This is a genomic window from Geomonas limicola (assembly GCF_014193675.1).
In the GTDB taxonomy this organism is placed as follows: Bacteria; Desulfobacterota; Desulfuromonadia; order Geobacterales; family Geobacteraceae; genus Geomonas; species Geomonas limicola.
In genome coordinates, this window is sequence record NZ_BLXZ01000009.1 from 57672 (window position 1) to 115342 (window position 57671).

A 57671-nucleotide genomic window follows, 5' to 3' on the forward strand; every position below is an offset into this window, starting at 1 on the left:
CAAGCGGCGCCGGACGATCGGTACGCGGGTGCGCCCCAGCAGGACGCTCGCCGGTGCGCGGTGCCGGGCGCTCGGTGCCCGGGCGCTCCACGCCGCGCGGCATCCCCGGACGCGGGGCCGGACGCTCGCCGTTTGCCGGACGCTGGTACTCGCGGCGTTCGGCCGGACGCTGGGCGGGAATGGGAATCTCGACGCGGCCGAGGATCTTGGCGCGGGTCGGCGATGCCTGCTCCGGCTGTGCCTCGACCTTGGGGGGCGCGGCGGGCTGCGCCGGCTGGGCGGCAGCGGGTGCCTGCGGTGCTTGGGCCGGTGCTTCGACCTTTTCTGCCGGCTTGGCAGCTTCAGAAGCAGCGGGAGCGGCCGGCTTGGCCTCTACCGGAGTCTCCGGAGCCTTGGCAGCCGGGGCTGCCGGCTTGGTCTCGGCTGCAGGGGCCGGCTTGGCCGCTGCCGGTGCCTGCGGGGGCGCCGGTTTCGGGGCTGCCTCGATGATGATGGCACGACCCGGATCGCGGACCGGTTTCTTGGGCTCTTCGGCGACATCCTTGGCAGGCGCTGCTGCAGCAGGGGCTTCCTGAACCGGTTCTTCCACCGGGGCGGCTGCCTCGACTGCTTCCGACTCGGGCGTTTCCACCACTTTGGCGCGGCGCCGGATCAGGGTCGGCTTCACCCGGACCTCTTCCTGGGAAACCTCTTTGTGGGTCGGCTGCTGCGCGGGGGCGGTAAGTGCCTTGACCACCGAATCTTCCAAAACGGCCATATGATTGGTCACCGGCTCGCCAAGGGCAGCCAACCGTGCCATCAGCTCCTTATTGTCGATCCCCATCTGCTGCGCCAGCTCGTATACGCGGGTTTTACTCATCTACTCACGCTCCTCCTCAAAGAAGTTCCTGTATCTTTCCATTTCCAAACTTATCGAGCCGACAAAGCCGCTGTCCAGTATGGCCAGCACGCTCCTCAACTCTTTACCGATCAGTTCCCCAAGACGCTCCTTGGTGAACAGGGCCATGCAGGCAACCCCTTTGAGTTCTGCGAGGCCACGAAACTTTTCCCCGATATCCGCCGAGATGTCCGTGGCCAGAAACAGTATGCCGACGCCGCCCTTCTTCAGCTTGTCGGTTACCTGGTCGGAGCCGGAGACGACCTTCCCCCCCTTGTTGGCAAGGGAGAGGTAGCTAGCTATGCGCTCTTCCATCTTGGCGCCCACCTGGCGTACCAGCTGTTCGGGGTCGATCCCCAGCACCTCGGTCTTGAAGCCGCGACTGAACTGCCTTTTCTGGGCTGCCGTCTTAAGGCAGCTCGCCTTGCAGCAGGTGTACACCCCGCGGCCGGGGAGTTTCTGCTGCAGGTCGGGTACCACGGTGGCGTCGGGCGCCAGGACAAAGCGGATCAGCCCGCGCTTGTCCCGGGGTTCCCGGCAGGCTATGCAGCTGCGCTGCGGTTCAGCCTTAGGCATAAATTCTATTCCTGCTCCTCTGCGGCAACCTCGACAACCGGGGCCTCCGCGACAGCCTCGGCCTCGGCAGCCTCGATTTCGGTCCCGTCATAGGAGGCGAACTGCAGAAGTTCCGCCTCGGCCATACGGGTTTCACTCTTGATGTCGATCTTCCAGCCGGTCAGTTTGGCGGCAAGACGTACGTTCTGGCCGCGCTTGCCGATGGCAAGCGAGAGCTGGTCGTCGGCCACGATAACTTCCATGGCGTACTCTTCTTCGTCGACGTAGACCTTGGAGACCACGGCCGGAGCCAGCGCGTTGCAGGCAAAACGGGCGATGTCGTCGCTCCAGGGGATGATGTCGATCTTCTCGCCCCTGAGCTCAGAGACCACGTTCTGCACGCGGCTGCCGCGCATACCGACGCAGGCGCCCACCGGATCGACGTCGGAGTCGTGCGAGTAGACGGCGATCTTGGCGCGCCCGCCCGGCTCGCGTACCACGCCCTTGATTTCGACGATCCCCTCGGCGATCTCCGGCACCTCGGCTTCAAAGAGCTTGGCGAGCATCTGGGGATGGGTGCGCGACAGCATGATCTGCGGCCCCTTGGTGGTCATGCGGATCTCGGTGATGACAGCCTTGACGCGGTCGCCCTGACGGTAAACCTCGCGCGGGGCCTGCTCCTTGTGCGGCAAGAGCGCCTCGGCGCGCCCCAGGTCCACGATGAGGTCGCCCTTCTCGAAGCGGCGCACCACGCCGTTCACGATCTCGTTCATGCGCTCCTGGAACTCGTTGTAGATGGTCTCGCGCTCGGCCTCGCGTACGCGCTGGATGATGACCTGCTTCGCGGTCTGGGCGGCGATGCGGGAAAAGCCGCTGGCGTCCATCTTCATGCCGATGGAGTCGCCCACCTCGACTTCCGGATCCTCCTCGCGCGCCTCGGCCAGCTCGATCTCGCGATAGGAATCCTCCACTTCGTCCACGACGGTAACGAACTCAAACAGCTCCACTTCACCGATCTCCGGATTGTAGTGAGCTTCCAGATCGCGGGTATTGCGGAACTTCTTGTTGGCAGCGGTCAGAACGGCCTGTTCCAGCGCCTCCACGACGATGTTCTTGTCGATACCCTTCTCTTTGACGATCTGGTCAATGGTATGCTTGAGGTTAAAGCTCGTTTCCACGTCACTGTCTCCTTCGACTTTCTGATATTGTCAGGTGTAAAAAGATTAAAATTCAAACTCGAGGTTGGCCTTGGCCACCTTTTCCAGCGGGATCGCTGCGTGCTGCCCTTCTTTGAGATCCACGCCGATGACCCCGTTCTCGATCCCCGTCAGAGTGCCGAGAAAGGTCTTGCGCTTGTTCCCCTGGTCGTCGGCCCACATGTCGTAGGTGCGCACCTTGATGAGCTTGCCGGTGTAGCGCTGGAAGTCTGCCACCTTTTTCAGGGGCCGGCAGATGCCGGGGGAGGAGACCTCGAGGTTGTAGTGGCCGGGGATGACATCCTCGACGTCGAGCAGATCGGAGAGCTCGCGACTTACCGCCGCACAGTCATCCAGGGTGATGCCGCCTTCCTTGTCCAGGAAAACCCGGACCACCATATCCCGCCCTTCCCGCTTGTACTCCAGATCAACCAGCTCCATACCGAGCGGAGCCGCGATCTGTTCGATCACCTCGGTGAGCCGTTCTGCAACATCAACTTTTGCCATAACTTTCGATTTCCCAATAAAAAAAGTGAGCCGGAAGAGCTCACTTTTGAGTGAACATTAACATGTGACCCTTTATTTACCACGTACTGATCCTTTATGCAAGGGAATTTTTTAGGGATTCTTCCCGTTTTTCAGAGACCTGCGGCACAGGATTGGGGCACCGTCATCTGCTATCTTACCTTTTTTGACGGGGACAGAGCAGCGACTTTTTCGGCACCTTGCAGTATCACTTTTTCAGCCTGAAAAACGACGCTGCATTGAGTATTTCCAATTGGCCACGCAGCGAACACAAAGCTTTTACCGCAGGGGATACGGAGACACCCAGAGGAAAACCTTAAAGCATAAGAGGCAAGCGCAGAGGAACACAGGGGGAAAGCGAGAACTGCACCGAGGAAAACCTGAAGTCTCCGGGTATAGCTCTCGTTTATTTCCGATTTTCCTCTGTGCGCCTCCGTGGTTCAGGCTTTTAAACCTGTAGCCCACTCACCTGCTTTCGAGATTGTCCGGTGCGTAATAAGCGTAGTGGGTATCGGTGTATTTTTTGTAACCGGGATACCAGGCTCTCGCGATGATATTCAACAGAGGGTCGGTCATCCCGTTCAAAAAAGCGTAGTTCCGGTTGTCTTCAAGGTGGTGGTGGGCGTGGTGGCGCTTGGGGAGGATGATCTTGAGCCTGCCCAGCAAGAGGGTTAGCGGAGCTGTCGAACTGTGCGCGAGGTAGTGAGAGACCTCGGCCAGCGAGGAAAGGATGCCGACGTAAACGAGGATGTGGGCGGCCAGCGGGGCCAGTTGCCCCACCTCAAAAAGCAGCAGGACAAACGACAGGTACCCCACGAGCCAGACCTTGGAGCCGGTTTCGTTAAAATAGACCACCGGCAGCGGCCGCTTTTTGTACTGGATGATCTTGTGGTGCAGGTGGAAATTCGCAACGAAGGGACCGAAGACCGAGTCGTAGCTGTCATTGTTGTCCATCATCATGTGCACCAGGCCGTTTAAAAAGTCGGTGAGCACGAAGGAAACCGCTACTGCGACAGCCAGACCGACCGGACCGATACGCACCGGCCAGACGAGCACAAGCAGGTAAGTCTGTAACGCAACATTTACGGATGAGACAGCAACATTGAAAACCTGGTAGCGCGCCAGCGACTGGTAGCGCTTCATGGCATCATTGAACTGGATCTGCTTTTCCGACAACTCCTGGTTCAGAGTTTCCACGCCGCCGTTCTCCATCCAGTCACCAGTTCAAGAGCTAGCGAGGGGCTTTATTGCATCTATCTACAGTGAATCTATTACAACGGCAGGGTGCTTTGTGTCAATGCAAGGCTCGGCAAAGCGCCTGATCGGGAAATGCCAGCGGCCTTTAACGCAAAACGCCCGCAGCCGGCGGGACTCTTCCGGCCAGCTATCTCTTCACTTTTAACGTTTTAACTGTTATATATGGACGCTGTGCCGAACGGCCGACTACCTTCAAAGGAAAGAGAAACGACCATGAAATACCTCAGCACCAGGGGAAGTATCGCACCGATCGGCTTCAAAGACGCTGTCATGATGGGACTTGCCACCGATGGCGGCCTGATCCTGCCCGAGAGCATTCCGCAGCTGGATCGCGCTACCGTCACTGCCTGGTCGAAGCTCCCCTATCCGGAACTCGCCTTCAACATCATCTCCCTGTTCGCAACCGACATCCCGCAACACGACCTCAAAGAGCTGATCGACCGCTCGTACGCCTCGTTCAACCACGCCGAGACTACGCCGGTGGTTAAGAAAAACGGCGTCTACATCCTCGAGCTCTTCCACGGGCCGACGCTGGCCTTCAAGGACGTGGCGCTGCAGCTGCTGGGTAACCTGTTCGAGTACCTTTTGAAAGAGCGCGGCCAGAAGATGAACATCCTGGGTGCTACCTCGGGCGATACCGGGAGCGCGGCCATCGCCGGAGTGCGCGGCAAGAAGAACATCAACATCTTCATCCTGCACCCGCACCTGAAGACCTCGCCCATCCAGGCGCGCCAGATGACCACGGTGCTCGACGCGAACGTGCACAACATTGCCGTAAAGGGGACCTTCGACGACTGCCAGGACATCGTGAAGACCCTGTTCAACGACCTCCCCTTCAAGGAGAAGTACGCGCTGGGTGCGGTGAACTCCATCAACTGGGCCCGCGTGCTCGCCCAGGTGGTCTACTATTTCTACGCCTGGGGCCGGCTCCCCGAGCAGGAAGAGGCTGTGTTCTCGGTACCCACCGGCAACTTCGGCGACATCTTCGCCGGCTACCTTGCCAAGCGCATGGGGCTGCCGGTCAAGAAGCTGCTGCTCGCCACCAACGAGAACAACATCCTGAGCCGCTTCGTAGCCAGCGGCGACTATTCGCTGGGCCAGGTCGTGCAGACGGTCTCCCCGTCGATGGACATCCAACTCGCCTCGAACCTGGAGCGCTACCTCTACTACCTTTTCAACGAGAACCCGGCGCGGGTGCGCGAGGCGTTCGCCGAACTGCGCCAGACCGGCCGTATCGTGTTCAGCACCGAGGAAGTACAACAGGTGCAGAGCGAATTCCTCACCTGCTCGGTGGGTGAGGCGGAGACCCTGAAAACCATCGCCGATTTCTACCGGGAGACCGGTTACACCCTCGACCCGCACACCGCGGTCGGCGTCCACGGCGCACTCACGTGCGTCACCGACGGCTCGAGTTCGATCTGCCTGGCGACCGCGCATCCGGCCAAATTCGGCGAAGCTGTCGAGAAGGCAATCGGCGCCCCTACCCCGCTCCCCCCCCAGTTGGCCGCCCTGGAGGGGCTGGAAACCCGCTGCGAGGTGATGGAGCCGGACAAGGATCAGGTGAAGGCGTTCCTCGAAGCAAAAGCCAGCTAGTTCATGCCCCGCTGTTCCCGTCGGGAAAGACTCTTGTCTCCTGCTGGACAACAACCTAAACCGCTTATGTAAAAGTCCCCCCTCCCTTGACGGGAGGGGGATAGGGGGTGGGTGAAATTGCCAACTGCTGCAGGGTCGGCACCTTCCCCCTCGCCCTGTCCCTCTCCCGCAAGGGGAGAGGGGACTTTGCTTTCCACGCCCCAACCGATTCCGGTGGACCTCAGTCTTAACTTACTGCTGCAAGGAACCCCCTTATGTCACCCGCCCCCCTCACCATAGATTGGAACCAGATCGACACCGTCCTGCTCGACATGGACGGGACGCTCCTGGACCGGCATTTCGACGATCACTTCTGGCTCGAGCACGTACCGCTGCGCTGGGCCCAAAAGCACGGCGGCAGTATCGAACTGGCCAAGGAGCGCCTGTACCGGATGTTCCGCTCCCAGGAGAACACGCTCAACTGGACCGACCTCGACTACTGGTCGGCGCAACTCGGCCTGGACATCCCGGTTTTAAAGGAAGAGGTGCGCCACCTGATCGCGGTGCACCCCTTCGTCGTCGAGTTCCTGCTCTTCTTGCGTCAGCACGGCAAGGCGCTCTACCTGGTCACCAATGCCCATGGCAAGACGCTGGACCTGAAGCTGCGTCGCACCAGCATCGGCCCCTATTTCGACGGGATCATTTCGGCTCATGAGGTGGGACTTCCCAAGGAGGATCCGGCTTTCTGGGGGAAACTTAAAGAGATGATCAGCTACCGGGCTGAGCGGACCATGCTCGGGGAGGACAGCGAGACCAACCTGGAAACGGCACGGCTCTTTGGCATCAGGTACCTGATCCACGTCGGGCGCTTCAGTTCGACGGCTACGCCGGCGGTTTCCGAGAGGTTCACCACTATCAGGTACTTCAGTGAGCTGCTGCCGCGGGACGGTTCCCTCACGGTCAGCGTCGGGGACAGGGAGTAACGGGAAGATGCTTGAAATAACAGGGATGAATGGGATTAACGGGATTAACGGCCAAGACTCACTACTACGAGTACCACTAAGGCTAGACCAAAACTAATCACAGCTAACGACTGCCGCCGGGATTGAAGAGCCCGTGTTTTTTCAAAAGGTCGTAGAGTGTCGATCGACTCACGTCGAGCAGCTCGCTCGCCTTGGCCAGGTTACCGCGGCTGGAGTCGACGGCCGCACTGATCACGGTGCGTTCGGCACGGTCGCGAGCTTCCCTGAGGCTCAGGCTGCGCGCAGCGGCCACCTCTTCCCGTACCGCTTCCACTCCAAGCCCCAGCACTGACGGTTCCAGGAAGGGACCTTCGCTGAGGATCACTCCGCGCTGTACCCGCCCCTCGAGTTCCCCGACGTTCCCCGGCCAGCTGTGGACCTCGAGTGCCGCGGCTGCCTCGGGGGTGAAGCCGCGCACCCGGGAATTGCACGCCTGGGCAAAGCGGCGTAAAAAGAGATGGGCAAGCAGCATGATGTCTTGACCACGGGAGCGCAAGGGGGGCAGATCCAGGGTGATCACCGATAGGCGGTAATAGAGTTCCTCCAAGAGGAGCCCTGCCCTTACAGCCTGAGACAGGTTTTCCTTCGCGGCGCAGATGACCCGGATATCGGTGCCGATGTCTTGAGTCCCCCCGACGCGCTGCAGTTTCCTCTCCTGCAACACCCTCAAAAGCTTTACCTGCAGATGCTGCGGCAACTCAGCCGGTTCGTTGATGAACAAGGTCCCCTGGGCCGCGTGCTCGATCTTCCCCGGCAGAAGCGCCACCCCCACTCCGGCACCACACTCCGCACCGAACAGTTCACTCCCCAGTTGGTCCTTATTGGTCACCGCGCATAGAATCGGGACAAAGGGGCCGTCGGCCCTGGCGCTCAAGGATTTGATGGTGCGGGCCACGAGCTCTTTACCGGTACCGAGTTCTCCGGTGATCAGCACCGGAACGTCCGAGGCTGCCACCATCTGGGCGGCGGAGTAGACGCGCTGCATTGCCGCGCACTGTCCCACGACCCCTTCCAGCCCCTGGCCACGCCGATCCAGGGTCTCCTGCAGGCGCCGTCGTTCCTCTTCCAGGTTGATCAACTGGAAAGCCCGCTTGATGACGCTCTTCAGCTCGTCAAGGTTGACCGGCTTGTGGTAAAAATCGTAGGCGCCGAACCGCAAGGCGCGATGGGCAGTTTCCCAGTCGCCGTTTCCGGTCAGGACCACAACCTTGGTTTCCGGCTGGCTCCCCAGCATCCACTGCAGGCAGCGAAAGCCTTCCGAGGTCCCCTCAAGGTCCGGAGGCAGCCCGAGATCGAGCGCCACCACTTTCGGATTGTGCCGGTGGAACTGCTCCATGGCCTGGTTGAAGTCAGCACCTTGCAAGACGGTGTATTCTGTTCCGAGTGCTACCGCCAACTCGTGGCGCAAGATCTCGGTAGCTTCGATGACGAGCAGAGTGTCCATGATAGACCTTAGAATACTTTAATTTAAATCTGTGTATTTCTACCCTACCCGAATTCTCTTGTCAAGGATCTGCCCTTGCTCAAAATGGCGGAAAATCAGATCCCTAGCTCCGATGCCGCGGCCACGGGCAGCCCGTTCAGGCACGCTCTATCTTGCGGCGCCTAAAACTACTCCTTTTCCTGGGAGCGTGGAGCCTCAGCTTGCACCGTGAAACAAGGAACGCAGCACGTGCCCATTTCCCCTCCGGCTTGACAGTCTTCGACCCATCTATTAGTATCTGAGGTCATTCATCTGTAATTATTGAGTAAAAATCAGGAGATAACCATGAGTAACGAGCTTACCTGGGATACTACACCGCTTTATCCTTCCACGACCTCTCCTGAACTGGCTGCTGATTTCGACAAGGGGGCCGAAGAAGTCGCCGCGTTCAGGCAGCGTTACCGCGAAAAGGTGGCCGGCCTCTCCGCCGAAGGGCTGCTTGCCGCCCTCAAGGAATACGAACAACTGCAGGAACTCCTTATCAAACCGCAGCTCTACTCCCACCTGCTGTTCGCGGCTGACAGCGAGAGCGACGACACCAAGAGGCTCTCCCAGAAAGCCGCCGAGTATGGAAACCTGATGGGGAGGGAGTTGCTCTTCTTCGACCTGGAAATCATTCAGTTGGAGGACGGTGCCTTCAACGCCCTGGTGGAGGACAGCCGGCTGGAGGTCTATCGGCATTTCCTGGAGGCACTGCGCAAGTTCCGCCCGCACACCCTGAGTGAGCGCGAGGAGAGCCTGCTCTCCCAGAAAGGGCTGACCGGCGTGCAGGCGTTTTCCCGCCTCTTCGACGAGGTTTCCGCCTCGCTGCGCTACAAGATGGAACTCGACGGCGAGGAGCGCGACTTTACCGGCGAGGAGCTCTTGGCTATGCTGCACCACCCCGACGCCGCAGTACGCGAGCGCGCCTTCAGCACCTTTTTGAACAAGCACCAGGAGCACGAGATCCTGTTCTCTGCGGTGTTCAACAACGCCGCCTTGGACCACGCCCAGGACATGGAGCTAAGAAGCTACCAGCATCCGATGGAGCCCACCAACCTGGGAAACGAGATCCCCACCGAGGTCGTGGAAAGCCTCATGCAGGTCTCCGAGGCCAACTACCCCCTGGCCCAGGAATACTTCCGACTCAAGGCAAAGCTGCTGGGGATCCCCAAGCTGAAGAATTCGGACGTCTACGCCCCCTTGAGCGACAGCGGCAGGACCTACAGCCTCGAGGAGGCGCGCGCCCTGGTAGTAAAGGCGTACGGCGGCTTTTCCGAGGAGTTCGCCAGGTTGGCCGACGACTTCTTCACCGACCGGCGTGTCGACGTCCTGCCCCGCCCCGGTAAGAGCGGCGGCGCCTTCTGCATGGGGATGACCCCGTCGCTCCCGCCGTACCTGCTTTTGAACTTCACGGGCAACCTGCGGGACGTTTCCACCATCGCCCACGAGGTCGGCCACGGCATCCACTACCATGTGGCCCAGGTGCAGACCATGCTGAACTACCACCCGCCCCTCCCCTTGGCCGAGACGGCGTCGGTCTTCGGCGAGATGCTGCTCACCAGGCTCTTGTTGGAAAACGAGTCGGACAAGGAACTGAAGAAGTCCCTGCTCTGCGCCAAGATCGAGGACATCATCGCGACCACCTTCCGGCAGAACGTGCTGACCCGCTTCGAGGAGCGCATGCACCTGGAGCGCAAGAACGGTCTCTTGACCGCGAGCACCCTGTGCGACTTCTGGTGGGAGGAGAACCACAAGCTCTACGGCGACGCCGTCGACATGATCGAGCCCTACCGCTACGGCTGGAGCTACATCTCGCACTTCATCCACGCCCGGTTCTACTGCTACTCGTACACCTGCGCGGAGCTCCTGGTCTTGTCGCTGTACCAGATGTATCTGAAAGAGCGCGAGAAGTTCCTCCCGGTCTACCGCGGCATCCTGGCAGACGGCGGTTCCAAGACTCCGGCGGACACCCTGGCCCCTGCCGGGATCGAGATGAGCGACCCGGCCTTCTGGCAGAACGGCTACGACCTGCTAAAGGGGCTCATCGAGGAGCTGAAGCAGCTTTTGTAGCCTGCGCCGGCAATTCCGCTCTTCATCGTACCGATCGGCCAGATCCGACTGATCGGTACGATGAGCTAACCCCCAACGTAAAAAGGCCCACCGGTTTCCCGGTGGGCCTTTTTTGTGGTTACTGGCGACTGAGGCGTTACGCCTCGTCGAACTGCAGGTACTTGTACACCTTGTCCTTGTTCGGCTCGACCTTCTCCTGGTACACCTGGAGGTACTCTGCGGGGGTCGGGAGTTTGCCCAGGTTCACCGCGACGGCACCCAGTTCGGCGGAGCCCAGGAACACCTTGGCACCGTTGCCGATCCTGTCGTCGAAGTTGCGGGTCGAGGTGGAGAACATGTTCACCCCGTCGGGCACGCGCGCCTGGTTACCCATGCACAGCGAGCAGCCGGCGATCTCGATGCGGGCGCCCATGGCGCTGTACACGGAGAAGTACGCCTCGTCTTTGAGCTGCTGCTGATCCATGCGGGTCGGCGGGCAGATCCAGGTGCGGACGTTGGGGTTGAACTTGGTCCCTCTCCAGATCTCGCCGGCAGCACGGAAGTGGCCGATGTTGGTCATGCAGGAGCCCAGGAACACGTCATTGATCGGGGTGCCGGCCACCTCGGAGAGCACCTTCACGTCGTCCGGATCGTTCGGGCAGGCGAGAATCGGTTCGGTGATCTCGGCCAGGTCGATCTCGATGACCGCGGCGTACTCGGCGTTGGCGTCGGCTTCCAGAAGCTTGGGAGCCTTGAGCCACTCGTTGACCGCATCGATGCGGTTTTGCAGGGTCTGGGCATCCTGGTAGCCGTCAACGATCATCTGCTTCATGAGCGCCACGTTGGAGCGCAGGTAGGTCGCAACGGACTTCTCGGAGAGCTTGATGCAGCCGGCAGCGGCGCTCCGCTCGGCGGCGGCGTCGGTAAGTTCGAAGGCCTGCTCGACGGAGAGCTCGGGGAGACCTTCCATCTCGAGGATGCGGCCGTTGAAGATGTTCACCTTGTTCTTCTTGGGCACGGTCAAAAGCCCCTGCTTGATGGCCCAGAGCGGGATCGCGTTCACGGCGTCACGCAGGGTGATGCCCGGGTTGAACTTCCCTTTGAAGCGCACCAGCACGGACTCGGGCATGTCGAGCGGCATGAAGCCGAGGGCACCCGCGAAGGCGACCAGGCCGGAGCCCGCCGGGAAGGAGATGCCGATCGGGAAACGGGTGTGCGAATCGCCGCCGGTACCGACGGTGTCCGGAACCAGCAGGCGGTTCAGCCAGGAGTGGATGACGCCGTCGCCCGGCTTCAGGGGCACGCCGCCACGCTCGATGATGAACTGCGGCAGGGTCTTGTGCATCTTGACGTCGGCCGGCTTCGGATAGGCTGCGGTGTGGCAGAAGGACTGCATGAACATCGGGGCCAGGAACTTCAGGCAGGCGAGTTCTTTCAGTTCGTCGGCGGTCATCGGGCCGGTGGTGTCCTGGGAACCGACGGTGGTCATCTTCGGCTCGCACGCGGTACCGGGAAGGACCCCTTCCACGCCGCAGGCACGCCCCACCATCTTCTGGGCCAGCGAGTAGCCCTGGCCGGCCTTGGGAACCGGGTTGACCGGCAGGGTGAACACGTCGATCGGTCCCATGCCGAGGGCCTTGCGGGCACGCTCGGTGAGGGCGCGGCCGATGATCAGCGGGATGCGGCCGCCGGCGCGGAACTCGTCGAACAGGGTGTTGGGGGCGACGTTGAAGCTGGAGAGCAGCTCACCGGACTCGCTCTTGATCTCGCCCTTCTTGGAGTCGATCACGATGACGTCGCCGGTCTTCATCTTGGTCACGTCGGTCTTGATCGGGAAGGCGCCGGAGTCCTGGGCGGTATTGAAGAAGATCGGTGCGATGACGCCGCCGATGATGATGCCGTCACGGCGCTTGTTGGGGACGGCCGGGATGTCCTTGCCGATGGCCCAAAGAACCGAGTTGCAGGCCGACTTGCGCGAGGAACCGGTCCCCACCACGTCGCCTACGAAGGCTACTTCGAACCCTTCGGCGCGGAACTTCGCGATGGTGGCGTTGCCGTCGGGGAAGCGGGTCTTGCCCATGGCCAGGGCGTGCAGCGGGATGTCAGGACGGCTCCAGGCGTCGCCCGCCGGGGAGAAGTCGTCGGTGTTGATCTCGCCTTCCACCTTGTAGACCTTCACCTTCACGGTCTCAGGCAGGCCGGGCTTCGAGGTGAACCACTCGGCCTTGGCCCAGGACTCGATCACCTTCTTGGCCGAGGCGTTGCTCTTGGAGAGCTCCAGGACGTCGTCGAAGGCATCGTACACCAGGGTGATACCGGAGAGCGCGGTCACCGCGGCATCGGCCAGCTCGGCGCTTTTCAGGGCCTCGACCAGCGGGGCCACGTTGTAGCCACCCAGCATGGTCCCCAGGATCTGGACCGCGTCTTTTTTGGAAACCAGCGGGGAGGTGGCGGAACCGGAAAGAATGTCGGCGAGGAACTTGGCCTTCACCTCGGCGGCGGGATCGACACCCGGAGAAACCCGCTCTTTCAGAAGATTCAGCAGGAATGCCTCCTGCCCAGCCGGGGGAGCCTGCAGCAGTTTGCACAGATCTGCAGTCTGTTCCGGGTCGAGAGGTTTGGCAGGAATTCCCAGTGCCTTGCGTTCGGCTTCTTGCTTCAGGTACGCTTCGATCATGATGCCTCCTCGTGATATTTTAACCAGCGAATTACGACAGTTACGGGATGAAGACAAAACAGCCATCGTTCATTTGAACGGATACTGTATACAGTTTTTACCCCGCTTTGTCAATTGCTGAAATGGCCTCGATGCCGCGATCCGCAGCCGCGGAGCCCGCGTGGCGCACGGTTTTCTGTCTGCGGGCACGCAGCAGAGCACATTGGAAAAAGGTAGGAGACGGGAAAGGGAGCACGGGAGGAACGACGGGTACCAAAAAGGCAGCACCCCTTGCGATGGTGCTGCCCTCATCTCTATCTATTCGGTCACCGCGGAGATCCGCTGCGGGTGGGAGTAAACCAGGAATTTTCCGCCGCGCAGGTAGCCGATGAGCGTGATCCCCGCCTCCTGGCAGATCTTGATCGCCATGTCGGTCGGCGAGGTGCGCGAGGCGATCAGCGGGATGCCGAGTCCCGCAGCCTTGGCGGCCATTTCCGCGGAGATCCGCCCGGAGGTCACCAGGAGTTTGCCGGCCAGGTCCATGCGCCGGATCAGCGCCTCCCCGGCCAGGCGGTCCAGGGTGTTGTGCCGACCGATATCCTCGGCATGCAGGACCAGCGTCCCGTCGAGGGCGCCGACCGCGGCGGAATGAACGCCGCCGTGCACCTTGTACTGTTCGGCCTTCCGGGCCAGCTGTTCCATGAGGGCGAAGATCGCCTCCGGTGCGACCGGTTCCCCGTCGGCAACCCGCACCGTTTCCTCCCCCGCGCCGGGAAGGCTATAGGTAATGCCGGTGCCGCAACCGGAGGTAAGGATCGGCTTGAGGGTCTCCGGGAGCTCCCCCTTGATGCGGACATTGGCGACACCGTAATCGCTGCAGACGCTCAGCATCTGGAAATCGTCGACCGAGCCGACGAACCCCTGAACCCGGAGAAACCCTGCAACCAGGAACCTGAGGTCGTGCGGGGAGGCGATCAAGGTCACCAGTTCCCGGTCGTTCACCCGGATCGCCAGGGGGAACTCCCCCACCACCTCGGTCTCGTCGCGCACCAGGCGCCCATCTGCAAACGCGTGAACCTCTTTCATGCTCCCCCTCTTGACACAAATTGCGGGAGGTCTCCCGTGAGGATGACCTCCCGCATCAGTTGTAACCTCGATCCCACCGCTGGCGCGGCGGCCCGGCAGCTTATTTCTTGGGTGCCCCGGAGGCTTTCGCCCCCTTCTGGAGCAGGTAGTTGCCGGTGAAGATGTAGTCGTCCTGGTAGTCGCGCCGGCCATCCCCGTTCAGGTCGTACTTCGGTGCCTTCTCCGTCCCGCGCTCCTTGAGGAACTGGGCAAAGTCGGCCTCGGTTACGCCTCCCGACTTGTTCAGGTCGACGCTGACCTTGGGAAGCACCGTGAGCGGGATCTCCTGCTCCACGCCGTCTACCGTCATGACAATGCCGGCCCTGATGGCGTTCTTGTCGGGTTTGAGTTCCAGCTGCCACTCCCCTTCCCCGGTCTGCTTGAGCGAGACGTACTTGGCGTGGCTGAAGGCGAAGTTCGGCGCCCGCTCGCCCGGCACGCGGGTTATCTGCACCGTCACGGTGGAGGTCCCGTCGGAAATGGCGATGGCGGGGGTCTGTACGAAGACGGCATCAGGCGCAAAGAGTGCGCTGAGCTTCTCCGGGGTCTTCTCGCCGGTGAACAGCCGGAACTTCTCCAGCACGCTCGTCACCGTACGGGGCTGGTACTTCTCCACCTTCTTGGCGGCAACCGGGGCCTCCGGCGCTGCGGCCGGTTCGCTGGCAGGTGCCGGGGGTGACTGGGAAGTCTCGCGGCCTTCCTGCGGCGGCTGCTGACCCGGTGCGTCCTTGCGGGGGGCAGTGGACTCGTCCGTGGGCATGGTAAGGGTGCCGCCTACGCTGTAGGTACCGGATGAGGTCTGCGTAGTACCACTTTTGTCGCTGGTAGAACCGGTGCTGGCGGTGGTGCTGGTATCCTGCTGCTCGGAAGGTGCCCAGGCGAAATAGCTTACCGGGATGTTCTTGGCCGTGGGCAGTGACCCGTCAAGTACCGCACTCGCGGTACCCGGACCGACCGTGATCCTGCCGGGGGTGCTCCCGGTCTGGTTGAAGGTGATGGTGGCCAGGACTCCGGAACCGCTCATGCCGGCCTGCGACAGTGCGGCTATCTGGATCGAGCCCGCAACATTAGCGTTGTAGGCGAAGATCGCGTTAGAAGCCATCTGGCCGGCAGTCACATTCTGCACAGTGAGCAGGGAGCTGTCGTAACCTACCACCACATGAAAGGCGTGTGGGGCCGGAACTCCGCTGGCGACTACGTTGAAGGTGCCGTTTCCGGCAGCAGCAATCGAGACCGACCCGGCGGCGAAGGCTGCCGGTGCAGACAAAAGCAAGGAGCAGATCAGCAGTAACTGGCACAGCACGGCCTTTTTGAACTCGAACATGAACACCTCACGATTGCAGGGAGGACTGGCTACAGAGTAGTCTGGCACCAGTGAGAATGGGTTTGAGCCTGTGTAGTGTACCGCAACTTTACGTCACTCGCACTTTTCCTGTCAAGAAACCCTTAAGACACTCCGCAGTAACAGCTGGTTCTACACGAAAAAAGCGGAAGAGGGATCCCTCTTCCGCTTTTACGTTCCTTAAGCCTGGCGTTACGGTACTACGCCTTGCCCATCGCCTTCAGGATGTCCCAACCTTTCAAGAGGTCGAGGGCACGCAGCACCTGCGAGTCGCCCTTGATGGACTCGTCGGTCTTGTAGGGAGCGGGCTTGGCCTTCTTGTCGTCGACCGCTTCCTTCTTGTCGTTCTCGAAGTGGTTCTCGAGGTCCTTCTCGCGGATGTGCATCCCGTCGTTCTTCTTCTCGGCAGTCGCGGCGATCTCGACCTTCTCGGCGACGATATCCGGGGTGATCCCTTTGGCCTGGATGGAACGGCCGCTCGGCGTGTAGTAACGGGCGGTGGTAAGCCGCAGGCCCGAGTTGTCGGAGAGCGGGATGATGGTCTGTACGCTCCCCTTGCCGAAGCTCTGGGTACCCATGACCACGGCGCGCTTGTGGTCCTGCAGGCAGCCGGCCACGATCTCGGAGGCGCTCGCCGAACCGCTGTTGATCAGGACCACGATCGGGTAGTTCCCCTCTTTGCCCCCCTTGCGGGCGGTGAAGCGCATCTTGGAGTCCTTCTCGCGCCCTTCGGTGTAGACGACCAGCTTCCCTTCCTCGATGAAGTGCTCGCACACCCGCACCGCCTGGTCCAGGAGCCCGCCGGGATCGTTCCTCAGGTCAAGCACCAACCCCTTGAGCGGCGCGGTGGCCTGCAGGCTCTTCAGTGCCTTCTCGAGGTCGTCGTCGGTCTTCTCCTGGAACTGGGAGATCCGGATGTAGCCGTAGCCATCGTCCAGCACCTTGGACTTAACGCTCTTGACCTGGATGATGTCGCGCTCCATGGTGAAGTCCTTGGTCTTCTCGAACCCTTCACGCATGATGGTCAGGGTGACCTTGGTCCCCTTGACGCCGCGCATCCTCTTCACCGCCTCGGTGATGGTCAGATCCTTGGTGAACTTGTCGTCGATCTTCAGGATCTGGTCTCCCGCCTTGATCCCTGCCTTGAAGGCCGGGGTATCTTCGATCGGCGAGATGACGGTCAGGATCCCTTCCTTCACGGTGATCTCGATCCCCAAGCCGCCGAAGGCGCCTTTGGTATCGATCTTCATCTCCTTGTAGGTTTCCGGCGGCATGAAGGAGCTGTGCGGGTCGAGGGAGCTCAGCATGCCGTTGATCGCGCCGTAGACCAGCTTCTTGGTGTCCACATCCTCGACGTAGCTCTTTTTCACGATGGAGAGCACGTCGGTGAAGAGCTCAATCGACTCGTAATCGTTGCCGCCGCTTTGGGCCGCACACCTGCGCTGAACGCCAAAGGCGATGGTAAGCGTCAGCAGTGAAACCGTCGCGATGAACAACGTCGCCTTTTTGTAGTTACTGCCCTTGAACATTCTGCCTCCCTAATCTCGTTGTATGCGTTTCATCTGAACCAGGGAGACGGATCAACCGGTTTTCCCTGATAGCGTATCTCAAAGTACAACATCGGTCCCTTACTGGAGTCGAGATCGCCGACACTCGCCAGTACCTCATTGCGCGACACCTTGGCCCCGACCCTCTTCGCCATGGATGAGGCGTGGGCATAGAGACTGAAGAAGCCCCCCCCGTGATCGACGATGATCATATTACCATACCCTTTGAAATAATCGGCAAAGATAACTTCGCCGTCAAAGATCGCATGGATGGGGGTTCCCGAGGGTGCCGACACCGAAATCCCGTTACTTACCGTGAATGAGTTGAAGTCGGGGTGTTTGTGCCTGCCGAAGGTCTCGAGCATGGTCCCCTTCACCGGCAGGGAGAGCCGCCCCTTCTGGGCGCCCAACCCCTTGTCGGGAACCGGCGTCGCGGGGGGCAGGGATGCCACATTCCCCTGGCTTCCCGAGCCGGCCTTGCCACGATTTTTGGCACTATACGCCTTTCTATTTCGCGCTTCAAGCCTTTCAAACATGCTCTGCAGCCGCTTGGCGTTGGCCTGCAGTTCCTTGATCGAGGCGAGGTACCCCTGCTTGTCCTGGCGCACCTTTACCAGGTAGGTTGCCTTGCGGTTTTGCTCCTGCTCGATCTCGCGTTTCTTGGCCTCCATGGAGCGGCGGATCCCCTCCTTGCGGGCCGCGTCCTGCTCCAGGCGCGCCTTGAGTCCCTTCAGGTGGGACAGGTCCTCGTTGTACTGGGCGAAGAGCTGCTTGTCGTGCGCGAGGACGCTCTTTAGGTAGCGCAGGTTCTCCGACATCTCCGGGAAGCTCTCGGAGGAGAAGATCACCCTCAGGTTGCCGATATCGCCCCCCTTGTAGAGGGCCACGATGCGCCGCTCGATGTGCGAACGCTTCTTCTCGGCCTCCTGGCGGGTATGCTCGATCTCGGTCATGGTCTGGTCGATCCCCTGCTCGACGCCGGCCAGGTCGCGCCCCAGCTTGGTGAGGTTCTCCTGTTTCTCCTTGAGCGAGCGCTGGATCTTTTGCAATTCGCCGGAGACCTGGGTCTCGACCTTGCGGGTCTTGGAGAGGAGCAGGTTCTTCTCCTTGATCTCGCGGCGCACCCCCTGGAGGTCTTCCTTGACCCCGGCCTGGACCGGGCCGGCGAGGCCGAGCGCCAGCACGAGGGAACCTAGTTGTATGAGAAGGTGACGGTGCATGCTAGATGTTGATGAACCTTCTCAGCGAGGTGAGGCTGCCGATGAAACCGAGCAGCACCCCTCCCCCGAGAATGGCGGCCAGGTGCAGCGGCGACAGGAAGGTGAGCCCCGCACCGGCAGGATTGACGCCGAGAAAGCTGCCGGCGTTGTGCATAAAGGCGAAGTAACAGCCGGCCAGGGCGAGAAGCGACAAAAGCGCCCCCAGGGCTCCCTGCAGGATCCCCTCGATCAGGAAGGGGGCCTTGATGAAGAAGCGGGTCGCCCCGACCAGGCTCAGGAGTTCGAGCTCCTCCTTGCGGGCGTAGATGGTGAGCTTGATGGTGTTGGAGACGATGAAGAGGACCGCGACGGTCAGAAAGCTCCCCAATAAAAGCCCCATGAGCCGGAAGAAGTTCATGAAGGTGTTGAAGCGCTGCACCCACTCCTCGCCGTACTGCACCTCGCTGATCCCCTGCACCTTCTTGAGCGCCGCCACGTAGTGGGTGACCGCGAAGTTGTCGCGGTGCTCCCGGTCGAGGCGGATTTCCAGCGACGCGGGGAGCACGTCGGCGTTTACCCCTTCCAGAAGCGACTCCTGCCCTTTCAGGCGGGCGCGCAGGCGGCTCTCCGCCTCCTGCTTGCTGATGAAGGTCACCGACTTGGTGCCGGGGATCGATTTTACCGTGGTCTTCAAGGCAGCGACCGCCAGGGGGGCCGGCTCCTTGTCGAAGTAGGCGGTGATCTGGACCTTGTCGCTCCAGCCGTTGGCGAGCCCTTCCAGGTTCACGTAGACCAGGAGAAAGAGCGCCCCGATGAGCAGCGCAAGCGAGATGGTCGCGACCGTCACCAGGCTCACGAAGACGTTCTGGCGCAGGTTCGCGAGCGCGCGGGCGCTGAAGTAGCTAAGGCGCCCGAAGAACCCTTCCTGGGCGAGCTTGGGACGCACGCTCGCCGCCGGTTTCGGGGTGTTTTTCATGCTGTTAGCCTTGGACGCTGCCATCGGGCACCTCCGCACTCTCTTCCCCGGGCAGGCTCGGTTCCCCCTGGTCCACGATGCGCCCCTTGTCCAGGCGGATCACCCGGCGGTGCGAGTTCTCGATCACCCGGCGGTCGTGGGTGGCCACCACGACGGTGGTACCCCGGTTGTTGGCCTCCTTGAAGAAATTGAGGATCGCCTCCTTGTTCTCCTCGTCCAGGTTCCCGGTCGGCTCGTCGGCGATCAGGATCTTCGGATCGTTCACCAGGGCGCGCGCCAGGGCCACCCGCTGCTGCTCGCCACCGGAGAGCCGCAGCGGCGTGGAGTTCAGCTTGCTCTCCAGCCCCATGCGCTTGAGGATGTGGAAGACCTTCTTGCCGATGTCGCGCTGCCCCCACCCTAAAACCTCGAGGGTGATGGCGACGTTCTCGAGCACCGTCCGGTTGGGGAGCAGTTTGTAGTCCTGGAACACGACACCGATGCTGCGCCTTACCAGGGGAATCTGGGATCGCGACAACCGGGTCAGGTTCTGACCGTCGATCAAAACCTGCCCCCGGCTCGGGGTGAGTTCGGCGTAGAGGAGCTTCAACAGGGTGGACTTCCCGGCTCCGGACTGCCCGGTCAGAAAAACGAAATCCCCTTTGGGGATCTTGAGGTTGATATCGGAAAGCGCAGCCACTTCGGGCTGGTAGGACATCCCTACGTTGTGGAGTTGAATCATGTCGTATCTGAACCTCGTTGTTGCGGGCGGGGGGTTAGCTCACCACTCGTTGTACGGTTTGCCGTCGGTGCCGATGAGCGTCGAGCCGCTGTGCACATCGTAGACGTTTCCCTTGACATCCTGCCCCTCGGTCTGTGGGGGCGGCAGCACCTGCCAGGTGTCGGCCGCGCGGGTGAAGGGATCCTTGGGGACATCGCGCAGGTACTTCTTCTCGGCCATCTCCTGCAGGGAATCCGGGTACTTCCCCTGGTCGGCGTAGAACTGGTCGATGGTGGAGCGGAACATGTAGAGGTCTTCCCTTAAAACCGCCTCGCGGGCCTTGATGAGTCCCCACTGGTAGTTGGGCGCCGCGATGGCGGCCAGGATCCCCACGATGGAAACCACGATCATCAGTTCGATCAGGGTGAAGCCCCGCTGGCTTTTCAGTAACGTCTTCAGCATGTCACCAGTCCTTGTATTTGGTGCCGTCCAGGGCGGTTGCCGTGCTCAGCGAGTAAACATCGAAGACGTTCTGGCTGCCCCAGGAGTTGCTGTCCGGCTCGTCCTCGTAGGAGCGCATCCCCCAGGCAGGCTCACCCTCCTTGACCGGGTGGAAAGGATCGGGCGGCACCTTGCGGAGAAACTTCTTCTTGTAGTTCACCAGCCCCCCGAAGTCGTAGCCGTCGACCAGGGTCTGCAGGGTCTCGGGGTACCCGGGGTTATTGAGCGTCGGGATGATCTTTTTCTCGTCCACCGCCTTGTCGTAGTACTTCTTGTAGTCGTCGATGGCGGTGCGGATCTCCCGCAGGCTCCGCTTGAGTTCCAGCTCCTTAACCCGGATGGAGGTCATCCGCGCCGACGGGATGATCATCGAGGTGAGGATCCCCAGGATGACCATGGTGACCACCAGCTCGATGAGGCTGAGCCCCCGGTTGTTGTCTAGCATGCTGAACATGGTCGTGCGCCCGTGCGGGCTACTTTACCTCAATGAGCGCGGTGGAGCTGTTCACGATGAACGGCTGCCCCGCCTTGTTCGAGAAGTTGGTGTTGGCGACGTTGAGGGTGGCGCTCCCCTTTTCCAGCGCCCTGAAGGTCACGGTCGCCAGCACGCCGTTGCCGCTGGCCCCCTGGGCACCCGAGACGCGGCTTAAGGAGACCCAGAGCTGCCCCTTCTTCTTGTCGTTAAAGGTCTGGAACACGGTGGGTGCGCCGTTTTGCTTGAGCACCACACCTTCGGCCTGGGTCGCCACCTCGAGGTTCGCCGGGTAGTTCACCACGAACACCGAGGCGTAGAGATCGCTGGCGCCGGTCTCGTTGATCTGCACGGTGAACTGGTCCTGCACCTTGACCGAGGCAGGCGCGTCGAGTTTGAGCACCACCGGTACCGTGCTGGCCGGCTGCCGGCCGGCCGGGGCAACCGGTGCCTTCTGGACGGGGGGCGCAGCAGCTGGCGGGACCGCAGCAGCAGCTCCCGGTACCGGAACGGCAGGTGCCGCGGGGACCGCCGGGGGCTGCGAAGGTGCCGCCTGAGCCGCCTGCTGCGGAGCCGGGGCAGTCGCGGGGGCGGCAGGAGGTGCAGGTACCGCGGGAGCGGGCAGAGTCTGCGGAGCCTGCCCTGCGGCACCCTGAGCCGACGGGACCGGAGCCGGGGCCGGCGCTGCCGATCCAGCGGCATCCGGCACGCCAGCAGGCGGTGCCGGGATGATCTTGCCCACTCCCGGTGCAGTTCCCGGTACCGGTACCGGAACCGCCGGAGCCGGGACGACCGGAGCCGGCGCCACCGGAGCGGCCGGCGCTGCTTCCGGGACCGCCGGAGCCACCGGGGCTACCTCGGGGGGAGCCGTCGGCAGTGCGGCGGCAGCGGGCGCCGGAGCGACCGGCGCAACCGGGGCCGCTGCCGGGGACGGAGCAGCCGGCGCGGGCTGGACCGCCGACGGGGCGGGCAGCGCGGCAGGTGCAACCGGAGCAGGTTTGACCGTGGTGGCGGAGCCCCGGCGGGTCACCGGGGAGGTACCGGTGCTAGTTCCGATCCCGACCGCTGCAGAGCCGGGGAGGCCGGGCTCAAGGGGAGCCGGGGCCAACTCGGGCTCCAGGGTGAAAGAAGAGTACGGCTTGTTGGGAGAGGGTTCATCCTCGCGGCCGGACCAGAAGGCCGCCACATCGTTCTCGGGAACCGTCACGCTGCGCACGATGTGCGGGGTGATGGCGAGCATGAGCTCCTTCTTGTCCTTGGAGTCGTTCGTGTTGGTGAAGAGCGAGCCCAGAAACGGGATGTCGCCCAGCAAGAAGATCTTGTTCTTGGAATCGGTCGAGGACCTCTGCATCAGCCCGCCGATGATGCTGGTCTCGCCGTCCTTGAGCGAGAGCACCGTGTCCAGGTTGCGGGTGCCGATGGTGACCACGGTGGTCGCCTGGTCGGTACCGATGGTGTCCTTCTGCAGAATCGAGCTCACCTCGAGGCCGAGCTTGATGGACACCTCGTTGTTGAGCTGGATGGTCGGCTCGGCATTCACCTTCACGCCGACGTCGACGTACTGGACGTTGACGCTCACCCCGCCCCCCGAGGGGGAGGAGGTGGTGGTGATCGGCACCCGGGTCCCCACGTTGAACTTCGCCTTCTCGCGGTTTTTCACCCGGATCTTCGGGTTGGAGAGGGTTTCGCCGTTGGAAAGGGTCTTGCCGAAGTTGAAGGTGGCGGTCGGCACGGTCAGGTAGCCGTTATAGCCGCGAAACGCCCAGAAGTGGAGCAGGTTCGACGGGGTCGCCGAGGTCGTCGTGGTGCTGCTCGTGGTGCTGGTGCTGGTAGTGGTCGAGGAGCTCAGCGAATCGGTCAAAAACGAGCCGTTGGTGCTCGCCGGCGAGGTCACCCCCATGGAGGTGGCGTACTTGGAGAGCGCCAGGCCGAAGGTCTCGGCGTTGGACTTCGACAGCTCGAACACCTCGACGTCGAGGAGCACCTCGGCATCCGGGACGTCGTTCGCCTCGAGGATCTTGCGGGCTACCTCGATCACCTCGGGGGTGTCGCGCAGCACCAGCGCATTGAGCTCCTCGTTCACGTAGATCTTCTTCACCTGCAGCATGGTGCGGACCAGGTTCACCGCCTTCTTGGCGTCCAGCTTGTTCAGGTAAAAGGTCTGCACAAAGAGCTCTTCGTACTGCTTGAGCTTCTCCGGGGACTTCGGAAAGAGGATGATGGTGCTCTCGTTCAGCACCTTCTTGCCGAGCTTCTGCATCCCGGTGATGATCTCCATCGCCTGCTGGAAGGAGGCGTTTTCCAGGTACAGCGAGAGGTTCACGTCCTTCACAGCATCGTCGAAGACGAAGTTGATGCCGGAGAGCTGGGTCAGGATGTTGAAGATCTCCTTGAGCTTGGCGTCCTTGAACTTGAGGGTGATCGGCTTGTTGGACTTCAGGTTCAGCTCATAACCGTCCAGCTTGTTTTTCTTGACGGCAACCAGCCGCTCCAGGGCATCCTTGATCTCGCGATTGCCCGGATCGAACTCGAGGGCGTGCTTGTAGGCAAGGAGCGCCTCGCGGGTCTTGCGGTCCTTCTCGAGGGTCTGCCCTTCCTGGTAGTAGGTCTGGGCATTGCGCAGCTTGACGAGCAGGTCCGCCTGCTGTTTGGCGAGCTGGTTGGTCGGATCGATGGCGTAGGAGCTCTGGTATTCCCTCAGGGCGTCGTCGTAGCTTTTCTGGGCGTAGAAGGCCTCGGCTTTTTTGAAGTGGAAGCGTGCCGCCGCCTCGGTGGCCTTCAGGTACGCCACCCGGTACTCTGCCACGTCGGGATTTGCAGAGGCAACTTCGGCATATTTCACCAAGGCGCCATCGATATTCCCCTCGCCCTCCAGCTTCTGTGCCTTGCTGAAGGCGGTGCGGCCGGCGGTACAGCCGGAGAGAAGCAAGGACGCCAGGATCAGGGTGCAGATCGGTTTTATGCTATGCATGCAGTTGCTCCTTAGGGGGTCCGCGTATTGGGGCCGATGCGGCGCACGAGCGACCTGTTTTCTACCAGCGGAATGACGACTTCCTTGCCGCCGCTGAGCGACTTGATGGTGATGGCATCGTCGGTGAGGCCGGAAACCTGGTACTTGCCGGCCAGGGTGCTCCCCTTCTTGGCCAGGAAGATTTCACGATCCTTGGAGAGAAAGACCGTCCTCTCGTCACCCTTTTTCAGAAAGCCCAGGAAGGTGAACTTCGCCATTTCCCGGCCGATCAAATCCTCTTCGGTCGGTGGCGGAGGAGGCGGAGGCGCCACTGGCACCGGTGGCGGCGGCGGGAGAGCGACGGGCTTCGGGGGCAACGGGAGCGGCACCGGCTTGAAGGGGGGAAGCTTCACCTCTTCCTTGAAGATCGGGCTGAACAGGTTGCGCCGGAACCCGGCAGAGCGCCCACGATCCTGGTCCAACAACGCGAGATGCACCTGGCTTTGGCTCTCCGCGGCTGCCGGAGCGCCGGGGGCGGGCCGCGTCGGCGCCTGGGCCGGCTTGCGCGGAGCCGCTGCGGTTCCGGTCCGGTAGGTGAGCGCGGCGACGTGCTGCTCTTTGGGGCTGCGCAACAAGGCGTAGCCGATGGCTGCGACCAGCATGAGGATCAGGAGGCAGAGCACGAGTTTCTGGCGGTTCATGCCCCCTCCTTCTTAAGGTACACGGTGAGCTGGACCTTGAGGTCCACCGATTCCTCGGTCTTGCTGGTGTTGGCAAGGCTGATCGAGTTGAGCACCACGAGCTTCGGGTAGCGGGCCAGGTCGGCGATGAACCCCTTGACGCCGCCGTACCTGCCGGAGAGAGTGAACTCGATGACGTAGGTGACCAGCGGCTGGTTCTTCACCTGTGTCGGCTGGTAGTTGATCCCCTTCAGGCTAAGCGAGTTCGCCTTGGCGATGCCGAAGAGATCGCTCAGGAAGGCGGCGAAGTCCTTTTTGGCGATGTAGCGCTCCTCGAAGGTGGCGAGGTCGCGCTGGTTGTCGCGGAAACGGGCGGCCTCGCCACGGTCCTGACCCTTGAGCGCCGCCTGCTGCCGCGCGCTCCACTCCTTGGTCGCCGTGGCAAGCTGCGGCGTTTGCCACTGGCTTACGTAGACCGCGAGCACCAGGTTCACGAGCGCCAGAAAGAAGATCAGCCCGAAAATCCGGCGCCGCTGTGCGTAGATGTCCTTGATCAGGTCGAGGTTCATTGCGGGACTACCTTGCAGCTGATCTCGAAGGTGATCCCCTCCTGGGTCGAGCCGACTTTACTTTCTTTCTGGTTCAAGAGGTACACCTCGCTGAAACTGCGCGAGCGCTCGAGCCCTTCCATCAGGCCACGCAGGGTGTCGAAATTCCTGACCACCCCCCGAAGCCTCAGCCCCCGGTTGCGTTCCGGCACGATCTCGGAGAGGCTGATGCCGGCCGGCACGACCTCCTCGAGACGGTCCAGGAGCCCGAGCCAGTTGACGGTCTTCATCTCGATGAGCTGGTTGGCGAATTCGACCTGGCGTGCCTGGGCTTTGAGCTGCGCCTCGCTCACCTTGGGTCCGCTCGGCCCGCCGGTCTTTGCCGTGAGCGCGTGCAACCGGGAGATCTCGGCCTGGTTCTGGGCCAGTCCGGCAACCTGGTAGCCCGCCAGCACGAGCATGAGGACCAGGGCGCCCAGCAGCCAGCCGTCCAGCTGACGCTGGTTGATGTAGCGCCGGGTGGCGAGGTTGGTGGTCAGTTTCATGCCAGGCTCCTCACGGCAGCACCGAGCGCACCGGCCAGGGCGTGCAGGGTGCCGCGGTCCAGGGTGAAGCCGCTTCCCAGGGTGACCATGCGCTCCAGGTCGAGCAACACCGGCTCGAGGCCGCTCGCCTCGGCCACCAGGGCACGGAACGACTCGGCCTCGCCGGCGGGGGCCATGCAGAACACCTCGGTCACTGCCTGACCGGGATAGCGGTCGTGGTAGACCAGAAACGAACTGTTCACCTCGCGGTACAGGTTCTGGATCTCGCCCACGGTCTCCTTGGTGCGGTAGAAGGAGAGCACACCGCCGTAGAAGATGAGTACGGTCATGGCGCCGCCGTAGAAGGTGACGAAGGCGCCGTTCTCCGCCATGCCGAGCCGCGGCTCGAAGAGGCGGTAGAGGTTGAACGAGGCGAAGTCGATGAACTTGGGCTCCAGCCCCGCCCCGAGCAGGAGTTCCTCGTACTGGGTCACCACCGGCCGGGAGATCAAGGATACCAGAAGCGAGACCGCTCCGTTTTCCTTCTCGCCCAAAAGCTGGTAGTCGAGGTGCACCTGGCTCACGTCGAAGGGGAGACTCTTTTTGAGCTTCCAGCGGATGATGTCGAGCCCTTCTTCGCGGTTCTTGAAGCGCGCCTCGAGGTCGAGGAGCACCACCCGCCCGGTCGCGTCGGGAAGCGATACCGAGACCGTCTTCTCCTTGGTCAAAAGGCGCAGGTGCGCCTCGCGTACCAGGGACATGAAGGCGGATGGGTTGACCACGTTGGGCTCGCGCCGGGAGAGCTGGAGGGTTCCCGCGGCAAAGGAGGCCGTGAGCCCTGCGTCCAGCCGGGGGGCCTTGCCGCCGCTCACCTGCGCCAACCTGATACCGTCGGCAGCTATCTCCAATCCCAGCGCATGTTTGGCAAAAAGCATAGGAGCCTACTCCACGAAGGTGACGCGGTTAATTTCCTTCAGGGTGGTCTCGCCGGCCAGCACCTTGGCCACCGCCGACTCGCGCAGGAACGAGGTCCCCGCCTGGCGCGCCGCCTTCTTGAGCGCGGCGATGGGGGCCTTGTTGATGATCAGTTCGCGGACCTCGTCGTTCAGGTCCAAAAGCTCGACGATGGCCGAGCGCCCCCGGTAGCCGGTGCCGTTGCACTCCTCGCACCCCACCGCCTCGTAGAGCGTCACCCCGCGGGTGCGCTCCGGATCGATGGCGGATTCGCGCAACTGCTCGTCGGAGTGGACCACCACCCTTTTACAGTGCGGGCAAACCTTCCTGACCAGACGCTGCGCCATGACGCAGTTCAGGCAGGCCACGAAGTTGTAGGGATCGATCCCCATGTGGGTGAAGCGGCCGATCACGTCGAAGACGTTGTTCGCGTGCACCGTGGTGAACACGAGGTGGCCGGTGAGCGCCGACTGCACCGCGATCTGGGCGGTCTCCGAGTCGCGGATCTCGCCGACCATGATCTTGTCCGGGTCGTGACGCAGGATGGAGCGCAGACCGCGGGCAAAGGTGAGCCCCTTCTTCTCGTTCACCGGGATCTGGGTGATGCCGTTTAGGACGTACTCGACCGGGTCCTCGATGGTGATGATCTTCTCCTCGCCGGTGTGGATCTCGGTGAGCGCACCGTAGAGCGTGGTGGTCTTGCCGGAACCGGTCGGCCCGGTGACGAGCACCATGCCGTAGGGCTCGCGGATCATCTTACGCAGGCGCTTGACCTCGTGCCCCTCCATCCCCAGGGTCTCCAGAGTGAGCCCCCTGAGATCGCTCGCGATCGACTCCTTGTCGAGGATACGGATGACCGCGTCCTCGCCGAAGGCGCTCGGCATGATGGAGACGCGGAAGTCGATCGATTTCGCGCCGATGCGCACCTTGAAGCGGCCGTCCTGCGGGATGCGGCGCTCCGAGATGTCCAACTCGCTCATGACCTTGAGGCGCGAGATGAGCGGCCCCTGGAAGTGCGAGTCGATCGGGTCGGTCGCCTTGTAGAGCACCCCGTCGATACGGTACTTGATGATCACCCCTTCCTGGGTGGTCTCGATGTGGATATCGCTGGTCCTGCGGGTGAGCGCGTCAAGGATGGTGGAGTTCACCAGCTTGATGATCGGGCTCGTGTCGGCGGAGACGTTCTCCACCGAGAGGACCTCCTCACCCTTCTCGGTCTCGGTGACCAGCTGCAGCATGAAGTCTTCGGAGACTTCCTTGAGGACCCGGCTCGCCCCCTCGCCGCGCTTTAAGTGGTAGGCGATCTCGCTCTCCGCGGCCACCTTGAAGATAAGCGGGCGCTCGAGGATGAGCGACATCTCGTCGAGCCTCAAGACGGCGGTCGGGTCGGCGATGGCCGCCACCAGCAGGTCGCCGCGCAACTCCAGCGGGATGAACTGGTAGCGGTACATGGTGTCCGGCGGGATGGCAGCGAAGATGGTCTCGTCGGGGCGGAACCCCTTCAGGTCCACGTACTCCAGGCCGAACTGCTCGGCGAGCGCCCGGGCCAGCGCCACGTCGCTGATCAGGCCGTCGGCCAGGCAGATGAGGCCGAAGCGCTCCCGGGTGGTCTGCTGCTTGTCCAGGGCGTAGGCCAGCTGATCGGCCGTGATCTCGCCCATCTCCAGAAGGATGTCACCCAGTCTTTTCCTGCGGAACGGTTTGAGCATGGTGCCTCTATCCTACGGTACCGGCGATCCTGAAGATCGGCAGGTACATGCAGATGATGATGATGCCAATGACAAACCCCATGGTTACCATGATCGCCGGTTCGATGGCGGTGGTGAGCACCGAGAGGTTGCGCTCGATCTCCTCCTCGAAATAGTCCGAGATGTCGGACAGCATCTCCTCCAATGACCCCGTGGTCTCGCCGACGGAGAGCATGCGCAGGGCAAGCGGCGGCATGAGCCGGATCCCCTCGAGGGCGCTCGATAGCTTGCTCCCCTCTTCCACCCGGACCACGGCGGCAAGAAGGGCCCGTTCCATCACCTTGTTGTTCAGGGTCCCCACCGACATGCGCAGCGCCTCGACGATCGGGATACCCGAACCGAGCACCGTTGCCAGGGTACGGGTGAAGCCGGAGACCGCGTAACGGCTCAGGATCGGCCCCACGAAGGGGAACTTGACCTTGAAGGCGTCGACGGCGAAGCGGCCGGACTCGGTCTCCTTCCAGCGCCTGAAGGCAGTTGCCCCTGCGATGGCGGCGCCGATGAAGACCCAAAGGTAGTTACGCAAAAAGGTGGTGAAACTGATCAGCATCTGGGTGGGAAGCGGCAGCGCGGCCCCCGAGTCCGTGTAGATCTTGCTGAAGGTCGGCACCACGTAGATGAGGAGCACGGACACCGCGATGGCCGCCACCGAGACCAGGATCGCCGGGTAGAAGAGCGCGGTGATGATCTTGCTGCGGAACCCCTCGGTCCGCTTCAGGTAGGCGATGTAGCGCCTGATGGTCTGCGGCAGGTCACCGGTACGCTCGCCGGCCTGAATGGAGGCGATGTAGAGGTGCGGAAAAATCCGGGGGTATTTCTCGAAGGCCTGCGAGAAAGCCATCCCCCCCTTCACGTCCTCGCGCACCGCGGACAGCACATCCTGGAGCTTGCCGACGCCGGACTCCAGGATGGTATCCAGGGCCTGCAGGATGGGGAGACCGGCCTTCAGGAGCACCAGGAGCTCCTGGTTGAACATCAAGAGCTCCTTGTTGCCGATCTTCTTGCGCCCCAACCCCGTGTCCATCAGGAACTGCAGAGGCTTTTTGCGCAACTCGAAAACGACGTACCCCTGGTCCTCCAGGGTCTGTCTGAGGATCCCGGCGTTGACCGCGTCAAACTCCTTGACGACGATCTTCCCGTCTGAAGAGCCTATCTTGCAGGTATAAATGGACATTAGACCATATGAGTATCACAAATATGGCAGAATGAAAACAGTTCAAGTCCAATAATGTGTAAATTGTCTCAGGTATCGGTGGGTCAGAGAACCGCGGATGACAAGGGAGTGCAAGGCTTGATACTTCCTGCGGGCGAAACTGTTTTCAGGCGTGGGACATCCCGATCAACCACAGGACGAAAAATGCCAGGGCAGTGGCACCCCAGCGAAGAGCGGGCCGGGACAGGAAGACACCCCGGGCGGGAAAGGCTGTGAGAATGAGCCCGACGACGGTGGCGACGAATCCCCACACGCCGATCACGCAGAGAACGGACCAGGCGCTGTTCAGCATCAGCTCCTCCCGAAGAGTTTGCGGGCCAGAGAGCCCAGCTTGAGCTTCCAGACCATGAGCACGGCCTCGCGCACGATCCGCTTGGACATCTTCGAGGTGCCGGCATGGCGGTCGATGAAGATGATGGGGATCTCGGCACCCTTGAACCCCTTCTCGACGCAGCGGAAGTTCATCTCGATCTGGAAGGAATAGCCGTCGGAGCGGACCTGGTCCAGCTCGATCGCTTCCAACACCGCGCGCTTGAAGCACTTGAAGCCGGCGGTGCAGTCCTTAAGGGTGAGCCCGGTAATCACCCGGGTGTAGACGCTCGCGAAGTAACTCAGCATCAGGCGGCGCAGCGGCCAGTTGACCACGCTCACCCCGTTCAGGTAGCGCGAACCGATGACGAAATCGCACTCGCGCAACTTCTCGAAAAAAAGCGGCAGAATCGCGGGATCGTGGGAAAAATCGGCGTCCATCTGCACGATGTAGTCGGCACCCATGTCGAGCGCCACCCGAAATCCCTCGCGGTACGCGGAACCGAGTCCCATCTTGCCGGCACGGTGCAAAACGCTCACCCGTCCGGTCTCGGCGGCCAGACGGTCGGCGAGCGCCCCCGTGCCGTCGGGGGAGTTGTCGTCCACCACCAGGAGGTGGATCGCCGGATCCTGGGCCAGGACCTGGGCGGCCAGGCGCTCCAGATTGTCACGTTCGTTGTAGGTAGGGATTACTACGACAGCTTTCAAGGAGGACTCGCTTTTCCTGAAGAGTTAGGGACCTGCAGACCGGGGAACCGCACCGTGCAGTGCCCGACGCAGACCGGCTCGGACAGGGTGAGGATAAACGATTTGAGTTAATCAAGTCAAGCTAAAGGGCGCAGGCGGTGCGAGTCCCCCCGCCCGGCGCGCCACGCAAAAAGGCCGTCCGGGAAGGGACGGCCTTTTACGGTTTCGATGGCGGGGTTGACGGGGCTCGAACCCGCGACTTCCAGCGTGACAGGCTGGCACTCTAACCGACTGAGCTACAACCCCATGATGAAACTGTGTACTGCAGGCGACCGGCCGGGGGGATCGGTCGCGATGGTGAAGGAGCACATATGTGGTGGGTGAAGAGGGGATCGAACCCCCGACATCCAGCTTGTAAGGCTGGCGCTCTCCCAGCTGAGCTATTCACCCATGTATATGTTGGCGGGGTTGACGGGGCTCGAACCCGCGACTTCCAGCGTGACAGGCTGGCACTCTAACCGACTGAGCTACAACCCCGCATGTGCTTCCGAACTGCTATTGGTGTACTGCTTATTTCCCGTTGACCGCAGCCTTCAGGGTGTTGCCCGGCTTGAACTTAGGGGTCACCGAGGCGGCGATTTCGATCTTCTTGCCGGTCTGCGGGTTCTGGCCGGTACGTGCGGCGCGGGAGGCAACCGAGAAGGTACCGAAACCAACCAGGGTCAGCTTGTCGCCAGCGGCGAGGCAGTTGGTCAGCGCGTCGAGGAGACCGTTGAGGGCCTTGTCTGCGTCAACCTTGGTGATCTTGGCCTGCTCGGCAATGGCGTTTACCAGTTCTGCCTTGTTCATCTAACCCTCCTGGGACTGCATCGCAAAGTGAAGCAACCTTATACCAGAGCCCTGTCAAAGCTGTCAACCACTTTTTAATGCGGAGCCCCTAAATTTTTCTCGTCCGCCGGAACGGGCTCGGCGTAGTGCACACCCGCCGGCAGCGGCTCCGGGGCGAGCAGGGCATGGCTCAAAACCTCGTCCATGTGGGCGACGGGAACGATGCTGAGTCCGGCGCTGATCTCCTGCGGCACCTCGACCAGGTCCTTCTCGTTGTCCTTCGGGATGAGGACGGTACGGATCCCGCCACGCCCGGCCGCGAGCAGTTTCTCCTTGAGGCCGCCGATGGGGAGCACGCTGCCGCGCAGGGTGATCTCGCCGGTCATGGCGATGTCGCGGCGCACCGGGCGCCGGGTGAGCGCGGAGGTAAGCGCACAGGCCATGGCGATACCGGCTGAGGGGCCGTCCTTGGGAATCGCCCCTTCCGGGACGTGGATGTGGATGTCGAGGTGCTGGTAGAAGTCCCGGGCAAAGCCGAGGAGCTCCCCCCGGCTGCGCACGTAGGTCATCGCCGCCTGGGCGGATTCCTGCATCACCTCGCCGAGCTTGCCGGTCACGGTGAGTTTCCCCTTGCCGGGAAGGGTCACCACCTCGATGTTCAAAAGCTCGCCCCCCACCTCGGTCCAGGCAAGCCCGGTCACCAGGCCGATTGCGTCCTCTCCGGGGGCAACGCCGTGCTTGTAGCGCGGCACGCCGAGGTACTCGGCGATCATCTTGGGCTGCACCTGGCGCTTGGGCTTCACCCCCCCGGCCGCGCCAAAGGCGATCTTGCGGCAGACCGCACCGATCTCCCGTTCCAGGGTACGCACGCCGGCCTCCCGGGTGTAGCGGCGGATGATCTCCAGGAGGGCCGCATCGGAGAAGCTCCCCCCCTTCCTAGCCACGCCGTTTTGCCTGGCCTGCTTGGGAACCAGGTACTGGCGCGCGATGGCGAGCTTTTCCAGCTCGGTGTACCCCTCGATCCTGACGATCTCCATGCGGTCCAAAAGCGGGCGCGGGATCGAGTGGCTGGAGTTCGCCGTGGTGATGAACATGACCCGGGAGAGGTCGTAGTCCAGGTCCAGGAAGTGGTCGTTGAAGGTTGCGTTCTGCTCGGGATCGAGCACCTCGAGAAGCGCCGCCGACGGGTCGCCGCGGAAGTCCGAGGTCATCTTGTCGATCTCGTCCAAAAGGAACACCGGGTTCGAACTCTTGCACTTCTTGAGGCTCTGGATGATGCGCCCCGGCATGGCCCCCACGTAGGTGCGCCGGTGGCCGCGGATCTCTGCCTCGTCGCGCACCCCGCCCAGCGAAACCTTCACGAAGTTGCGGCCGGTCGCCTCGGCGATGGAGCGGGCCAGCGAGGTCTTGCCGACCCCCGGAGGACCCACCAGGCAGAGAATCGGGCCTTTCAGGTTGGAGACCAGGGTGTTCACGCAGAGGTACTCGAGGATGCGCTGCTTCACCTTTTCGAGACCGTAGTGGTCGGCGTCCAGCCGCTGGCGCGCACGGGCAAGATCCGACTTCTCCTCGCTCAGTACCCCCCAGGGAAGTGCCAGCACCCAGTCCACGTAGTTCCTCAGGACCGCGGACTCCGCAGACATGGGGGACATGAGCCTGAGCTTCTTGATCTCGCCGAGCACCTTCTCGCGAGCCGGCTCCGGAAGCGCCAGCTTGGCCGCCTTCGCCTCCAGCTCGCGCAGTTCCTGCTTGAACTCGTCCTTCCCTCCCAGCTCCTTCTGGATCGCCCTGATCTGCTCGTTCAGGTAGTAATCCTTCTGGGTCTTCTCCATCTGCTGCTTGACCCGGGCGTGGATCTTCTTCTCGATCTGCAGGATCTCGATCTCGGCGCCCATGAGCTCCAAGAGCCGCTCCATGCGCTTGGCCGGCGCCGCGATGGCCAGGAGCTCCTGCTTCTGGGGAACCTTGAGGTTCAGGTGGGGGACGATCGAGTCGGCCAGCCGGGAGGGGTCGCCGATCGCGGTTACCGTCTGCAGCACCTCGGCGGGAACCGAGGTGGTGAGCCCCACGTAGTTCTCGAAGCTCGCGACCACCCCGCGCTTCAGGGCCTCGATCTCGCTCCCCTTGGCGGCCGGCTCGGCAACTTCGCGCACCTCGACCTCGAAGTACCCCTCCTCGCGGAGGAACTCGGAGATGAGACCGCGCTGCTTCCCTTCCACCAGCACCTTCACAGTCCCGTCCGGGAGCTTCAGGAGCTGGATGATCTGGCAGATGGTGCCGACCTGGTAGATGTCCTCCGGGCCCGGTTCCTCGGTCTTGGCGTCCTTCTGGGTGGCGAGCAGGATCCGCTTCTCGTGGTCCGCCATGGCCGCCTCGAGGGCGAGCACGGACTTCTCGCGCCCCACAAAGAGCGGGATCACCATGTGCGGGAAGATGACGATGTCCCGTAACGGAAAGAGAGGGAACCTTTCCGGTTTCCCCCTCTTTGTGCGACTGCCGGTGGTGCTTTTTTGATTGGTCATGTGGTCCTGTAGGCTAGGCGCTTTCCGCCACGCTTTCGTAGACGATGATCGGCTTTTCCTTGTTGTAGATCACCTCTTCGGAGATAACAACTTCCTTCACCATGGCCTGGGACGGGATCTCGTACATGATGTCCAGCATGGCGTTTTCCAGGATGGAGCGCAGGCCGCGGGCGCCGGTCTTACGCTTCAAGGCCTCGCGGGCGATGGCGATGAGCGAGCCGTCGGTGAACTTGAGCTTCACGTGCTCCATCTCGAAGAGCTTCTGGTACTGCTTGATGAGCGCGTTTTTGGGCTCCTTGAGGATCTGCACCATGGCCTCCTCGTCCAGCTCCGTGAGGGAGGCGAGCATGGGGAGACGCCCGACGAACTCGGGGATGAAGCCGAACTTCAGAAGGTCCTCGGGAGTCACGCCGGCCAGGAGCTCGCCCGCCTTCTTCTCGACCTTCTTCTTCACGTCGGCGCCAAAGCCCAGGGTCTTGATGCCGATACGCTGCTCGATGATCTTGTCGAGCCCCGGGAAGGCACCGCCGCAGATGAACAGGATGTTGGTGGTGTCCACCTTGAGGAACTCCTGCTGCGGGTGCTTGCGGCCCCCCTTGGGCGGCACGCTTGCGATGGTCCCCTCGATGATCTTCAACAGCGCCTGCTGCACACCCTCGCCCGAGACATCACGGGTGATGGAGGGGGAGTCCGACTTGCGTGCGATCTTGTCGATCTCGTCGATGTAGATGATACCCTTCTGGGCCTTCTCGACGTCGTAGTCGGCGTTTTGCAGCAGCGTCAGGATGATGTTCTCCACATCCTCGCCGACGTAGCCCGCCTCGGTCAGGTTGGTGGCATCCGCCATCGCGAAGGGGACCTTGAGGATGCGGGCCAGCGTCTGGGCCAGGAGCGTCTTACCGCTGCCGGTCGGCCCCAAGAGGAGGATGTTCGACTTCTGCATCTCGACGTCACCGGGCTTGGTGACCGCCTCGACCCTCTTGTAGTGGTTGTACACGGCGACGGCGAGGACCTTCTTGGCCCGCCCCTGGCCGATCACGTACTCGTCCAGTACTTCCTTGATCTCCTGCGGCTTGGGGAGCTTCTTGACGTCGGTGCCGGAAGCATCTTCGAGCTTGGACTCTTCCGCGATGATGTCGTTGCACAGTTCGATGCATTCGTCGCAGATGTAGACCGTCGGCCCGGCAATCAGCTTCTTAACCTCTTCCTGGCTCTTACCGCAAAAAGAACAGATCAGGGTGTCGCTTCGGTCGTCTCTTCTGCTCACGAGGCACCTCCCGTGACCACGTTCCTGGTCACTATTGCATCTATAATACCATATGTCTTGGCCTCATCGCCCGACATAAAGTAGTCGCGCTCGGTGTCGGCCTCGACCTTGGCCACCGTCTGGCCGGTATGCTCGGCAAGGAGTTCGTTCAGCTGCACCTTCATGCGCAGGATCTCCTTGGCGTGGATGTGGATATCCGAGGCCTGTCCCTGGAATCCGCCGATCGGCTGGTGGATCATGATCCGCGCGTTGGCCAGGGCGAAACGTTTCCCCTTCTCGCCGCCGGAGAGCAGGAAGGCCCCCATGGAGGCCGCCTGCCCGATGCAGATGGTGGAGACCGGCGCCTTGATGTAGCGCATGGTGTCGTAGATCGCCATGCCGGCCGTGACCACTCCGCCGGGGGAGTTGATGTAGAGGTGGATGTCCTTGTCCGGGTCCTCGGCCTCCAAAAAGAGGAGCTGGGCGATGACCAGGTTGGCGACGTTGTCGTCGATGGGGCCGCCCAGGAAGATGATCCGGTCCTTCAAGAGACGGGAATAGATGTCGTAGGATCTCTCGCCGCGGCCGGTCTGCTCCACAACTATCGGTACAAGCATGGGACGCTCCTCTTTAACTACTTGTTGAGTTCTTCCTTGGCAACCTCGGTCACCTTCGCCTTATCGACCACGAAGAGGATCGCCTTGTCTTCCTTCATCTGGATCTTCAGGCTTTCCAGGGCACGCGGGTTGTTCTGGTAGAGCCCTTTGACCTTCTCAAGATCCTGGTTCGCCTGCTCGGCGATCACCTTCACCTGCTCGGCCAGGTCTTCCTCGGTTACCGTGATGTTTTCCTTATCGGCAACCGCGTCCAAAAGCATAGAACCTTTTACCTGGTCCACGGCCACATCCCTGAACTGGACCTTGTAGGCGTCCTCGGTGAGCCCCATCATTTCCAGGCTCATGCGCTGCTGGGCCAGACGCCGCTTGGTGTCTTCCAGCATCCCCTGCGCCTGACGGTCCACCAGCGCCTCGGGGACCTCGAGCGGGTTCTTCTCGATGAGCGCCTTGATGACACGTTCGCGCAGTTCGGTGTTGACGCGCTGCTCCTCCTGGGCCTTCTGGTACTCGGCGAGTTTCGCCTTCAGGGCATCCAGGGTCTCGAACTCCTCGCCGAACTCCTTGGCAAAATCGTCGTTCAGCTCGGGAAGCTCCTTCACCTTGATCTCTTTCACGGTGACGGCGAACTCGGCGGGCTTGCCGGCCAATTCCTGCGCGCCGTAGTTCTCCGGGAAGTTCACCTTCACGGTCCCCTGGGTGCCGGCGGTCATGCCGACCATCTGGTCCTCGAAGCCCGGGATGAAACGGCCGCTCCCCAGCTCGAGCTGGAAGTCTTCCGCCTTGCCACCCTCAAACGGCACGCCGTCGATGGAACCGAGGAAATCGAAGATGACGAAGTCGCCAAGCTTGGCGGCGTGCCCTTCGGCTGCCGGGACGAGCTGGGCCATGCTCTCCTGCATCTCGCGCAGGCGCTGGTTCACCGCCTGGTCGTCCAGGACCAGGATCTCTTTTTGCACTTCCAGGCCAACGTAGTCCTTCACCTCGATCTCGGGGTAGACCTCGATGGTTGCCGAGTAGCTGAACGCTTCGCCCGGCTTCAGTTCGTCGTTTTCGATGGCCGGGTAGGAAACCGGGTTCAGCCCATTCTCCTGCAGCCCCTGGTACAGGGTCTGGTTTACCAGGCTCTTCATCACGTCGTCAGCCATCTTGTCGCCATAGTGCTTCTCGATGAGCCCCATGGGAACCTTCCCCTTGCGGAACCCCTTGACGGAAGCGTGCTTGCGTATTTCGGCATAAGCCTTGTCGACCTCGGCGGAGACCTTCTCGGCCGGGATCTTGAAGCTTATCTTCTTCTTAATGCTGCTAAGCGACTCGACACTGATCTGCATGGTAAACCCTCTCTTTGTCGTTATAGGCAGGTTAGCTGCCGCAATGCTTTCTGCATGTCATCGGGTGGGAAAACGGCGACGGAATGTGGGGCATGCACGGGCAAGCCTGCATCCCGAGCGGCGCCCGCGATGCGAGCGCCATGCCACCCGGCACGCAAGAAAGAGGTAAGGTAACAAAGGGGGGCGGAGCTTGTCAACAGAGAATTTCCTTTTCAACCGGGGGCTTGGACTCTAACCCCTTGAAACGATGGAGTTGCATGAGGCCGGTGTTGGGCGCCACAGCCCCCCTGAAACAACAACAGGCGCAGGGGGTGTGCCCCCCTGCGCCTTCTCTTCTACAGCAGGTCCGCCTTGTTGAGTACGAACAACGCGCTACCGTAGGAAACGGACAATACCAACAACCACCCGATCAAAAGTACACTGTTCATTGGTTTTACCTCCAAATAGGGTCAGTACATCTTCCTGGCGTCTTCACCAGTAGTCAGCTCCGCCAGGGTGAGCTGCTTGGAGTCCATCACCCGCCACACGTAGGCGACGTACGCCAAGACGAAGGGAACGCCCAGGGCCACGTAGCTCATCACCGTCAAGGTGAACTTGCTGCTCGAGGCGTTGTAGATAGTAAGACTCGACTGCAGGTCGGTGAGCGACGGGTAGAATGCGGTTCCATGGTAGCCTGCCAGCGAGAAAACCGCAAGACCCACCAGCACCGTACCGAGCCCCCCGAACCAGATGCCACGGTTTTTGTTGAGCAGCGCCGTAGCAACCACCCCCCAGACCACCGAGACCAACCCCACCAGGAGCAGCACCAGGACGATCGGCATTCCCAAGAGGTTGTGCAGGTACTTCCCCTGCTCCAGGGAGACCACACCGGTTGCCGGATCGACCGCGAACCCGGGCATGGTGAGAAGCCCGTAGAGGACGGTCAACAGGAAGGGGAGCGAGAGCGCCAGGTTGATCAGGCTCGCCTTGCGGGCCCGGGCCACCAGGGCCTCGTGGTTCACGTGATTCACCAGGTAGAGCGCACCCAGGGTGCGGGCCAGGAAGACCAGGAACAGGCCGAAGGCGACGTTGAAGTAGTTGAGCGCGGCCTCCAGACCGTGATAAGGGGTCCCCCAGGTGACCTGGTTGTAGGTCCCGAGCGAGAAGCGGGATCCGGTGAAGAAGGTCCCAACCGCTGCGCCGATCAAGAGAATCCCCACGCTGCCGTTTAAGAACATGAAGATCTCATAGGTGCGCGCGCCCAGGACGTTGTTCGGCTTCTTGCGGTACTCGTAGGAGACCGCCTGGAGCACGAAGGTGAACAGGATCAGCATCCAGACCCAGTAGGCGCCGCCGAAGCTCGTGGCGTAGAAGAGCGGGAAGGCGGCGAAGAGCGCCCCGCCGAAGAGCACCAGCGTGGTGAAGGTAAGTTCCCACTTGCGCCCCATGGCGTTGACGATGAGCGACTTCTCCTCCTCGGAGGCAGGCAGGGTGAAGATCAGGGTCTGCCCCCCCTGCACGAAGGTGAGCATGAGGAACAGGGAGCCGACGACCGAGGCGATCAGCCACCAAAGCTGCTGCAGCACAGTGATATCCAGGTTACCGATCATCGTTTAGGCCTCCGGTCCGATCTTGATCTGTTTCACCATGATGCCGATCTCGGCGATCAAAAGCCCGGTGAACAGGAAAAGGAAGATGAAGAAGGTAGTCTTGACGCTCCCCGCGGCGATGGCCGTGCTGGCTACCCCCACCGGCAGAAGCCCCTCGATGGCCCAGGGCTGACGCCCCACCTCGGCGACGACCCAACCGGCCTGCGAGGCGACGTAGCCTAAAAACAGGCAGGCAAAGCAGATGGCCGAGAGCCAGCGGTGGTTCTCCAGGGTGCCGCGCACCGAGCAGAAGAGCACGCAGAGAAAGACGATCGGGAAGAAGGTGCCGAGCCCCACCATGATGTGGAAGGCGTAGAAGGTGAGCGCGACCGGCGGAACCGCCTCTTCGGGACGGTTCAGGTAGCCGTAGCCCAGGTTGTCCTTGTGCTGGTTAAAGAGGGCGAGCGCCGCCTGGGCTCCCGCCTGGTCGCCGGCCTTTTTGGCCTCCTTGTACTTGGCGAGTTCCGCAACGGCGATCTTGCCGGAAGCGATGCGTTCCTGGGCACCGACGATCTTCCTGGTCGGGTTGCCGTAGACCAGGTCGTTGATGCCGGGGACAAAGCTGTTGGGATCGCGGTTGGCAAGCAGCGACAGCATGCCTGGGACGATCACCTCCTGCTTGAAGGCGGGGAGGTTGTCACCCGGCTTCTTGTCCGGGTTGATGATACCCATGGCGACAATCGGGGCCTTTTCGGTCCCGGTGTAGAGTCCTTCCATGGCGGCAAGCTTCATCGGCTGGCGGTGCGCGATGTGGAAGGCGGACTCGTCACCGTTGAAGGCGGCAAAGCCCGAGGAGACCAGGCCGAGCACCGAGGCAACCACCATGGAGCGCTTGGCCATCTCCTTGTGGCGGTTCTGCAGCAGGAACAAGCCGGAGATCCCCATGACGAAGAGCGAGGCGAGCAGGAACGAGGAGCTGGTGGTGTGGGTGAATTTCTGTACCGCGGTGGGCGAGAGCGCCACGTCGAAGAAGTTCTGCATCTCGAAGCGCGCCTTGTCCGGGTTGAAGGCCATGGCGACGGGGTTCTGCATCCAGCCGTTGGCCACCAGGATCCAGACCGCGGAGAGGTTCGAGCCGATGGCCACCATCCAGGTCGAGAAGAGGTGGAACCTTTTCGAGGCACGCTCCCAGCCGAAGAACATCACGGCGAAGAAGGTCGCTTCCAGGAAGAAGGCGAAGATCCCCTCCACGGCAAGCGGCGCGCCGAAGATGTCCCCCACCATCCAGGAGTAGTTGGACCAGTTGGTGCCGAACTGGAACTCCATGATGATGCCGGTGGCGACGCCGATGGCGAAGTTGATGCCGAAGAGCGTCATCCAGAACTTGGTGAGCTTCTTCCAGCTCTCGTCGCCGGTCTTTACGTAGATGGACTCGAAAAAGGCCACCAGAAAGGACAACCCGAGGGTCAACGGCACGAAGATCCAGTGATACATGGCGGTGAGCGCGAATTGCGCACGGGACCAGTTCACCGTCATCAGAATATCATTTCCCACTTTACCCCTCCTTTGTGTAAGTTCGGCGGGTGGGCACCCGCCTTTGTCTATGCTGCAAGCCCTAAGGCCTGTGATCGTCGGTTTACCGGGCTGCGCCGCGGGTCAGGTTGTCAAGGACGTGCGCGGAGCGCTCCGCATCGCTGTGGAAGTTCTTCTCCAGGTTGTCGGAAAAGAAGAAGAGCTTCAGGACGGCGAACATCAGGAAGAGTTTGATGAGGATGATCTTCCACAGCGTGCGCCCCAGGACCATGGAACGAAAGCCGTCCCGGTAGAAGGCGAAGAGCTCGCGGGGTGCCACTCTCACGCCGGCAACTCCCGGCAGCTGGCGGGGCGGCGCCTGAGAGTCAGGCAGAAGGTGGTCTGCGGCTTGGGATAGGGCTGGGCGGGCATCGACATAACAGTCCTCATTACTCAGGTGATGTGGTGGTGCCGGGTGTTCCAAAAGCGTTTACAGAATAAACCGGATCTTTTTACTCCCATTTACAGGCAAATTTTTTTAGCTTTCGCGGGTACGTGCGAGGGTTTCGATGGTCACGCCATCCAGGATGTTGACCACCTCGGTCTGCACCGTTCTCCAGACGCCGTGCACCAGGCACGGGCCGCCGCGGTCGCAGGAGTTGCCAATCAGGCAGCGGTTGGGAAGGATCGGTCCCTCCACCGCCTCGACCACTTCGCGCAGGGTGATGGCCGAGGCCGGGCGCGCCAGCACGAAGCCGCCGCCGGTGCCGCGCGACGAGGTGACCAGCCCGAGCTTGGCGAAGCTTTGGAAGATCTTGGCAAGGAAGGTCTGCGGCACGTCGGAGGCCGCGGCAATCTCGCTGATCAGCGATACCCGCCCGGGCGGCTGCTGCGCCAGGTAGATGATTCCCCGTATTGCGTATTCTCCCTTGCGGGTCAGCTCCATCATAAAAGCACCTTTAGGACCAAATTTATCCCTTTTATAGCGAAGAGATTTCTCAGTGTCAAGTCATAATTTTAAGGTTTTCTATGATTGGGTTACCTGGTGCGGGTTAGGGAAGGCGCTCGAGGCGACGCCCCTACCCCGCCGGAGGTCGGGATGGCGGGGTGGAACGGGTGGCCGGATTCCGGATGCGGAGCCTGAACACACGAGACGGGGCCCGATTGGGGGTCCCGTCTCGTGTGTTTGGTCCGGCAGAGGGAATCAGCCGATCAGGCTGTTGAAGTTGCGGGCCCTGTTGGCGAGGATGGTCGGATCGAGGACCTCACCGCAGCAGGTGCATTTCCAGGCGTCGAAGGATCTAACGAAATCGTAGTATTTCTCGGCGAACATACGTCCTTTGCATTTCGGGCATTTCATAACTATGTACCTCCCCACAGGAATGATTAAAGGGCTTCATGTGAGCAGGTATAATTCATCTAACATGCCAAGAAGGGGTTTATGTGGACTTTGTAATCTAACCAAAGATTGGAACCTCGGTAACTAGAGAGGTTACAGACCATTAAAAGTAGCGCTGTAACGTTTTAAGCTTCCCAGGCCCTATCCCCGGCACCCGAGCAACCCCTGCCAGGGAGCGGAAAACGCCATTTTTGTGACGCTCGGTCTCAATTCTCTCCGCCAGAACCGGTCCGATTCCCGGCAGTGCGGCCCACTCCTCTCGCGTCATCCGGTCGGGATCGAGAGGGATCCCCAGCAGCATCCGCTCCTGCACTGGCATGGTTTCCACCGTAACAACGTGGGGTTGACCGTTGGCGGAGTGAACCGTCACCAGGTCGCCGGAGGTCAAGCGGCGCCCCGCTACCACGCTTGAAACACCTGTCAAGCTCCGGGCACCGACCGTCATTTTAATGGCGGTTTCGGCAGTTGTCCCGTCAGGGAACCGGTGTACTCCGGGACGTCCCACATCGCCTGCCAGACGAACCACCACACCCCCTGCAGGCACAGGTGCAACAAAGGCCGTGCCCGCACCTTTCGGGGTGCAGACACGGCCCTTGGCCAGCAAAACGAGCGACAGCAGGAGCGCCAGCGAACTGAGCGCCCAGCGCGTGCCGCGCGGCATCACTTCTTAGCGCCCGTCTCCTCGTCCCGGTGCAGCTTGTACTCGATGGAGTCGATGAGCGCCTGGTAGGAGGCCTCGATGACGTTCGAGGATACGCCGACGGTACCCCAGCGGCTCTCCTTGTCGCCCGACTCGATGAGCACCCGGATCGAGGATGCGGTCCCCTGCCCTGCCGGCAGCACGCGGACCTTGTAGTCGTGCAGTTTCACGTCTTTGAGTTTCGGGTAGAACTTCTCGAGCGCCTTTCTGAGCGCGTTATCGAGCGCGTTCACCGGACCGGTACCGTCGGCCGCGGTGTGCTCGATCTTGCCGCCGACCTTCACCATGATGGTCGCCTCGGAAAGCGGCTGCTCGTCCTCGTGGCGTTTCTCGTCGATAACCCTGAAGCCGACCACCTGGAAGAACTTGCGGTGCGTCCCGAGGGCGCGTTTCATGAGGAGCTCGAAGGAGGCCTCGGCCCCCTCGAACTGGTAGCCGCGGTTCTCCATGGCCTTGATGTCTTCCAGGATCTCCAGGGTGACCGGGTCCTTCGAGTCGAGGTTGATGTTGAACTCGGTCGCCTTGGCGAGGATGTTGGCGCGGCCGGAGAGGTCCGAGACCAGGACGCGCGTGGTGTTCCCCACCAGTTCCGGGCGCATGTGCTCGTAGGTCTCCGGGTGGCGCTGGATCGCCGAGACGTGCACCCCCCCCTTGTGGGCGAAGGCGGAGTTGCCGACGTAGGGCTGGTGCTTGTTGGGTGCCAGGTTCGCAAGCTCGTAGACGTAGCGGGAGAGTTCCCTCAGCTGGCGCATCTGGGCGTCGCTCACGCACTGGGCCCCCATCTTCACCTTCAAGGCCGGGATGATGGAGCAGAGGTTCGCGTTGCCGCAGCGCTCCCCGAAGCCGTTGATGGTCCCCTGCACCTGGACGATGCCGCTTTGCACTGCCACGATGGAGTTCGCCACCGCGCACTCGCCGTCGTTGTGGGTGTGGATCCCCAAGGGGACCGACACCGTCGCCTTTACCTTCTCCACGATGGCCGCGACCTCGTAGGGCATGGTGCCGCCATTGGTATCGCAGAGGATGATGCAGGCCGCCCCACCCTGCTCCGCCGCTTTCAGGGTCTTAAGCGCGTACTCCGGGTTCGACTTGTAGCCGTCGAAGAAGTGCTCGGCGTCGTAGAAGACCTCCGGCATGCGTGCCTTCAGGTACTCGATGGAGTCGAAGATGAGCTCCAGGTTCTCCTCGAGCGGGATGCGCAGCGCCTCGTGGACCTGGAAGTCCCAACTCTTGCCGAAGATGGTCACCGCGTCCGCCTCGGAGGCGACCAGGGTACGCAGGTTCTGGTCCTTGTCCGGGGTGATCTTGGCGCGGCGGGTCGAGCCGAAGGCCGCGATCTTCGCCTGGGAGAGTTTCTCCTTCTTGATGTCCTTGAAGAAGGTGACGTCCTTGGGATTGCTCCCCGGCCACCCCCCCTCGATGTAGTGAATGCCGCACTCGTCCAGCTTGTGCGCGATGCGGATCTTGTCCTCAACCAGAAAGGAGATGTCCTCGGCCTGTGTTCCGTCCCTCAGCGTCGTGTCGTACAGTTTGACCAAACTCATGTCTTCTCCACCTAAAACGACAACGCGCGCCGTCTCCGCCGGACCAATAGTGGCGGATCAGGCGCGCGCAGCCCCTTGTTTGATTGTAGTTAAAGAGCGTCGTTACTTGCCGGACAGGCCGAAGGCGTCGTGCAGCACGCGGACGGCGAGCTCGGTGTACTTGGCATCCACCACCACCGAGATCTTGATTTCGGAGGTGGAGATCATCTGGATGTTGATCCCCTCGGCGGCCAGGGTCTTGAACATGGTGGTGGCGACGCCGGCGTGGCTGCGCATGCCGAGGCCCACGATGGAGACCTTGCTGATGTTCTCGTCGACGAGCACTTCCTTGGCGGAGATCGCCTCGGCGGTCTCCTTGCTGATGGCGAGTGCGCGCTTCAGGTCCGCCTGGGCGACGGTGAAGGTGAAGTCGGTGAGGCCGTTCTCGCTTACGTTCTGGACGATCATGTCGACCGAGATGTTCGCGTCGGAGAGCGGCGAGAGGATCTGGGCGGCGATACCCGGCTTGTCGGGGACCTGCATGACCGCGATCTTCACTTCATCCTTGGCGTAGGCGATACCGGAGACGAGCACTGCTTCCATTTCTTTATCCTCCTTGGTGACCATGGTGCCCAGGTTCTCGTTGAAGCTGGAACGCACATGGACGTCGACATTGTATTTTTTGGCGAATTCAACGGAACGGATCTGCAGCACCTTGGCGCCCAGGCTGGCGAGTTCCAGCATCTCGTCATAGGAGATGCGCTCGATCTTCTTGGCGTCCTTGCACATGTTGGGGTCGGTAGTGTAGACCCCGTCCACGTCGGTGTAGATCTCGCAGACGTCGGCTTTAAGCGCCGCGGCCATGGCGACCGCCGAGGTGTCCGAGCCGCCGCGCCCCAGCGTGGTGATGCTGCCGGTCGCGTCCACGCCCTGGAAGCCGGCCACGATGATGATGGTACCGTCTTTCAAGTCTTCGCGGACCTTGGTGTCCGGGATCTCTTCGATGCGGGCCTTGCTGTAGGCCGAGTCGGTGATGATGGGGATCTGGAAGCCCAGGTAGGACTTGGCCTTGTAGCCCATGGATTTGAGGCACATGGCCAAAAGCGCGATGGAGACCTGCTCACCGGCTGCCACCAGTACGTCGTACTCGCGGTTGTCCGGGAACTCGCACACCTCGTTGGCCAGGGCCACCAGCTTATTGGTTTCGCCTGACATGGCGGAGACGACCACGACCATGTCGTTGCCGGCGTCGTAGGTCTTAGCCACCCTTTTGGCGACGTTGCGTATGCGTTCGACAGACCCCATCGAGGTGCCGCCGTACTTCTGGACCACCAAAGCCATGTCCGTCCTCCTTTATGCTCTACAAGTAAATGCGCCGATGCATTGCATGCTCGGGCGGTTGGATCAACTTTATTACCAAGATTACACCTTTGGGTCAAAACATTTTTTGAGATATCAGGTATTACGTTGCTGAAATTGTAGCGACTGACTCAATAGCCACGCGTTGCAATGTCAGAAACCTGGGGTGTCAGAATGAAAACGGCATCGAGAAACAGCATATCACAGGGCCTTGAAAGCGGAGAAGCCATTGGGGGAATGGGACCACGGGGTGCCAATCCCCAGCGCTCCCCATCGGCCTGTATCACCCAGGAAAAAGCGCCGCCACCAGCTCCTCGCCGCGTTTTCCGGAGCCGGTAAAGCTAACGCTGCGGCTTTCGGGCCCGGTATGGCTGAGCGTGACCGTGAGTATCTCGGACGGCAGATCCTCCTCCAGTCGTTCCGCCCACTCCACCAGACAGGCACCGTTGCCGCTGAAGTACTCGTCAAAGCCCAGGTTCTCGACGTCTTCGGGCCCCTGCAGCCGGTACAGGTCGAAGTGGTAGAGCGGAATGCGCCCCTGGTAGATGTTCAGGATGGTGTAGGTCGGGCTGGTGACCGGGGTGTCGCTCGCCACCTCGAGCCCCTGCGCGACCCCCTTGGCGAACTGGGTCTTCCCTGCGCCCAACTCCCCGACCAGTGCCACGAAATCGCCGGGTAGCAGGAACCGTCCCAACCGGGCGCCGAGAGCGACGGTCTCGGCGCCGCTTGAGGTTTCCACACACGACATGCGGCTACCCCATCATGGTGCGGATCAGGTCGATGCGGCCGACGATGCCGACCACGCAGCCCCCCTCCACGACCGGTACCGCGTGCACCTTCTCGCGGCTCATGATGTCCGCTACCTCGCTCACCGGAGCCTCCGGGGCGACGTAGAAAAGCTGTTTCGAGAAGATCTCGCCAACGGTCTGGGCGGTCATCTTCTGCAGTTCGCGCTCGAAACGCTTGTCGCTTTCCAGGTAGATGACCCAATCGAAGATGGAGACCACCGTCGGGATGTGCAGGCTCTTGTCCTGTTCGACGAGGTCGGTCTCGGAGACCATCCCCAGGAGGTTCCCCGCCGGGTTCACCACCGGGGCACTGGAGATGCGACGCTCGGCGAAGATCTTGGCGAGTTCGGCAACGGTAGTTTCGGGACGCACGGTAATGACCTCTTTGGTCATGACATCTTTAGCCTTGAGCATAGCAATTCTCCTGTGTGGCAATCCTGCGGGGCAGGTGCGAAGGGGGCGAAGGATCATCCGTCCCAGGTAGTTCAGTGAAATCGAGTGCTGCCGGTGGCAAACGCCACCGCCTTCAGCGCCTCGGGAAGCTTCTCCTGCACGTCGGTGGCGCTCATCCCCTGGGTCCCCTTGAGCGGGAGGAGCAGGTCGGCGGCCAGGCCGTGCAGGTAGGCGGCCAGACAGCAGGCCTCGAAGGGCTGGTACCCCTGGCCTACCAGGGAGGCGAGCACGCCGGTCAGCACGTCCCCCATGCCGCCGCTCGCCATGCCGGGGTTGCCGCTGCCGTTTATGGCGATGCGGCCGTCCGGAGCGGCGATGACGCTGCGGGCCCCCTTGAGGATCAGGTACACCTGGTAGCGCCGGGCGAAGTCGGCTGCGGCGGCGCTGCGCTCAGCCTCGATCTCGGGAATCGAGCAGCCGGCGAGGCGCGCCATCTCCCCAGGGTGCGGGGTGAGCAGGGTGATCCGGTCGCGGCGCGTGAGAAGACGCTCGGGAGCCTGGGCCAGGGCGTTCAGCCCATCGGCATCGATGACCAGCGGCTGGGCGAGCTCCGCCAGAAGCGAGTGCACCAGGAAGACCGTCGAGGGCGCGGTGCCGATACCCGGGCCCAGTGCCACCACGTCCCGGGTACTCGCCTCGCGCAGCAGTTCAGGGAGAGCACCGGCCTGCAGATGGGTGGCCCCGGATGTACCCACCGGCAGGGTCATCACCTCGGTGGTCTTGGCTTCCAGGATGGGATTCAGCGCGGCGGGGATGGCCAGGGTAACCAGGCCGCCGCCGGTGCGCAGCGCACTGTTGGCCGCCATGGCCGCAGCACCGGTCTTGCCGGGCGAGCCGGCGATGACGAGGCTGTGTCCCGCGCTCCCCTTGTGGGCCAGCGGGCTGCGCGGGCGCATCAGGGAGTGCGCCCGGGCAAGGTCGAGGTACTCCACGCCGGGGGCCCCGTCCAGCACGGTCTGTGGCATGCCGATGTCGGCCACCACCAGGCGGCCGCAGAGGTCGCAGCCGGGATGCAGCACGTTCCCGAGTTTGGCCAGGGCAAAGGTTACGGTGAACTCGGCCCGTACCGCGACCCCGAGGACGCGTCCGGTTGCCGCGTCGACACCGGAGGGGATGTCGACCGCCACCACCGGACGGCCGGAGGCGTTGATCGCCTCGATGGCGTCGCGGAAAGCGCCGGTGACTTCACTTTTCACCCCGGTCCCCAGGAGCGCATCCACCACCAGCGTCGCCTCGCGAAAGAGTTCCAGCGGCAGCGGCGCGCCCACCGGCGGCAGGACCAGGGTCCCCTTGTCCAAGAGAGCCAGGTTGGCGGCGGCATCCCCGGCGATGGCGGAAGGGGGAGCCAGCAGCAGTACCGCAGCCTGCCAGCCGCGCTCGGCCAACAGCCGGGCGATCACGTAGCCGTCGCCGCCGTTGTTCCCCTTGCCGGCGACGATGAGGACCTTTCTCCCCTCGCCCGGACCGAAGCTCTCGGTAATGGCGTCGGCACAGGCCCGGCCGGCGTTTTCCATGAGGGTGAGACCGGGAATCCCGAACTCACCGATGGTACGCTGGTCCATCTGCTGCATCACCTGGCCGGTCACCACTTTCATGAGTACCTCACTTTTCAAGGACCACCATGCCGACCCCCGCTCCCGCGTCGTGGGACAGGGAAAGGAAACAGGAGGTCAGGCCGTGGCTGCGGAAGAGTTCCCCCGCCTTGCCGTAGAGCTTCAGTTCCGGTTTGCCCAAGGGGTCGTTCACCACCTCGAGGTCCTTCCAGCAGATGCCGTCGCGCAGCCCGGTTCCCAGGGCCTTCAGGAAGGCCTCCTTGGCCGCGAAGCGCAGGGCGTAGTGCTGGGCCGCGCGTTTTTTGCCGGCGCAGTAGGCGATCTCCGTGGGCGTAAAGAGCCGCTGGATAAGGGGATCGTTCCCCTCCTCCAGGAAGCGCTCGAAGCGGGCAATTTCAACTATGTCGACACCGATGCCGAATATCACGCATTCTCCATAAACAGACCTACAAGAGTTACTACAGAGGACGCAGAGGGAAAGGCGAGGAACACAGGGTAAAGACTGAAAACGGGTTCAGGACAAACCCTCAAGCTTGGTTTTCCTCTGTGCTCCGCTCTTTTCCCTCCGTGTCCTCTGTGGTGAAGCTTTTTGCTTTTGGTTCTCAACCCTCGCCTACGGTGCCGCGGCCTCGGCCGGGAGCCCCAGGCTCTCCCGCCACTCGCGCTGCACCGCCGGCATGTCCAGCGACCAGTCCGCGAGCGCCTTCGACACCGCGACCTCTATCTTCACCCGGTCCTTCAGGTTTTTCAGGACGTTCTGCATGGCGTACCAGCCGTAGCGCTGCACCATGAAGCTGGTGAGCGAGTAGCTCTGCCGGTAGGCAAGGCCGGCACTCTCCCGATCAAGTCCGACGAAGGATCCGGAGAGCGAGCGCATAGAAAGCAGCTTCTCCTTGGCAAGGGGGGCGCCTTGCGCCGCCATGGCCGCTCCGTACTCCTTGAACTCCTCGATCTGGGCCAGCCCCTCGTTGAGCCAGGTGGGGACGTTGCCGCCGGTAATCTCGGCCACCAGCACGTGGGTAAATTCGTGGAACAGCACGCCGCGCAGCTGCGGCGTCATATTGCTGACCCCGCCCAAGGGGAGGCGGATCTTGCCGTCGTAGAGACCGCCGGACCAGTCCGGCCCGTTGGTGACGCTGGAATACTCCTGCTTGGTGTAGAGCAATACCGGGATGCGCGCGGTGGGGAACAACCCGAGATCGGTCCCGACGCTGTTGTAGGCGGTCTCCAGGGCGTCCAGCACCTCGGCGGAGAGCCCGGGCGGGAGTTCGGCATCGAAGGTGATGTCGAACATCGAGCTGTACCCCTTGTCCATCCGGGACTCGACGGGTAGCTCCCGTTCCGCCTTGGCGATCAGTTTCTTTACGCCCGGATCGGAGCCCAGCGTCTCGGCCCGGCGCCAGTTGTCCAGCGCCCCGTTCAGGTCACCGGTGTCGTAGCAGATCTTGCCCAGGTAGGTGAGTGCTTCGGCACTCTCGCCGAGCTGGTTCAGTTCGGCGCGGGCAGAGTCGAAGTTCTTGGCGAAGTACAGGGCGACGCCCCGCATCAGGGTGAAGCGGCTTTCGCCGGGATAGAGCTCGCGGGCCTGGCTGTAGTTCTCCGCGGCCTCGGTGAAGCGGCTCAGGTTCAGGTTGCGCTGGGCCTGCGAGAGGTAGGCCTGGGCCAGGTCGTGGCGCAGGGTCTCGTTGTAGGGAAACAGCGAGTAGCCGGCTCTCAGCTCCTCGATGGCCTTGTCGTACTGGCCCTCCTGGACCAGCGCCTTGGCATCGGCACCGATGCTGGCAGCATCGCCGGCGCCTGCGCCAACCGGCACCAGGAGGAGGGAGCAGAGCACCCCAAACATCAGGAGAAAGGTCGAACCGGTTGATCTCATGGCGCGTCACACCTCTTGGTCACGCTTTCGGGTCACGCCTTCTTGACAACACCCCGCACGCTCGTGGCGATGCCGGCGGCATCCAGGCCGTAGCTCGCCCGTAGTTCGGCCTGCTCGCCCTGCTCCACGAAGCTGTCCGGATACCCCAGGCGGGTGACCGTGATACCGGTCAGATCCTCTTCTTCCAGAAGCTCGAGCACCGACGTCCCGAAGCCCCCCTGTACCACGTTGTCCTCCACCGTGAAGAGCCGCCCGGTCTCGGCAAGCGACAGGATCAGTTCCCGGTCCAGCGGTTTCACGAAGCGCACGTTCATGACGGCGACGTCGATCCCTTCCTGGGCCAGCAGCTCGGCCGCCTCGCGGGCCGGTTGCACCATGGCCCCCACCGCGAGGATCGCCCCGTCTTTCCCCTGGCGCAACAGTTCCCCCTTGCCCACCGGCAGGGCCTTGAAGATCTGGTCGATGGGGACGCCGCAGCCGGAGCCGCGCGGGTAGCGTACCGCCGAGGGGCCCGGGAGCTGCAACCCGGTGTAGAGCATGTGCTGCAGCTCGTTCTCGTCCTTGGGGGCCATCACGGTGATGCCGGGCAGCAGGCGCAGGTAGGAGAGGTCGAAGACGCCGTGGTGGGTCGGACCGTCGTTACCGACCACGCCGGCGCGGTCGATGGCGAAGAGCACCGGCAGGTCCTGCAGGCAGACGTCGTGGGCCAGCTGGTCGTAGCCGCGCTGCAGGAACGAGGAGTAGAGCGCCACCACGGGCCTGAGCCCCTGGGCGGCGAGGCCGGCCGCGAAGGTGACCGCGTGCTGCTCGGCGATCCCCACGTCGAAGAAGCGCTCCGGGTACTCCTTGCCAAACGGGGAGAGCCCGGTGCCGTCCGGCATGGCCGCGGTGACCGCCACGATCTTGTCGTTCTCCAGGGCGAGCTTTTTCATGGACTCGCCGAAGATGCCGGTGTAGGAGGCGGCGCCCCCCTTCCCCTTGAGGACCTTGCCGGTCTCGGCGTCGAAGGGACCCACCCCGTGGAACAGCGACGGGTTCGCCTCGGCGGCCGGAAACCCTTTCCCCTTCTTGGTGAGCACGTGGATCAATACGGCGTCGTCGAAGCGTTTCACGCTTTCCAGGGTATCCAATAGCTGCGGGATGTCGTGGCCGTCGATGGGGCCTATGTACTCGAAACCGAAGGCCTCGAAGAGCATCCCCGGCGTGAAGAGCCCCTTGAGCGACTCCTCGGCGCGCTTGGCGACCTGCAGGGCGCTTTTGCCGAACATGGGGAGTTTTTCCAGGAAGGCCTCGAGGTCCTTCTTGGCCTTGTGCACGAACTCCGAGGTGATGGTGCGCGACAAAAGGTTGGAGAGTGCCCCGACGTTCTCCGAGATGGACATCTCGTTGTCGTTCAGGATCACCACCAGGTCCTTGTTCAGGTGGCCGGCGTGGTTCAAGGCCTCGAAGGCGATGCCGCCGGTCATGGAACCGTCGCCGATCACCGCGAGCACCTTGTTGTGGCGCTCGCTCAAGTCGCGGGCGACGCCCAGGCCCAGGGCCGCGGAGATGGAGGTCGAGGAGTGGCCGACATCGAAGACGTCATGCCGCGATTCCGCGCGTTTCGGGAAACCGCTGATGCCGTTCAGGGTGCGCAGCGTCCCGAAGTTGTCGTTGCGGCCGGTCAAAAGCTTGTGGGCGTAGGCCTGGTGCCCGACGTCCCAGACGATCTTGTCGTTGGGTGAGTCGAAGACCCGGTGCAGCGCGATGGTGAGCTCCACAACCCCGAGGCTGGGAGCCAGGTGCCCGCCGTTGGCGGCGCAGACCTCGATGATCCGGGCGCGCAGCTCGTCGGCCAGCTGCTCCAACTCTTTCAGGGAGAGCCCTTTGACCTGCGCCGGATCGGTGATGCGGTTCAGAATGCTCGACATCAAGATTTCCTTTTCACGATGTAAGAGGCGATCAGGCGCAGCGGCTCGGCCTTCTCGTCGAAGACGGAGAGTGCCTCGAGCGCCATATCCACCAGTTCGGCTGCGCGTTGCTTGGAGGCCTCGAGACCCATGAGCGCGGGATAGGTCGCCTTGCCGCGCGCCTCGTCGCTCCCTGCGTCCTTGCCCAGCTCCTCGGTGGTCCCTTCCACGTCGAGGATGTCGTCGGCGATCTGGAAGGCGAGGCCGATCGCGTCGGCGTAGCGGGTCATCGCCTTCAGCTGGTCGGCGCTGGCGCCACCCAGGATGGCCCCCGCGCGTACCGAGGCACGGATCAGGGCGCCAGTCTTGTGGGTGTGGATGTAGGAAAGGGTGGCGAGGTCGATTTCCCCCTTCCCTTCGCTCTCCATGTCGACCACCTGGCCGCCTACCATGCCGCGCGAACCCGAGGCGGCGGCGATCTCGTGGATCACCTTGAGCTTGGCCGCCGGGTCGCCAGTCTCGTCGCGGGAGAGCAGGATGAAGGCCTCGGTGAGCAGCGCATCGCCGGCCAGGATGGCGGTCGCCTCGCCGTAGACCTTGTGGTTGGTGGGGTTACCCCTGCGGAAATCGTCGTCGTCCATCGCCGGAAGGTCGTCGTGGATCAGGGAATAGGTGTGGATCATCTCCATGGCGCAGGCAGCAGGGAGTGCGGCTTTCAGCTCGCCCCCCACCGTTTCGCAGGCGGCCAGCATCAGTACCGGGCGCACCCTCTTGCCGCCGGCGAACACCGAGTAGCGCATGGAGCCGTGCAAGGATGCGGGGAGCTCCGTTGCCGTGGGAAGAAAACGGTCCAGCGCCTCGTCGACGATCTGGCATCTCTCGGTCAAATATGCTTTCAAGTCCATGGATGATCTCACTTAACTGAATTGGATTTTTGGTTCTGGTGACGGTCCGGGCCCGGCGACAAAGTCAAACGCGCAGACTAAGACGAGTCTACTTCTTTTAAGCAGTTTAATCTACCTCATCGAACGGTTTGGTCACGAAGCTGCCGTCGCGCTGTTTGAGGAGCACTTCTACCCTGCGCTCGGCCTCATTGAGTTTCTTGCTGCAGAACGCCGACTGCTTGACACCCTCTTCAAAAGCTTTCAGCGACTCTTCCAGAGAAAGGTCGCCGGTCTCGAGTTTTTTGACCACATCCTCGAGTTTTTTAAGAGCAGTTTCGAACTTTTCTCCAGCCATGAGAACCTCTCTTGAAAAAAATGAACGCCCATTATACAGACTGTTCGCCCTGCGTCAAGGCAGTAGAGGCAGGGGCCGGGGACTGGGGACTAGGGGCTGGCCTCTTCCACTTTGCAGAGGGCCGAGCCGGCAGCGAGGGTGAGTTCCAGGCGATCGCCGGGGGCGAGGTCACGGCTGTCGCGCACCACCGAGCGCTGCGGGAGTTTCCGGGCGATACTGTAGCCGCGCCCCAGGACGGCCAGCGGTGAGACGGCGTTCAGGGTACCGGAGGCCAGCCGCAGCCGCTCGCCCGCGCTCACGATGCGCCGGGTCATGGCGTGTTCCAGGCGCAGCGAGAGGTTCCCCAGGCGTTCCTGGGTCCGGCGCAGGGTGAGTGCCGGGTTTTGCTGATGCAGCCTCGTGGTGAGGTTGTCAATGCGCTCCTCCAGATCGCCCAGGGTCAGGTCCACCTCGCGCCTTAGGCGCTGGTCCAGGCTGTCGACGCGCTGGCTCAGGTGTCCCAGGATCCGGCTGGGATCGGCCACCAGGCGCGACAGCGCGGTCACCCGGGAGCGGGTTCCCTCCAGCCGGCGCACCTGGGCAATCTGCAGCCGGTGCACCAGGGCGTCGAGCTCGGCGGTGAGCTCCTTCTTGCTGCGCACCACCAGCTCAGCCGCGGCAGACGGGGTGGCAGCCCTCAGGTCGGCCACGAAATCGGAGATGGTGAAATCTACCTCGTGCCCCACCGCCGAAATGACGGGGATCTTGGAGCGATGGATGGCACGCGCCACCACCTCCTCGTTGAAGGCCCAGAGGTCTTCCAGGGAGCCGCCGCCGCGCCCGACGATCATGACGTCGAGCCCCCCCCGGCGGTTCAGGTCGTCGATGGCCGTGGCGATCTCCTGCGCGGCCCCCTCCCCTTGCACCCGGACCGGGTTGATCAGGATCTCCAGGTTGGCAAAACGGCGGCCGAGCACGGTGAGGATGTCGCGGATGGCGGCGCCGGTGGGCGAGGTGACCACGCCGATCCTTTGGGGGAGCTTGGGGACCTCGCGCTTGTGCAGTTCGGAGAAGAGCCCCTCGCGGGCGAGCTTTTCCTTGAGCTGGATGAAGGCCATCTGCAGGCCGCCGATCCCCTGCGGCTCCAGGTACTCGGCGACCAGCTGGTACTCGCCGCGCGGCTCGAACAGGGTGAGCCGGCCACGCACCAGGACCCGCATGCCGTCCTTGGGGACGAACTTGAGGGTACGGGCGGCGGTGCGGAACATCACGCAGCGCAGTTGGGCGCCGGCGTCTTTCAAGGTGAAGTAGCAGTGCCCCGACTGGGGCGAGGCGAAATTGGAGATCTCCCCTTCCACCCAGACCTGGTCGAAATTTTCCTCAAGAAGGTCGCGGATAAGCGAGGTGAGAGCGCTGACGGTGAGGACGCGACGTTCGCGGAAAAGCACCATTTCTCCCCCTTTTTGGCACGGCTCACCGTTTCTATCACGCCCCCTGAGCGGTGTCAAACCGGTTGACCGGCGCGCGCTGTCGATGCTAGTATGCGCGCCATGAAAAATTACCCGTACGTGATCACCGTCTCCTCGGAAAAAGGGGGGGTGGGCAAGACGACGCTGGCAACCAACCTGGCGATTTTCCTGAAAGCGCTCGACGAGAACCTGCCCGTCTCCATCTTCTCTTTCGACAACCACTTCACCATCGACAAGATGTTCGCCATCAAGGGGCAGAAGACCACCGGAAGCGTGGCCGACCTGCTCCTGGAAACGCCGGGGTGCGATCTCCTGCATACCGGTCAGTACGGGGTGAACTTCATTCCCTCCTCGACCGCACTCCCGGATCTCAAGGGGTCGCTCAAGGGGCCGATGGTGCTGGCCCGCCTCCTGGCCAACTCGAACATCCCGGGGATCCTCATCGTCGACACCCGCCCGGACCTCGACATCATGACCCAGAACGCGCTCTACGCAGCCGACCGGGTCTTCGTGCCGATCAAGGACATGGCGAGCATGGACAACTGCCGCAACATCTTCGAACTCTTCGACAAGCGCGGCCTGGACCGCAAGAGCCTGTCGCTGGTCCCCTGCCTCATCGACGAGCGCATCAAGTTCGACGGCCTGTTCAAGGACCAGAAAACGCTCCTGAAGGCCTTTGCCATCAACCGCGGCTACCGCTGCATGGAGACCTTCATCTCCAAGAGTCCCAAGGTCGAGAGCCTGAACACCAACCCGGACGGCCGGATCTACCCGATCCTCACCCACGGGCGCGGCACCGACGTCTACGGCCAGTTCACGGCCCTGGGGCAGTCCGCGCTGGAGGAGTTCTACGGGACCGCCGAGCCGCGTTCGCTTTTGTTCGACAAGTGGCTCACCGAAGACGACAGCCGCAAGAAGGAAGCCTACTTTGCCCGCCTGACCGGCCTGAAGAGCGAGTGCCTCGCCTGCGGGGCGCAGCTCGACAAGCAGTCGCAGGTCTCCTACTACTGCGAGAGTTCCGACGGCGCCTCCTCCGGATTCATGGAAGCCGACTGCTTCGTCGAGTTCCTGATCCGGGCCGTGTTCAAGATCGACCGCGAGCTTTCCGCCGACGACCCGACCCGGCTCATGATCGCCCACACCGCCCAGGAGTCGGTATTCGTGCTGAACCCGGGCGATCCGGAAAAGGCCATTCTCGATTTCCACCGCTTCGACCTGCGCGGCACCTCGCTTCTGAAAAAGCAGTACTCCATGGCCGTCGCTCCGGAGCAGGACGAGTTCACCTCCCTTTTGCAGGGGAGTCTCGCCGGCTACGAGGGGAAACTGCGCGACGCCTTTTTGCTGGTGCACCCGGTGAACGGCGAGAGTCCCGAGGCGATCCTGCTGGATGAGAACTACCGCGAACTGAACCGCCTGAAGAAGAAGATCGTGGCACAGTTGCAGAGCTGACCACCACGTGGCACAGCAGCATAGGAAAAAGGCCTCCCGGCATCGAGCCGGGAGGCCTTTTTTATCTTTACTGTTACCCACCGCGGTTCTCAACCTCAACCAGTTCCTAACTGGTCAGCTCCGAGGCGTGTACGAAGGTGATCCCCTCGCGGGCCAGTTGCGGCATCATCGCCCTGAGAGCCCGGATGGTCGCCGGATGGGGGTGGCAGATGGCGATGGCCGAACCGCGCTTGCGGGCTATGGCCGCCGCCTGGGCCAACTGTTTGCCGATCAGTGCCTCGTCCTGAACGTTGTCCAGGAAAACCTGGCGCGCCGCACAACGTATCCCAAGGGCCTTCGCGGTACGCAGACCGGCCGATGACGGCGAGGTCATGGAATCCACGAAGAACACCCCCTTACCCTGCAACACCTTGAGCACTACTTCCATCTTCTCGGCACTCTGGGTGAACCGTGAACCCATGTGGTTGTTGGCCCCCACCGCGTGCGGCACGCTCCGGAAATAGCTGTTCACCCGGTCGGCGATCTCGGCATCGGACATGGCAACCAGCACCCCGACCTTCTCCATCGGCTGGCGCGGATACCCCTCCGGCTCCATCGGCATGTGCACCATCACCTCGCGCCCCGCGGCATGCGCCTTTTCGGCAACCTCCCTGGCATGGGCCAGGCTGGGGATCACCGAGAAGGTTATCGGCAGGTCGATGGAAAGAAGTGCCTGGAGTTCCTTCGGGCTCGCTCCCATGTCGTCGATGATGATGGCGAGCCTCCCCGGGCCGCTGCCGTGGGGCAGCGCGGCCTGGTGCGGCTTGGCCGGCTTGGTCTCGGGCTTAAGCGGATGTGCACTGGAGAGCGCCTCTTGCCGGGGCTCGGGGCGCGCCGGGATTTTCAGGTGCGCGGCCGGATGCTCGGCCTTGGGCGCGGGAGCCGTCTTACTGCGCCCGTGCTCGAGCAAAAACATGGCGGCGGCGATGACCACGGCTACCACAACGAGCGCTACCAGGGGACCTTTGCGGCCTCCGGAAGGCGCCTTGCGTCTGTTGACTGCTTTACCTCTACGTGCCAATGCGGCAAGCCTCCCCAATACACAGCGTGAAGTGAGTACTGGCTCTGCGCGTTTTGGTGACTCCGCCAGTTCCAGCCTCCTTGGGGTTATAAAGCGATACGCTGCGCTTTGACAAGTCTTTTGTCCGCCGAGCCCGGAAGGCCGTATCCCCCCAATCGCAAAAGTTCTTCCGAATCCCGGAAAAGTCTTCCAACTGGTCCCCTCTCCCCTGCGGGAGAGGGACAGGGTGAGGGGGAAGGTGCCACATCGTGGCCGATGGCGGCTTCCCCCACCCCCCGGCCCCCTCCTGTCAAGGGAGTGGGTGTTGGGATTCCCGGGATTTCACGTCAAACTTGGCAACGGCCTCGGTTCCGCCTGCTACACCAGGCAGCCCTTCTCGGGAACTCTGCCAAAACTTACCATTGGCTATTTCTAACACTCCATCGGACGCTATACTTTTCCAGGACCGCAGCCGCCTGCGACCGGAATTCCGACACTCGACGTGCCGCTTCATGAGCTTTCAAGGTATCGGGAGGTGCATCGTGATCAAGCCCCAGCAGCATAACCTCGGTTTTCGCCACCTGGAGAAACTGGTTCTGCTCGTCGTCCTGCTGCTGTGCACCAGCTGCGGCAGACCGCTCGCCGGACAGCACGCAACACCCACCCAACAGCCCGCTCCGCCGTCCAAC

Annotated in this window: 51 protein-coding genes, 3 tRNA genes and 1 pseudogene (2 of these 55 cut by a window edge); 5 read left to right on the forward strand and 50 right to left on the reverse strand. The window is 62.3% G+C overall.

The window, feature by feature from the left end; genetic code table 11:
- The 5 genes from infB to H7688_RS19205 form a co-directional block, all read right to left on the reverse strand.
- A protein-coding gene (gene infB / locus H7688_RS19185; RefSeq protein WP_183362869.1) for a translation initiation factor IF-2 crosses the window boundary here: on the reverse strand, positions 1–859 show its start. It extends 2012 nt beyond the left edge of the window; the window shows 859 of its 2871 coding nt (coding positions 1–859); it begins with the start codon at positions 857–859; the stop codon falls past the left edge of the window.
- Complete coding sequence (locus H7688_RS19190; RefSeq protein ID WP_183362870.1) at positions 860–1453, reverse strand: DUF448 domain-containing protein; 594 nt, start codon at positions 1451–1453, stop codon at positions 860–862.
- A 5-nt stretch (positions 1454–1458) separates the two neighbouring features.
- Positions 1459–2610 (reverse strand): transcription termination factor NusA, encoded by a 1152-nt coding sequence (nusA, locus tag H7688_RS19195; protein ID WP_183362871.1) that lies wholly within the window; start codon positions 2608–2610, stop codon positions 1459–1461.
- 45 nt (positions 2611–2655) lie between these two features.
- The gene (gene rimP / locus H7688_RS19200; RefSeq protein WP_183362872.1) at positions 2656–3135 is read right to left on the reverse strand and encodes a ribosome maturation factor RimP; all 480 of its coding nucleotides are present in this window, start codon (positions 3133–3135) and stop codon (positions 2656–2658) included.
- Positions 3136–3618: 483 nt separating this feature from the next.
- On the reverse strand, positions 3619–4365 hold the full coding sequence (locus tag H7688_RS19205) for a fatty acid desaturase CarF family protein (RefSeq protein ID WP_183362873.1): 747 nt from the start codon (positions 4363–4365) through the stop codon (positions 3619–3621).
- 258 nt (positions 4366–4623) lie between these two features.
- Here H7688_RS19205 and thrC point away from each other — a divergent pair, with 258 nt between their 5' ends.
- Complete coding sequence (gene thrC / locus H7688_RS19210; protein ID WP_183362874.1) at positions 4624–6003, forward strand: threonine synthase; 1380 nt, start codon at positions 4624–4626, stop codon at positions 6001–6003.
- Positions 6004–6257: 254 nt separating this feature from the next.
- Positions 6258–6965, forward strand: a complete 708-nt coding sequence (locus H7688_RS19215; RefSeq protein WP_183362875.1) for an HAD family hydrolase — start codon at positions 6258–6260, stop codon at positions 6963–6965.
- Positions 6966–7068: 103 nt separating this feature from the next.
- Here H7688_RS19215 and H7688_RS19220 read toward each other — a convergent pair whose 3' ends face one another.
- Positions 7069–8448: a sigma 54-interacting transcriptional regulator gene (locus H7688_RS19220; RefSeq protein ID WP_183362876.1), complete on the reverse strand. Its 1380-nt coding sequence runs from the start codon at positions 8446–8448 to the stop codon at positions 7069–7071.
- Positions 8449–8772: 324 nt separating this feature from the next.
- On the opposite strand from H7688_RS19220, the gene H7688_RS19225 reads away from it, so the two are divergent.
- Positions 8773–10539, forward strand: coding sequence for a M3 family oligoendopeptidase (locus H7688_RS19225; protein ID WP_183362877.1), 1767 nt, complete (start codon positions 8773–8775; stop codon positions 10537–10539).
- A 136-nt stretch (positions 10540–10675) separates the two neighbouring features.
- Here H7688_RS19225 and acnB read toward each other — a convergent pair whose 3' ends face one another.
- The 43 genes and pseudogenes from acnB to xseA all read right to left on the reverse strand — a co-directional run bounded on the left by acnB (position 10676) and on the right by xseA (position 54476).
- Positions 10676–13195, reverse strand: a complete 2520-nt coding sequence (gene acnB, locus H7688_RS19230) for a bifunctional aconitate hydratase 2/2-methylisocitrate dehydratase (protein ID WP_183362878.1) — start codon at positions 13193–13195, stop codon at positions 10676–10678.
- A gap of 297 nt (positions 13196–13492) precedes the next feature.
- Positions 13493–14260 (reverse strand): formate dehydrogenase accessory sulfurtransferase FdhD, encoded by a 768-nt coding sequence (fdhD, locus tag H7688_RS19235; RefSeq protein WP_183362879.1) that lies wholly within the window; start codon positions 14258–14260, stop codon positions 13493–13495.
- Positions 14261–14360: 100 nt separating this feature from the next.
- On the reverse strand, positions 14361–15623 hold the full coding sequence (locus tag H7688_RS19240; RefSeq protein WP_183362880.1) for a cohesin domain-containing protein: 1263 nt from the start codon (positions 15621–15623) through the stop codon (positions 14361–14363).
- Positions 15624–15841: 218 nt separating this feature from the next.
- Complete coding sequence (locus H7688_RS19245; RefSeq protein ID WP_183362881.1) at positions 15842–17170, reverse strand: S41 family peptidase; 1329 nt, start codon at positions 17168–17170, stop codon at positions 15842–15844.
- Positions 17171–17199: 29 nt separating this feature from the next.
- Positions 17200–18408, reverse strand: a complete 1209-nt coding sequence (locus H7688_RS19250; RefSeq protein ID WP_183362882.1) for a murein hydrolase activator EnvC family protein — start codon at positions 18406–18408, stop codon at positions 17200–17202.
- 1 nt (position 18409) lies between these two features.
- Complete coding sequence (gene ftsX / locus H7688_RS19255; RefSeq protein WP_246329891.1) at positions 18410–19387, reverse strand: permease-like cell division protein FtsX; 978 nt, start codon at positions 19385–19387, stop codon at positions 18410–18412.
- A complete protein-coding gene (gene ftsE / locus H7688_RS19260) occupies positions 19368–20084 on the reverse strand; it encodes a cell division ATP-binding protein FtsE (RefSeq protein ID WP_183362883.1) in 717 nt (238 codons plus the stop codon). The genes ftsX and ftsE overlap by 20 nt, the downstream gene beginning before the upstream one ends.
- 39 nt (positions 20085–20123) lie before the next feature.
- Positions 20124–20525, reverse strand: a complete 402-nt coding sequence (locus H7688_RS19265; RefSeq protein ID WP_183362884.1) for a type IV pilin protein — start codon at positions 20523–20525, stop codon at positions 20124–20126.
- A 1-nt stretch (position 20526) separates the two neighbouring features.
- Positions 20527–21018: a type II secretion system protein gene (locus H7688_RS19270; RefSeq protein ID WP_183362885.1), complete on the reverse strand. Its 492-nt coding sequence runs from the start codon at positions 21016–21018 to the stop codon at positions 20527–20529.
- Between the two features lie 19 nt (positions 21019–21037).
- On the reverse strand, positions 21038–24007 hold the full coding sequence (locus H7688_RS19275) for a secretin GspD/PilQ domain-containing protein (protein WP_183362886.1): 2970 nt from the start codon (positions 24005–24007) through the stop codon (positions 21038–21040).
- A gap of 11 nt (positions 24008–24018) precedes the next feature.
- Positions 24019–24687, reverse strand: coding sequence for a type II secretion system protein PulP (locus tag H7688_RS19280; RefSeq protein WP_183362887.1), 669 nt, complete (start codon positions 24685–24687; stop codon positions 24019–24021).
- Entirely contained in the window at positions 24684–25235 is a 552-nt protein-coding gene (gene pilO / locus H7688_RS19285; RefSeq protein ID WP_183362888.1) for a type 4a pilus biogenesis protein PilO, read from the reverse strand. Before pilO ends, H7688_RS19280 begins: the two co-directional genes overlap by 4 nt.
- The gene (locus H7688_RS19290) at positions 25232–25759 is read right to left on the reverse strand and encodes a PilN domain-containing protein (protein WP_183362889.1); all 528 of its coding nucleotides are present in this window, start codon (positions 25757–25759) and stop codon (positions 25232–25234) included. The genes pilO and H7688_RS19290 overlap by 4 nt, the downstream gene beginning before the upstream one ends.
- Positions 25756–26673, reverse strand: a complete 918-nt coding sequence (gene pilM, locus H7688_RS19295) for a type IV pilus biogenesis protein PilM (protein ID WP_183362890.1) — start codon at positions 26671–26673, stop codon at positions 25756–25758. The genes H7688_RS19290 and pilM overlap by 4 nt, the downstream gene beginning before the upstream one ends.
- A 6-nt stretch (positions 26674–26679) precedes the next feature.
- A complete protein-coding gene (locus H7688_RS19300; protein ID WP_183362891.1) occupies positions 26680–28401 on the reverse strand; it encodes a GspE/PulE family protein in 1722 nt (573 codons plus the stop codon).
- A 7-nt stretch (positions 28402–28408) separates the two neighbouring features.
- A complete protein-coding gene (locus tag H7688_RS19305) occupies positions 28409–29614 on the reverse strand; it encodes a type II secretion system F family protein (protein ID WP_183362892.1) in 1206 nt (401 codons plus the stop codon).
- Positions 29615–29759: 145 nt separating this feature from the next.
- Complete coding sequence (locus H7688_RS19310) at positions 29760–29945, reverse strand: hypothetical protein (protein ID WP_183362893.1); 186 nt, start codon at positions 29943–29945, stop codon at positions 29760–29762.
- Positions 29945–30670: a polyprenol monophosphomannose synthase gene (locus H7688_RS19315; protein WP_183362894.1), complete on the reverse strand. Its 726-nt coding sequence runs from the start codon at positions 30668–30670 to the stop codon at positions 29945–29947. The genes H7688_RS19310 and H7688_RS19315 overlap by 1 nt, the downstream gene beginning before the upstream one ends.
- 208 nt (positions 30671–30878) lie before the next feature.
- Positions 30879–30955: transfer RNA gene (locus tag H7688_RS19320), tRNA-Asp, on the reverse strand.
- 68 nt (positions 30956–31023) lie between these two features.
- Positions 31024–31099 (reverse strand) — tRNA-Val (locus H7688_RS19325).
- A 10-nt stretch (positions 31100–31109) separates the two neighbouring features.
- Positions 31110–31186: transfer RNA gene (locus H7688_RS19330), tRNA-Asp, on the reverse strand.
- Positions 31187–31219: 33 nt separating this feature from the next.
- The gene (locus H7688_RS19335) at positions 31220–31498 is read right to left on the reverse strand and encodes an HU family DNA-binding protein (RefSeq protein ID WP_183354307.1); all 279 of its coding nucleotides are present in this window, start codon (positions 31496–31498) and stop codon (positions 31220–31222) included.
- Positions 31499–31572: 74 nt separating this feature from the next.
- A complete protein-coding gene (lon, locus tag H7688_RS19340; protein WP_183362895.1) occupies positions 31573–33999 on the reverse strand; it encodes an endopeptidase La in 2427 nt (808 codons plus the stop codon).
- A 13-nt stretch (positions 34000–34012) separates the two neighbouring features.
- Complete coding sequence (gene clpX / locus H7688_RS19345; protein WP_183362896.1) at positions 34013–35266, reverse strand: ATP-dependent Clp protease ATP-binding subunit ClpX; 1254 nt, start codon at positions 35264–35266, stop codon at positions 34013–34015.
- Positions 35263–35865: pseudogene (gene clpP, locus H7688_RS19350) on the reverse strand (ATP-dependent Clp endopeptidase proteolytic subunit ClpP); the annotation flags it as partial. The pseudogene clpP and the gene clpX, both read right to left, overlap by 4 nt.
- A gap of 14 nt (positions 35866–35879) precedes the next feature.
- Positions 35880–37190: a trigger factor gene (tig, locus tag H7688_RS19355; RefSeq protein WP_183362897.1), complete on the reverse strand. Its 1311-nt coding sequence runs from the start codon at positions 37188–37190 to the stop codon at positions 35880–35882.
- A gap of 449 nt (positions 37191–37639) precedes the next feature.
- Positions 37640–38779 (reverse strand): cytochrome d ubiquinol oxidase subunit II, encoded by a 1140-nt coding sequence (gene cydB, locus H7688_RS19360; RefSeq protein ID WP_183362898.1) that lies wholly within the window; start codon positions 38777–38779, stop codon positions 37640–37642.
- A 3-nt stretch (positions 38780–38782) separates the two neighbouring features.
- Positions 38783–40312, reverse strand: a complete 1530-nt coding sequence (locus tag H7688_RS19365) for a cytochrome ubiquinol oxidase subunit I (RefSeq protein ID WP_246329892.1) — start codon at positions 40310–40312, stop codon at positions 38783–38785.
- Positions 40313–40394: 82 nt separating this feature from the next.
- On the reverse strand, positions 40395–40616 hold the full coding sequence (locus H7688_RS19370) for a DUF4492 domain-containing protein (RefSeq protein WP_246329893.1): 222 nt from the start codon (positions 40614–40616) through the stop codon (positions 40395–40397).
- 192 nt (positions 40617–40808) lie between these two features.
- A complete protein-coding gene (locus H7688_RS19375; protein ID WP_183362899.1) occupies positions 40809–41219 on the reverse strand; it encodes an RrF2 family transcriptional regulator in 411 nt (136 codons plus the stop codon).
- 255 nt (positions 41220–41474) lie between these two features.
- Positions 41475–41603 (reverse strand): hypothetical protein, encoded by a 129-nt coding sequence (locus H7688_RS22835; protein WP_281379521.1) that lies wholly within the window; start codon positions 41601–41603, stop codon positions 41475–41477.
- A 169-nt stretch (positions 41604–41772) separates the two neighbouring features.
- On the reverse strand, positions 41773–42330 hold the full coding sequence (locus H7688_RS19380) for a ComEA family DNA-binding protein (protein WP_183363016.1): 558 nt from the start codon (positions 42328–42330) through the stop codon (positions 41773–41775).
- A complete protein-coding gene (cimA, locus tag H7688_RS19385) occupies positions 42330–43913 on the reverse strand; it encodes a citramalate synthase (protein WP_183362900.1) in 1584 nt (527 codons plus the stop codon). Before cimA ends, H7688_RS19380 begins: the two co-directional genes overlap by 1 nt.
- A 102-nt stretch (positions 43914–44015) precedes the next feature.
- Complete coding sequence (locus tag H7688_RS19390; RefSeq protein WP_183362901.1) at positions 44016–45233, reverse strand: aspartate kinase; 1218 nt, start codon at positions 45231–45233, stop codon at positions 44016–44018.
- A gap of 301 nt (positions 45234–45534) precedes the next feature.
- A complete protein-coding gene (tsaE, locus tag H7688_RS19395) occupies positions 45535–45999 on the reverse strand; it encodes a tRNA (adenosine(37)-N6)-threonylcarbamoyltransferase complex ATPase subunit type 1 TsaE (protein ID WP_183362902.1) in 465 nt (154 codons plus the stop codon).
- Positions 46000–46003: 4 nt separating this feature from the next.
- On the reverse strand, positions 46004–46453 hold the full coding sequence (locus H7688_RS19400; RefSeq protein WP_183362903.1) for a CBS domain-containing protein: 450 nt from the start codon (positions 46451–46453) through the stop codon (positions 46004–46006).
- 71 nt (positions 46454–46524) lie between these two features.
- Positions 46525–48087 (reverse strand): NAD(P)H-hydrate dehydratase, encoded by a 1563-nt coding sequence (locus tag H7688_RS19405; protein WP_183362904.1) that lies wholly within the window; start codon positions 48085–48087, stop codon positions 46525–46527.
- Between the two features lie 7 nt (positions 48088–48094).
- Positions 48095–48472 carry a holo-[acyl-carrier-protein] synthase gene (locus H7688_RS19410; RefSeq protein ID WP_183362905.1) on the reverse strand — a complete coding sequence of 126 codons (378 nt, stop codon included), beginning with the start codon at positions 48470–48472 and terminating at the stop codon, positions 48095–48097.
- 186 nt (positions 48473–48658) lie between these two features.
- Positions 48659–49918, reverse strand: a complete 1260-nt coding sequence (locus H7688_RS19415; RefSeq protein WP_246329894.1) for a peptidase MA family metallohydrolase — start codon at positions 49916–49918, stop codon at positions 48659–48661.
- A gap of 32 nt (positions 49919–49950) precedes the next feature.
- Positions 49951–51828, reverse strand: a complete 1878-nt coding sequence (gene dxs / locus H7688_RS19420; protein ID WP_183362906.1) for a 1-deoxy-D-xylulose-5-phosphate synthase — start codon at positions 51826–51828, stop codon at positions 49951–49953.
- Positions 51828–52712: a polyprenyl synthetase family protein gene (locus H7688_RS19425; RefSeq protein WP_183362907.1), complete on the reverse strand. Its 885-nt coding sequence runs from the start codon at positions 52710–52712 to the stop codon at positions 51828–51830. The genes dxs and H7688_RS19425 overlap by 1 nt, the downstream gene beginning before the upstream one ends.
- A 106-nt stretch (positions 52713–52818) precedes the next feature.
- The gene (locus H7688_RS19430) at positions 52819–53046 is read right to left on the reverse strand and encodes an exodeoxyribonuclease VII small subunit (RefSeq protein WP_183362908.1); all 228 of its coding nucleotides are present in this window, start codon (positions 53044–53046) and stop codon (positions 52819–52821) included.
- Positions 53047–53135: 89 nt separating this feature from the next.
- Positions 53136–54476, reverse strand: coding sequence for an exodeoxyribonuclease VII large subunit (gene xseA / locus H7688_RS19435; protein ID WP_183362909.1), 1341 nt, complete (start codon positions 54474–54476; stop codon positions 53136–53138).
- A 90-nt stretch (positions 54477–54566) separates the two neighbouring features.
- Here xseA and H7688_RS19440 point away from each other — a divergent pair, with 90 nt between their 5' ends.
- Positions 54567–55943, forward strand: a complete 1377-nt coding sequence (locus H7688_RS19440) for a ParA family protein (protein ID WP_183362910.1) — start codon at positions 54567–54569, stop codon at positions 55941–55943.
- 106 nt (positions 55944–56049) lie between these two features.
- On the opposite strand, the gene H7688_RS19445 is transcribed toward H7688_RS19440, so the two are convergent.
- Positions 56050–56925, reverse strand: a complete 876-nt coding sequence (locus H7688_RS19445) for a divergent polysaccharide deacetylase family protein (RefSeq protein ID WP_308470314.1) — start codon at positions 56923–56925, stop codon at positions 56050–56052.
- Positions 56926–57524: 599 nt separating this feature from the next.
- Between H7688_RS19445 and H7688_RS19450 the strand changes: the two genes are divergently transcribed.
- A protein-coding gene (locus tag H7688_RS19450; RefSeq protein WP_183362912.1) for an alpha/beta hydrolase crosses the window boundary here: on the forward strand, positions 57525–57671 show its start. The gene runs 1059 nt beyond the window's last position; the window shows 147 of its 1206 coding nt (coding positions 1–147); the start codon lies at positions 57525–57527; its stop codon lies off the right edge, out of view.

Bases quoted from the DNA above. Each gene is read 5' to 3' on its own strand.
- H7688_RS19280 (WP_183362887.1), bottom strand. From the start codon at position 24,687: ATGAACCGCCAGAAACTCGTGCTCTGCCTCCTGATCCTCATGCTGGTC.
- thrC (WP_183362874.1), top strand. From the start codon at position 4,624: ATGAAATACCTCAGCACCAGGGGAAGTATCGCACCGATCGGCTTCAAA.
- H7688_RS19220 (WP_183362876.1), bottom strand. From the start codon at position 8,448: ATGGACACTCTGCTCGTCATCGAAGCTACCGAGATCTTGCGCCACGAG.
- H7688_RS19440 (WP_183362910.1), top strand. From the start codon at position 54,567: ATGCGCGCCATGAAAAATTACCCGTACGTGATCACCGTCTCCTCGGAA.
- H7688_RS19270 (WP_183362885.1), bottom strand. From the start codon at position 21,018: ATGTTCAGCATGCTAGACAACAACCGGGGGCTCAGCCTCATCGAGCTG.
- H7688_RS19405 (WP_183362904.1), bottom strand. From the start codon at position 48,087: ATGAAAGTGGTGACCGGCCAGGTGATGCAGCAGATGGACCAGCGTACC.
- H7688_RS19225 (WP_183362877.1), top strand. From the start codon at position 8,773: ATGAGTAACGAGCTTACCTGGGATACTACACCGCTTTATCCTTCCACG.
- H7688_RS19310 (WP_183362893.1), bottom strand. From the start codon at position 29,945: ATGCTGAACAGCGCCTGGTCCGTTCTCTGCGTGATCGGCGTGTGGGGA.
- xseA (WP_183362909.1), bottom strand. From the start codon at position 54,476: ATGGTGCTTTTCCGCGAACGTCGCGTCCTCACCGTCAGCGCTCTCACC.
- H7688_RS19250 (WP_183362882.1), bottom strand. From the start codon at position 18,408: ATGCACCGTCACCTTCTCATACAACTAGGTTCCCTCGTGCTGGCGCTC.
- H7688_RS19265 (WP_183362884.1), bottom strand. From the start codon at position 20,525: ATGCTGAAGACGTTACTGAAAAGCCAGCGGGGCTTCACCCTGATCGAA.
- H7688_RS19390 (WP_183362901.1), bottom strand. From the start codon at position 45,233: ATGGCTTTGGTGGTCCAGAAGTACGGCGGCACCTCGATGGGGTCTGTC.
- dxs (WP_183362906.1), bottom strand. From the start codon at position 51,828: ATGTCGAGCATTCTGAACCGCATCACCGATCCGGCGCAGGTCAAAGGG.
- H7688_RS22835 (WP_281379521.1), bottom strand. From the start codon at position 41,603: ATGTTCGCCGAGAAATACTACGATTTCGTTAGATCCTTCGACGCCTGG.
- pilM (WP_183362890.1), bottom strand. From the start codon at position 26,673: ATGCTTTTTGCCAAACATGCGCTGGGATTGGAGATAGCTGCCGACGGT.
- H7688_RS19430 (WP_183362908.1), bottom strand. From the start codon at position 53,046: ATGGCTGGAGAAAAGTTCGAAACTGCTCTTAAAAAACTCGAGGATGTG.
- H7688_RS19400 (WP_183362903.1), bottom strand. From the start codon at position 46,453: ATGCTCAAGGCTAAAGATGTCATGACCAAAGAGGTCATTACCGTGCGT.
- H7688_RS19205 (WP_183362873.1), bottom strand. From the start codon at position 4,365: ATGGAGAACGGCGGCGTGGAAACTCTGAACCAGGAGTTGTCGGAAAAG.
- tsaE (WP_183362902.1), bottom strand. From the start codon at position 45,999: ATGTCGTGTGTGGAAACCTCAAGCGGCGCCGAGACCGTCGCTCTCGGC.
- H7688_RS19425 (WP_183362907.1), bottom strand. From the start codon at position 52,712: ATGGACTTGAAAGCATATTTGACCGAGAGATGCCAGATCGTCGACGAG.
- tig (WP_183362897.1), bottom strand. From the start codon at position 37,190: ATGCAGATCAGTGTCGAGTCGCTTAGCAGCATTAAGAAGAAGATAAGC.
- H7688_RS19190 (WP_183362870.1), bottom strand. From the start codon at position 1,453: ATGCCTAAGGCTGAACCGCAGCGCAGCTGCATAGCCTGCCGGGAACCC.
- H7688_RS19335 (WP_183354307.1), bottom strand. From the start codon at position 31,498: ATGAACAAGGCAGAACTGGTAAACGCCATTGCCGAGCAGGCCAAGATC.
- H7688_RS19305 (WP_183362892.1), bottom strand. From the start codon at position 29,614: ATGTCCATTTATACCTGCAAGATAGGCTCTTCAGACGGGAAGATCGTC.
- fdhD (WP_183362879.1), bottom strand. From the start codon at position 14,260: ATGAAAGAGGTTCACGCGTTTGCAGATGGGCGCCTGGTGCGCGACGAG.
- H7688_RS19380 (WP_183363016.1), bottom strand. From the start codon at position 42,330: ATGCCGCGCGGCACGCGCTGGGCGCTCAGTTCGCTGGCGCTCCTGCTG.
- ftsX (WP_246329891.1), bottom strand. From the start codon at position 19,387: ATGGCAGCGTCCAAGGCTAACAGCATGAAAAACACCCCGAAACCGGCG.
- H7688_RS19240 (WP_183362880.1), bottom strand. From the start codon at position 15,623: ATGTTCGAGTTCAAAAAGGCCGTGCTGTGCCAGTTACTGCTGATCTGC.
- H7688_RS19245 (WP_183362881.1), bottom strand. From the start codon at position 17,170: ATGTTCAAGGGCAGTAACTACAAAAAGGCGACGTTGTTCATCGCGACG.
- H7688_RS19375 (WP_183362899.1), bottom strand. From the start codon at position 41,219: ATGATGGAGCTGACCCGCAAGGGAGAATACGCAATACGGGGAATCATC.
- cimA (WP_183362900.1), bottom strand. From the start codon at position 43,913: ATGAGTTTGGTCAAACTGTACGACACGACGCTGAGGGACGGAACACAG.
- cydB (WP_183362898.1), bottom strand. From the start codon at position 38,779: ATGATCGGTAACCTGGATATCACTGTGCTGCAGCAGCTTTGGTGGCTG.
- lon (WP_183362895.1), bottom strand. From the start codon at position 33,999: ATGACCAATCAAAAAAGCACCACCGGCAGTCGCACAAAGAGGGGGAAA.
- H7688_RS19300 (WP_183362891.1), bottom strand. From the start codon at position 28,401: ATGCTCAAACCGTTCCGCAGGAAAAGACTGGGTGACATCCTTCTGGAG.
- H7688_RS19290 (WP_183362889.1), bottom strand. From the start codon at position 25,759: ATGAAACTGACCACCAACCTCGCCACCCGGCGCTACATCAACCAGCGT.
- acnB (WP_183362878.1), bottom strand. From the start codon at position 13,195: ATGATCGAAGCGTACCTGAAGCAAGAAGCCGAACGCAAGGCACTGGGA.
- H7688_RS19215 (WP_183362875.1), top strand. From the start codon at position 6,258: ATGTCACCCGCCCCCCTCACCATAGATTGGAACCAGATCGACACCGTC.
- H7688_RS19275 (WP_183362886.1), bottom strand. From the start codon at position 24,007: ATGCATAGCATAAAACCGATCTGCACCCTGATCCTGGCGTCCTTGCTT.
- rimP (WP_183362872.1), bottom strand. From the start codon at position 3,135: ATGGCAAAAGTTGATGTTGCAGAACGGCTCACCGAGGTGATCGAACAG.
- ftsE (WP_183362883.1), bottom strand. From the start codon at position 20,084: ATGATTCAACTCCACAACGTAGGGATGTCCTACCAGCCCGAAGTGGCT.
- pilO (WP_183362888.1), bottom strand. From the start codon at position 25,235: ATGAACCTCGACCTGATCAAGGACATCTACGCACAGCGGCGCCGGATT.
- H7688_RS19415 (WP_246329894.1), bottom strand. From the start codon at position 49,918: ATGAGATCAACCGGTTCGACCTTTCTCCTGATGTTTGGGGTGCTCTGC.